General features: G+C 74.1%; 42 protein-coding genes, 1 tRNA gene and 2 pseudogenes (2 of these 45 cut by a window edge). 32 read left to right on the top strand and 13 right to left on the bottom strand.

The window, feature by feature from the left end; genetic code table 11:
• The 4 genes from manA to ACYVKZ_RS17325 form a co-directional block, all read right to left on the bottom strand.
• Positions 1–806 carry the 5' portion of a mannose-6-phosphate isomerase, class I gene (manA, locus tag ACYVKZ_RS17340; RefSeq protein ID WP_460993489.1) on the bottom strand. Its footprint begins 460 nt before the window's first position, so only the first 806 of its 1,266 coding nucleotides appear in the window; the start codon lies at positions 804–806; its stop codon lies beyond the left edge, outside the window.
• Positions 807–892: 86 nt separating this feature from the next.
• Positions 893–2,503, bottom strand: a complete 1,611-nt coding sequence (locus ACYVKZ_RS17335; protein ID WP_460993488.1) for an LCP family protein — start codon at positions 2,501–2,503, stop codon at positions 893–895.
• A gap of 22 nt (positions 2,504–2,525) precedes the next feature.
• Positions 2,526–3,104, bottom strand: a complete 579-nt coding sequence (gene purE / locus ACYVKZ_RS17330; protein ID WP_460993487.1) for a 5-(carboxyamino)imidazole ribonucleotide mutase — start codon at positions 3,102–3,104, stop codon at positions 2,526–2,528.
• Positions 3,101–4,303, bottom strand: coding sequence for a 5-(carboxyamino)imidazole ribonucleotide synthase (locus tag ACYVKZ_RS17325; RefSeq protein WP_460993486.1), 1,203 nt, complete (start codon positions 4,301–4,303; stop codon positions 3,101–3,103). Before ACYVKZ_RS17325 ends, purE begins: the two co-directional genes overlap by 4 nt.
• A gap of 207 nt (positions 4,304–4,510) precedes the next feature.
• Between ACYVKZ_RS17325 and ACYVKZ_RS17320 the strand changes: the two genes are divergently transcribed.
• Positions 4,511–5,113 (top strand): GtrA family protein, encoded by a 603-nt coding sequence (locus ACYVKZ_RS17320; RefSeq protein ID WP_460993485.1) that lies wholly within the window; start codon positions 4,511–4,513, stop codon positions 5,111–5,113.
• A gap of 12 nt (positions 5,114–5,125) precedes the next feature.
• Here the strand turns inward: ACYVKZ_RS17320 and ACYVKZ_RS17315 are convergent, their stop codons facing one another.
• Complete coding sequence (locus ACYVKZ_RS17315; protein ID WP_460993484.1) at positions 5,126–5,854, bottom strand: TIGR03089 family protein; 729 nt, start codon at positions 5,852–5,854, stop codon at positions 5,126–5,128.
• A gap of 284 nt (positions 5,855–6,138) precedes the next feature.
• Between ACYVKZ_RS17315 and ACYVKZ_RS17310 the strand changes: the two genes are divergently transcribed.
• The 3 genes from ACYVKZ_RS17310 to ACYVKZ_RS17300 are packed head-to-tail and all read left to right on the top strand — an operon-like array spanning position 6,139 to position 11,889.
• Positions 6,139–6,690, top strand: coding sequence for a WhiB family transcriptional regulator (locus tag ACYVKZ_RS17310; protein WP_460993483.1), 552 nt, complete (start codon positions 6,139–6,141; stop codon positions 6,688–6,690).
• A complete protein-coding gene (locus tag ACYVKZ_RS17305; RefSeq protein ID WP_460993482.1) occupies positions 6,594–10,307 on the top strand; it encodes a glycosyltransferase family 2 protein in 3,714 nt (1,237 codons plus the stop codon). The genes ACYVKZ_RS17310 and ACYVKZ_RS17305 overlap by 97 nt, the downstream gene beginning before the upstream one ends.
• A complete protein-coding gene (locus tag ACYVKZ_RS17300) occupies positions 10,288–11,889 on the top strand; it encodes a DUF5719 family protein (RefSeq protein ID WP_460993481.1) in 1,602 nt (533 codons plus the stop codon). Before ACYVKZ_RS17305 ends, ACYVKZ_RS17300 begins: the two co-directional genes overlap by 20 nt.
• A gap of 19 nt (positions 11,890–11,908) precedes the next feature.
• On the opposite strand, the gene ACYVKZ_RS17295 is transcribed toward ACYVKZ_RS17300, so the two are convergent.
• Positions 11,909–12,433, bottom strand: a complete 525-nt coding sequence (locus ACYVKZ_RS17295) for a metallopeptidase family protein (RefSeq protein ID WP_460993480.1) — start codon at positions 12,431–12,433, stop codon at positions 11,909–11,911.
• 121 nt (positions 12,434–12,554) lie between these two features.
• Here ACYVKZ_RS17295 and ACYVKZ_RS17290 point away from each other — a divergent pair, with 121 nt between their 5' ends.
• The 5 genes from ACYVKZ_RS17290 to ACYVKZ_RS17270 all read left to right on the top strand — a co-directional run bounded on the left by ACYVKZ_RS17290 (position 12,555) and on the right by ACYVKZ_RS17270 (position 17,465).
• Positions 12,555–12,998 (top strand): DUF3499 domain-containing protein, encoded by a 444-nt coding sequence (locus ACYVKZ_RS17290; protein WP_460993479.1) that lies wholly within the window; start codon positions 12,555–12,557, stop codon positions 12,996–12,998.
• A gap of 70 nt (positions 12,999–13,068) precedes the next feature.
• Positions 13,069–13,260, top strand: a complete 192-nt coding sequence (locus tag ACYVKZ_RS17285) for a Trm112 family protein (RefSeq protein WP_460993478.1) — start codon at positions 13,069–13,071, stop codon at positions 13,258–13,260.
• A complete protein-coding gene (gene ahcY, locus ACYVKZ_RS17280; RefSeq protein ID WP_460993477.1) occupies positions 13,257–14,759 on the top strand; it encodes an adenosylhomocysteinase in 1,503 nt (500 codons plus the stop codon). The genes ACYVKZ_RS17285 and ahcY overlap by 4 nt, the downstream gene beginning before the upstream one ends.
• Positions 14,760–14,905: 146 nt before the next feature.
• Positions 14,906–16,135 carry a L,D-transpeptidase gene (locus ACYVKZ_RS17275; protein ID WP_460993476.1) on the top strand — a complete coding sequence of 410 codons (1,230 nt, stop codon included), beginning with the start codon at positions 14,906–14,908 and terminating at the stop codon, positions 16,133–16,135.
• Between the two features lie 130 nt (positions 16,136–16,265).
• A complete protein-coding gene (locus ACYVKZ_RS17270) occupies positions 16,266–17,465 on the top strand; it encodes a TIGR01906 family membrane protein (protein WP_460993536.1) in 1,200 nt (399 codons plus the stop codon).
• Here the strand turns inward: ACYVKZ_RS17270 and ACYVKZ_RS17265 are convergent.
• Together ACYVKZ_RS17265 and ACYVKZ_RS17260 are read right to left on the bottom strand one after the other, a co-directional pair.
• Entirely contained in the window at positions 17,453–19,339 is a 1,887-nt protein-coding gene (locus ACYVKZ_RS17265) for an AMP-dependent synthetase/ligase (protein WP_460993475.1), read from the bottom strand. The two genes, ACYVKZ_RS17270 and ACYVKZ_RS17265, sit on opposite strands and share 13 nt — an antisense overlap.
• A 115-nt stretch (positions 19,340–19,454) precedes the next feature.
• Complete coding sequence (locus tag ACYVKZ_RS17260) at positions 19,455–21,113, bottom strand: dolichyl-phosphate-mannose--protein mannosyltransferase (RefSeq protein WP_460993474.1); 1,659 nt, start codon at positions 21,111–21,113, stop codon at positions 19,455–19,457.
• Between the two features lie 156 nt (positions 21,114–21,269).
• Here ACYVKZ_RS17260 and rsmI point away from each other — a divergent pair, with 156 nt between their 5' ends.
• On the top strand, positions 21,270–22,124 hold the full coding sequence (rsmI, locus tag ACYVKZ_RS17255; protein ID WP_460993535.1) for a 16S rRNA (cytidine(1402)-2'-O)-methyltransferase: 855 nt from the start codon (positions 21,270–21,272) through the stop codon (positions 22,122–22,124).
• Between the two features lie 154 nt (positions 22,125–22,278).
• Entirely contained in the window at positions 22,279–23,772 is a 1,494-nt protein-coding gene (locus tag ACYVKZ_RS17250; RefSeq protein WP_460993473.1) for an NAD-dependent succinate-semialdehyde dehydrogenase, read from the top strand.
• Positions 23,773–23,916: 144 nt separating this feature from the next.
• Here the strand turns inward: ACYVKZ_RS17250 and ACYVKZ_RS17245 are convergent, their stop codons facing one another.
• The 4 genes and pseudogenes from ACYVKZ_RS17245 to ACYVKZ_RS17230 all read right to left on the bottom strand — a co-directional run bounded on the left by ACYVKZ_RS17245 (position 23,917) and on the right by ACYVKZ_RS17230 (position 28,684).
• Positions 23,917–24,774 (bottom strand): DUF4129 domain-containing protein, encoded by an 858-nt coding sequence (locus tag ACYVKZ_RS17245; RefSeq protein ID WP_460993534.1) that lies wholly within the window; start codon positions 24,772–24,774, stop codon positions 23,917–23,919.
• Positions 24,775–24,796: 22 nt separating this feature from the next.
• Positions 24,797–26,164: pseudogene (locus ACYVKZ_RS17240) on the bottom strand (transglutaminase family protein); the annotation flags it as partial.
• 95 nt (positions 26,165–26,259) lie between these two features.
• The gene (locus ACYVKZ_RS17235) at positions 26,260–27,615 is read right to left on the bottom strand and encodes a DUF58 domain-containing protein (RefSeq protein WP_460993472.1); all 1,356 of its coding nucleotides are present in this window, start codon (positions 27,613–27,615) and stop codon (positions 26,260–26,262) included.
• Between the two features lie 10 nt (positions 27,616–27,625).
• On the bottom strand, positions 27,626–28,684 hold the full coding sequence (locus ACYVKZ_RS17230) for an AAA family ATPase (RefSeq protein ID WP_460993471.1): 1,059 nt from the start codon (positions 28,682–28,684) through the stop codon (positions 27,626–27,628).
• 145 nt (positions 28,685–28,829) lie between these two features.
• On the opposite strand from ACYVKZ_RS17230, the gene ACYVKZ_RS17225 reads away from it, so the two are divergent.
• The 7 genes from ACYVKZ_RS17225 to ACYVKZ_RS17195 all read left to right on the top strand — a co-directional run bounded on the left by ACYVKZ_RS17225 (position 28,830) and on the right by ACYVKZ_RS17195 (position 36,014).
• Positions 28,830–29,774, top strand: coding sequence for a TatD family hydrolase (locus ACYVKZ_RS17225; RefSeq protein ID WP_460993470.1), 945 nt, complete (start codon positions 28,830–28,832; stop codon positions 29,772–29,774).
• Positions 29,775–30,003: 229 nt separating this feature from the next.
• On the top strand, positions 30,004–31,179 hold the full coding sequence (locus ACYVKZ_RS17220) for a transglycosylase family protein (protein WP_460993469.1): 1,176 nt from the start codon (positions 30,004–30,006) through the stop codon (positions 31,177–31,179).
• Between the two features lie 93 nt (positions 31,180–31,272).
• The gene (gene rsmA / locus ACYVKZ_RS17215) at positions 31,273–32,181 is read left to right on the top strand and encodes a 16S rRNA (adenine(1518)-N(6)/adenine(1519)-N(6))-dimethyltransferase RsmA (protein WP_460993468.1); all 909 of its coding nucleotides are present in this window, start codon (positions 31,273–31,275) and stop codon (positions 32,179–32,181) included.
• A gap of 10 nt (positions 32,182–32,191) precedes the next feature.
• Entirely contained in the window at positions 32,192–33,160 is a 969-nt protein-coding gene (locus tag ACYVKZ_RS17210; RefSeq protein WP_460993467.1) for a 4-(cytidine 5'-diphospho)-2-C-methyl-D-erythritol kinase, read from the top strand.
• A 29-nt stretch (positions 33,161–33,189) separates the two neighbouring features.
• Positions 33,190–34,995: an ABC-F family ATP-binding cassette domain-containing protein gene (locus tag ACYVKZ_RS17205; RefSeq protein WP_460993466.1), complete on the top strand. Its 1,806-nt coding sequence runs from the start codon at positions 33,190–33,192 to the stop codon at positions 34,993–34,995.
• Positions 34,996–35,088: 93 nt separating this feature from the next.
• Entirely contained in the window at positions 35,089–35,292 is a 204-nt protein-coding gene (locus ACYVKZ_RS17200) for an SH3 domain-containing protein (protein ID WP_460993465.1), read from the top strand.
• A 62-nt stretch (positions 35,293–35,354) separates the two neighbouring features.
• Positions 35,355–36,014: a DedA family protein gene (locus ACYVKZ_RS17195; RefSeq protein WP_460993464.1), complete on the top strand. Its 660-nt coding sequence runs from the start codon at positions 35,355–35,357 to the stop codon at positions 36,012–36,014.
• On the opposite strand, the pseudogene ACYVKZ_RS17190 reads toward ACYVKZ_RS17195, so the two are convergent.
• Positions 35,974–36,300: pseudogene (locus ACYVKZ_RS17190) on the bottom strand (TetR/AcrR family transcriptional regulator); the annotation flags it as partial. The gene ACYVKZ_RS17195 and the pseudogene ACYVKZ_RS17190 sit on opposite strands and share 41 nt — an antisense overlap.
• 195 nt (positions 36,301–36,495) lie before the next feature.
• Between ACYVKZ_RS17190 and ACYVKZ_RS17185 the strand changes: the two are divergent.
• The 14 genes from ACYVKZ_RS17185 to ACYVKZ_RS17120 all read left to right on the top strand — a co-directional run.
• A tRNA-Gln gene (locus ACYVKZ_RS17185) sits at positions 36,496–36,567 on the top strand.
• Positions 36,568–36,689: 122 nt separating this feature from the next.
• Positions 36,690–38,240, top strand: a complete 1,551-nt coding sequence (gene glmU / locus ACYVKZ_RS17180; protein WP_460993533.1) for a bifunctional UDP-N-acetylglucosamine diphosphorylase/glucosamine-1-phosphate N-acetyltransferase GlmU — start codon at positions 36,690–36,692, stop codon at positions 38,238–38,240.
• Positions 38,241–39,221: a ribose-phosphate diphosphokinase gene (locus ACYVKZ_RS17175; RefSeq protein WP_066496966.1), complete on the top strand. Its 981-nt coding sequence runs from the start codon at positions 38,241–38,243 to the stop codon at positions 39,219–39,221. It begins immediately after the preceding gene.
• A 224-nt stretch (positions 39,222–39,445) separates the two neighbouring features.
• Entirely contained in the window at positions 39,446–40,057 is a 612-nt protein-coding gene (locus tag ACYVKZ_RS17170) for a 50S ribosomal protein L25/general stress protein Ctc (RefSeq protein ID WP_460993463.1), read from the top strand.
• 120 nt (positions 40,058–40,177) lie between these two features.
• Positions 40,178–40,765: an aminoacyl-tRNA hydrolase gene (gene pth, locus ACYVKZ_RS17165; RefSeq protein ID WP_307005487.1), complete on the top strand. Its 588-nt coding sequence runs from the start codon at positions 40,178–40,180 to the stop codon at positions 40,763–40,765.
• Between the two features lie 109 nt (positions 40,766–40,874).
• Entirely contained in the window at positions 40,875–43,592 is a 2,718-nt protein-coding gene (locus ACYVKZ_RS17160; protein WP_460993462.1) for a helix-turn-helix transcriptional regulator, read from the top strand.
• 22 nt (positions 43,593–43,614) lie between these two features.
• Complete coding sequence (locus tag ACYVKZ_RS17155; RefSeq protein ID WP_460993461.1) at positions 43,615–46,341, top strand: LuxR C-terminal-related transcriptional regulator; 2,727 nt, start codon at positions 43,615–43,617, stop codon at positions 46,339–46,341.
• Between the two features lie 312 nt (positions 46,342–46,653).
• Positions 46,654–48,000: an aminotransferase class V-fold PLP-dependent enzyme gene (locus tag ACYVKZ_RS17150; RefSeq protein WP_460993460.1), complete on the top strand. Its 1,347-nt coding sequence runs from the start codon at positions 46,654–46,656 to the stop codon at positions 47,998–48,000.
• Entirely contained in the window at positions 47,997–48,449 is a 453-nt protein-coding gene (gene sufU, locus ACYVKZ_RS17145) for a Fe-S cluster assembly sulfur transfer protein SufU (protein ID WP_460993459.1), read from the top strand. The genes ACYVKZ_RS17150 and sufU overlap by 4 nt, the downstream gene beginning before the upstream one ends.
• A gap of 151 nt (positions 48,450–48,600) precedes the next feature.
• Positions 48,601–51,318, top strand: coding sequence for a LuxR C-terminal-related transcriptional regulator (locus ACYVKZ_RS17140; protein WP_460993458.1), 2,718 nt, complete (start codon positions 48,601–48,603; stop codon positions 51,316–51,318).
• Positions 51,319–51,358: 40 nt separating this feature from the next.
• Complete coding sequence (locus ACYVKZ_RS17135) at positions 51,359–54,088, top strand: helix-turn-helix transcriptional regulator (protein ID WP_460993457.1); 2,730 nt, start codon at positions 51,359–51,361, stop codon at positions 54,086–54,088.
• A 343-nt stretch (positions 54,089–54,431) separates the two neighbouring features.
• Positions 54,432–55,970 (top strand): sugar transferase, encoded by a 1,539-nt coding sequence (locus ACYVKZ_RS17130; RefSeq protein WP_460993456.1) that lies wholly within the window; start codon positions 54,432–54,434, stop codon positions 55,968–55,970.
• Between the two features lie 86 nt (positions 55,971–56,056).
• Positions 56,057–57,259, top strand: coding sequence for a Gfo/Idh/MocA family protein (locus tag ACYVKZ_RS17125; protein WP_460993455.1), 1,203 nt, complete (start codon positions 56,057–56,059; stop codon positions 57,257–57,259).
• Positions 57,256–57,671, top strand: partial view of an NAD-dependent epimerase/dehydratase family protein gene (locus tag ACYVKZ_RS17120; RefSeq protein ID WP_460993454.1) — the beginning only. It continues 580 nt past the right edge of the window; the window shows 416 of its 996 coding nt (coding positions 1–416); its start codon is at positions 57,256–57,258; the stop codon falls past the right edge of the window. Before ACYVKZ_RS17125 ends, ACYVKZ_RS17120 begins: the two co-directional genes overlap by 4 nt.

Below are 57,671 nucleotides of genomic sequence, written 5' to 3'. Positions count from 1 at the left end.
GCGTGCACGTTGCCCGCCGGGAGGTAGAGGGCCTCGCCCGGGGCCAGGCTCACGCGGTTGAGCATGAGCGACAGCAGCACGCCGGGATCCGAGGGGTAGGCCGCGGCGAGGTCCGCGACCGTGGCCAGGGCTGCATCGTCCCGGGCCCCATGCCCGGCGGCGGCGATCGCCGCGGCGGCCGCGTCCACGCAGGCGCGTACGTCCGGGCCGCCGTTGATGAGCCGGGCGAACGCCGCGCTGAGGGCCTCGGCCTCGTCCGGAGTGCGCAGCAGCTCGGCGACCTGCTCCGTGACCTCGGCGGCCTCCGACCCGGCCAGCAGCGCCGTCAGCCGCTCGAACAGTGCGGCGGACTCGGCCGGCGCGCGGAAGCCCGTGAGCGCGTCGAAGGGGGTCAGGGCGAACACCATCTCGGGCTTGTGGTTGTCGTCCTTGTAGTTCCGGTGCGGGGCCGTGCGGGCGACGCCGGCCGCCTCCTCGGCAGCGAAGCCGGCCCTCGCCTGGTCGAGCCGCGGGTGGACCTGCAGCGACAGCGGGGAGTCCGCGGCGAGGACCTTGAGCAGGAACGGCAGGCGGGCGCCGAAGGCCTCGATGCTCGCGGTCCCGAGCGTGCCGACAGGGTCGGTCTCGATGAGCTCGGCCAGGCTCGATCCGTCCGGGTCGTCCAGCGGGCGCGAGGAGGCGTCGGGGTGGGCCCCGATCCAGAGCTCGGCCTCCGGCCGCCCGCTCGGCTCGCGGCCCAGCAGCCGGGCGATGGCCGTCGTCGAGCCCCAGGCGTAGTCGCGGATCGTGTTGCTCAGCAGGTGCATGGGGTCCTTACTCGGCGGGTGGGCGGAAGGCGGCTGATGGACAACGGGTCAGGACGCGCAGGTGCGGGATAGGCGGAGTGCGGTGCTCACAGCGGCGTGCACTCCCCGTTGCCGGACATGATGGCGTCGAGGAGGTCGTTCCTGCCCGCGTTGAACAGGTCGTTGAGGTGCTGCGGGGTGACCTTGACCCCGTCCGGGCCCACGTCGTTGTACTGGTTGGCCGGGGCACCCGCGGGCGCGTGCTGGGCGGCCGGGATCGACCCGGGGACGGCGAGGCCCGCGCCCCCGCCGAGGACCGACGTCGTGCCTCCGAGCGACTTCGGCGACGGCGACGCGGAGCCGCTCGCCTGCTTGAGGATGCCCTGCACCTTCGCATGGATCGCGGAGAAGTCCGGGTAGGTGGGGAAGGAGGCGTCGAAGTCCGGCGGCCCGATGACGAGCCTGCTCGTGGGCTGGCTCTTGCCCTTGAGGGCGAGGTCGACGAAGCTGCCGAGCTGCTCCGAGGAGATGTTCGACTCGACGACCTTGGTCCCGGCCCCGGCGATGTCCTGGAACTTGCTCAGGAGGGTCGCGGGATTGAGCTGGTTGATCATCGCCTGCTCGATGCACTGCTGGCGGGCGACCCGGTCGTAGTCGCTCGCGAACTCGCGGCTGCGGCCGTACCAGAGGGCGTGGAAGCCGTCGAGCTTCTGCTCGCCCGGGGCGATCCAGCCGACGGGCAGCGCGTGCGTACCGCTGTTGTCCAGCGAGGCTCCGCTCATCGGCACCCAGCCGCCGGCCTTGATGCGGATCCCGCCCATCGCGTCGATGAGCTGCTGGAAGCCCGCCATGTCCACCACCACGTAGGCCTGGACCTTGATGCCGAGGGTCCCGGAGGCTGCCTCAAGCGTGGCCTGGGCGCCCGGGTCGTCCACGCCGGGGTAGAGGTCCTTGTACTTCTGGTTGACCTCGGTGTTGATGGCGTTGATGAGGCAGTCGTTGCCGCAGTTGTAGCCGTCCGGGTAGATCTTGTGCATCGGCGAATCGGCGGGGAACTGGGCGTTCTGCAGGTTGCGGGGGATCGAGATCAGGGCAGTGCGGCCGGTGTTGGCGTCCACGCTGATGATCGAGAGGCTGTCCGGCCGGCGGCCCACCCGGTCGGCGCCGGCATCGCCGCCCATCACCATGAAGTTGTAGCGGCCGTCCACGGGGCTGATGGCCGGGCCGCCGAAGATCGTCCCGATCGCCCCCCTGCCCACGCCGATGAGGTACGCGCCGTACGCGAGGCTGCCGCTCGAGACGACCATCGCGACCACGAGCGCCAGGACCACGACGGGGCGCATGCGCTGGGCGAGGAGCGGGACGCGGATGAGCCGCAGCGTGTTCAGGAACAACCCTGCCCAGCAGACGGCCAGCACGAGCAGGACCACGATGAGGACGAGCGAGAGCACCGGGTGGGTGACCAGGGTGAGGATGGCCCCGCGGTTGATAAGGCCGACGACGAGGAGCACCAGGGCCACCGCCCACACGGCCGCCGTGACGGCCAGGGCGCGGCGGGCGAGGCGCCGGCTCCCGGCGATCAGCTGGGCGGTGCCCGGGACCAGGAGGGTCAGGACCAGGAGGGTGAAGGCCCGCCGCGTGCGCACCCCGGGCGAGGCGCCCTCGGGGTGGCGGATCGGATCGGTCTGGTGGCTTCGCGCGGGCGTGTGCAGGGCCATGGTCCTCCTGTCGGTGCGCGGGTCAGGCGCCGGGCCGGTCGGCGTCGTCCGCGAAGACCCGTGCGGCCTTCTCGCGCAGCGCCTCGCCCTTGCGGGCAGCGGCGGCATTGAGGCCGACGGCGAACTCCGCGAGCCGTTCGGCCAGCCGCGCTCCGAGTTCGTCCGGGGCCGAGGCGAGCATCCGCACGGCGAGCAGGCCGGCGTTGCGTGCGCCGCCGATCGAGACGGTGGCGACGGGCACGCCCGCCGGCATCTGCACGATCGAGAGGAGGGAGTCCATCCCGTCGAGGGTCTTCAGCGGCACGGGCACACCGATCACCGGCAGCGTCGTCACCGAAGCGAGCATCCCGGGAAGGTGGGCGGCGCCCCCGGCGCCCGCGATGATGGCCCGCAGGCCGCGCTCGCGTGCCGACTTCCCGTAGGCGATCATCTCCTCCGGCATCCGGTGGGCCGAGACGACGTCAGCCTCGAAGGGGACGCCGAATTCGGCGAGGGCGTCGGCCGCGGCCTCCATGACGGGCCAGTCGGAGTCGGAGCCCATGACGAGCCCGACGAGGGGCTGCTGGCGCGATGCCGGGGTGCTCATGGCCGGGGTGCTCATGCGGTCTCCTGGGAGTCGGAGGGCGTCTGGTCCGGTGACGTGCCCGGGGCGCCGTCGCGGACGATCGCGGCGACGCGGGTGGCCCGCTCGCGCAGCACGGCCGGATCGGAGCCGGGACCGCCGACGAGGTTGACGTGGCCGATCTTCCGGCCCGGCCGGACCGACTTGCCGTAGGCGTGGACCTTGGCGGCCGGGTCCGCGGCGAGCGCGGCCGGGAAGGCGCTGTAGAGGTCCTGGTTGGCCCCGCCCAGGTAGTTCTTCATGACGGCCCAGTCGCCGAGCACGGCGGTGTCCCCGAGTGGGAGGTCGAGGACGGCGCGCAGGTGCTGTTCGAACTGGCTCGTCACGGAGCCGTCCTGCGTCCAGTGGCCGGTGTTGTGCGGCCGCATCGCGAGCTCGTTGACGAGGAAGCCGGGGCCGCGCCCCGGCGTCTCGAACAGCTCCGCCGCCATGACGCCGGTCACCCCGAGGCTCTCGGCGACGGTCAGCGCCGCCTGCTGGGCCGCGCGGGCGACGGCGGGATCCAGCTCGGGCGCGGGGGCGATCACTTCGTCGCAGACCCCGTTGACCTGGATGGTGTGGACCACCGGCCACGCCCGGGACTCTCCGCTGGGGGTGCGGGCGACGAGCGCGGACAGCTCGCGGGAGAAGCCGACCATCTCCTCAGCCAGCAGCGGCGACATGGTGCCGAACCAGTCGTCCGACTCCTCGGCCTCCGCGGCGGAGCGGAGCACCCGCACGCCCTTGCCGTCGTACCCGCCGCGCGGCGTCTTCAGCACCACGGGCCAGCCGATCTCGTCGCCGAACGCGACGAGCTCGCTCACGTGGTGCACGGCGCGCCAGCGCGGGTTCGGCAGTCCGAGCGCGTCGATGGCCTCCCGCATGCGCAGCTTGTCCTGCGCATGGACGAGCGCGTCGGGTCCCGGCTGGACGTTGACACCTTCCGCCATGAGGGCCAGCAGGTGCTCGGTGGGCACGTGCTCGTGGTCGAACGTGAGGACGTCGACCTCGGCGGCGAACGCTCGCAGGTCCTCGAGGCTGCGGTAGTCGCCGACTGGCGCGAAGGGGACGGCGGGGACGGCGGAGACGTCCTCGGCCTCGGCGAGGACGCGCAGTTCGAGGCCGAGGGCGGTTGCCGCAGGGGCCATCATGCGCGCCAGCTGGCCGCCTCCGACTACTCCGATCACAGGAAAACTCACTCGCCCAGAGTACAGAATGCGCGCCCGGCACCGGCGGACGCGGGCCCGGCGCCCCGTGCTCACAGCCGCAGCCCAGCGTCCGCCGCGGAGGGCGGCGGTAGAATGTCCTGTGCGCTCTTCCCGTCCGGGCCCCTCGGGCCGAGCCGGGACGCCGGACCCTGTGCGTCCTGAGGCGATGCGCCGCCCCAATGCCGTCCGTGGAGGATCATGATCTCGACAATCTCCGACCGCCTGCGTGGTCTCGTCTCGCTCTTCTGGCGCGAGGTCGCGAAGTTCGGCACGGTCGGCGGTGTGGCCTTCGTCATCGACAACGGCCTGACCTACCTGTTCATGCACACCATCATGTCCGACTCGGAGGCCAAGGCACGCTTCGTCGGCGCCACCGTGGCCACGATCTTCTCGTGGGTGGCCAACCGCTACTGGACCTTCCGGCACCGCAAGCAGGCCAACATCGCCCGCGAGTTCGTCATGTTCGCCGTTATCAACGGCCTCGGGATCGGGATCTCGACCGGGTTCACCGCGATCGCCAAGTACTGGATGGACATCCAGGACAAGAACCTGCTGTTCCTCGCGGGCGTCGTCGGGATCGTCGTCGCCACGGTGGTCCGCTTCTTCGCCTACCGCTTCTGGGTCTTCAACCAGGAGCTGGACACCGAGCCCGGGTACGAGGGCGACCACGAGATCTTCGAGCACGAGCACGAGCACGAGCACGGACACGGGCACCCGCAGCAGGCCTCCGCGGCCGGTGCCGGCGAGCCCGGCCGGACCGCTGCCGGCCCGAGCGACCTCGGCGCTGCGGGGGACCGCTGACCGAGCGCCCCGTCAGGGCGCGGTGACCCTCTCGGCCTGGCGGATGCGCTCGAGCGTGCGCCCGCCCTCCGCCTCCTCCGCCTGCGCGTGGACGAGCACGGCGGACCCATCCGCCGCCCATGCCCCGAGGAGCCGCGACAGCGCGGCCCGCAGGCCCTCCCGGGCCGGGACGAGGACGCGCGCGCCCGGCGCCGCCGGGGACGCGAAGCCCGCGGACAGCTCCGCCTGCGAGAAGGACTCGCCCCCGAACTCGTACGCTGCGTCGTCCGCGGACGGCGGGGCGAACGGCTCGTAGGAGTCGGCGAACTGGCGGACGACGGCCGCGTAGTCGTAGGCGCCAGCCGGCAGCTGGCCCGGGTAGCCCATCTCGAGCGCCCCGAGCGCGACGGCGACGACCACGCCGCCGGAGGGTGCGGCGTCGTCCGCCGCAGGTTCGGGCCCCACGAAGGTGATGTCGGCCGGGGCGCCCCGGTCCTCGACCACCACGGCCCCGACCTGCCACGCCGCGAGGGCGATCACGGCCGACTTCCAGTGGGCCGGCAGCGCGATCCGCACCCGGGTGCCGGCCTCGGCGTCGAGCTCCTCCGAGAGGAAGTTGGAGGTCTTCGCGACCCAGTTCTCCAGCACGCGCCCCGAGAGCTCGATGCGCTCCCCGTCGGGGCCGTACCAGGTCAGGCGCGGGGAGGAGGCGTGCTGGCCGGCGCGCAGCCGCTGCAGCAGGTGGGCGATCGTGGTTGGCATGCGCCCATTGGACCACAGCGCCCCCTGCCGCGACCCCGGGGCCGCGGCGGGCGCCGCTCCGCGCGCGTGTCGCACGGGCTGGCCGCCGAATCGTCTGGCTACAATCTGCCGCCACCGCTTGACTCAGACCGTCTTACACGCATGTAATTAGCACTGGACAGTAACTGCGCCGGCGGCACCGATGAACCGATCATCGCATGGCCGAGGGGGACCGGCACCGGGATTCTTCCTGGCGCTGGTCTGAAGCGGCTCGCCGCGCAGAACTCGACCCGAGGAGGAGCACCGTGGGACAGGCGGAGCGTATCCAGTACGAGTCGGCCGTAGCTGCACAGGCGTCGGCCAGGTACCGGTCGCGGGGGATTCCCGCCGACTGGTACGTCGACCCAGCAGACCCGGACGCACAGGAACGGTATGAGGCCCGCTCCGTGGAGACCCTCGAGGACGCCGCGACGGCGTTCCTCGCGGCCCACGAAGTGGACGACCTCGACGACGACGTCGAGGACGAGCCGGCGGACGAGGCGATCGAGCGGGCACTCGCCCTCCTCGCCAACCCCCGGGAGCACACGCCCAAGGCCGTGCTCATCGACCTCGTGCAGCCGGGGGAGCCCGAGGAGGGCGAGCTCGCCTGGCAGGCCGAGGCGCTGTGCGCCCAGACCGACCCCGAGGCGTTCTTCCCCGAGAAGGGGGGCTCGACCAGGGACGCCAAGAAGGTCTGCGGCTCCTGCACGGTGCGGGCCCAGTGCCTCGAGTACGCCCTCGCCAACGACGAGCGCTTCGGCATCTGGGGCGGCCTCTCGGAGCGCGAGCGCCGCCGGCTCCGGAAGCGGGCGGTCTGACCCTGGAGGCTCTACGCGTCACCGCTGTCGTCGTTGCGCACGACGGCGGTCCCTACCTTCCTGCGACCCTCGCCGGCCTCGCGGCCCAGACCCGGCCCGTCGACGCCGCGATCGGCGTGGACACCGGGTCCCGCGACCACTCGGCCGAACTGCTGTGCGAGGCGCTCGGCGCCGAGAACGTCACCGCGGTGCGCATCCCCGGGGGCTTCGGCGGCGCCGTGGCCCGCGGACTCGCGGCAGGATCGCAGCCCGCCCCGGAAGGCGCCGCGGAGTGGCTCTGGCTTCTGCACGATGACTCAGCGCCCGCGCCCGACGCCCTCGCGGCGCTGCTCGCCGCGGTGGAGGCCGCCCCGAGCGTCACCGTGGCCGGCTGCAAGCAGCTCGACGCGGACGCGCCCGGCTCCCTCGTCGACGTCGGCCTGTCCGTCAGCCGCTGGGGCGAGCGGCTCACCCTCATCGACGTCGACGAGCAGGACCAGGGCCAGTACGACGCGCGCAGCGACGTCTTCGCCGTCAACTCCGCGGGGATGCTCGTGCGCCGGGACGTGTGGGAGTCCCTGCGCGGGTTCGATCCGGCCCTGCCCGCCACCGGCGACGACGTCGACTTCTGCTGGCGCGCCCGCCTGGCGGGACACCGCGTGGTCGTGGTCCCCGGGGCCCGCATGATGCACTCTGCCCGCCCGGGCGCCGCCGGCACCCCGTTCGCCGCCCGACGGGCCGAGGTCTACTCCCGGCTCAAGCACGCGCCCCTGTGGCAGCTTCCCCTCCACGCTGCGGGCGCGCTCCTCGGCGGCCTCTGGCAGTTCCTGCTCGCGATCGTGCTCAAGGAGCCCGCGCTCGGCGCCGCCAGGCTCGGCGCCACCCTCGCGGCCCTGGGCATGCCGGGCCGGCTGGCCCGCGGCCGCCGGACCGCACGCCGGAGCCGCGCCGTCTCGCGCTCCGTGCTCCGGCCGCTCATCACCCCGCGCCGGGACATCTGGGCCCACCGCCGCGCGCTCCTCGAATCCGCGGCCGCCGAGCCCGAGAGCGTGGTCGGGGACGGCTCGGGGACCGCCGAGGGCTCCAGCGAGCCGACCGGCGACTCCCAGGACGACTTCGCCGCCCTCGCGGTCGCCTCGCGCGGCTGGGTCGGGACCGGCGCCCTCGTGGTCGCCGGAGCGGCCCTGATCGCCGCGCTCGCGGCGTTCGCTCCGCTGCTGGGGGCCGAGGCCGCCGTCGGCGGCGCTCTCGTGCCCGTCTCCACGACACTCGCCGCCGTCTTCGCGCACGCCACGAGCTGGTGGGCCGGGGTGGGCCCTGGCCAGGCAGGGCACGGCGATCCGTTCGACCTCGTGCTCTGGCTCCTCGGCCTCCTCGCCGGCGGGGACCCGAACCGCGGCGTCACCGCCGCCCTCCTCGCTGCCGCGCCCGTGGCCGGACTCGGTGCCTGGGCCCTGGCCGCCAACCTCACAGCCCACCGGGCCCCCCGCTGGCTCGCGGCCCTCGTATGGGCCGCCGCGCCCTCGCTCCTGACCGCGCTCGCCCAGGGCCGGCTCGGCGCCGCGGTGGCGCACGCCGCGCTGCCCTGGGCTGCCCTCGGCATGGTCCGGGCGGTGGGCGCCGCCCGCATCCGCGGAACGGTGGGCCCCCGCCACGAGCCGCGCAACGGCACCGGCGGCGTCCCCTCGTGGACCGCTGCAGCCGCGGGCGGCCTCGCGCTCGCCCTGGCGACGGCCTGCGCGCCCTCGCTCGTCCCGCTGGCCGCCGCGGTCGTCCTGCTCGCCTCCCTCGCCCTGCTCGGGCGTGCGAGGAGCCTGTGGATCGTGCTCGTGCCCACCGTGGCGCTCTTCGCGCCGCTGTGGGTCTCCGTCCCGTCGGACCCGCGCGCCTGGATCGCAGACCCCGGCGTCCCGCTGGCCGGGGTCCCGGCGGCTCCGTGGCAGCTGGTCCTCGGCCAGCCCGTCGCCTTCGACGCCGGCGCCGCGCTCACCGGCGTCCCGGGGCTCCCCGCCGGGGTGCCCTGGTCCCTCCTCGGAGCGCTGCTCCTCGGCGCACCGGTCCTGGCCGCCGCGGTGGCCGGAGCCGTCCTCCTCACCGGCCGTCGGGGGATCGCGGCCCGCCTGCTCTTCGCCACCGGGATCCTCGGCCTGGCCTACGGATGGGCCGTGTCCCGGACGCCCACCGCCGTCGCAGGGGACTCCCTCGCGGCGCCCTTCGCGGGACCGAGCCTCGGAGCCGCAGGGATCGCCTTCATCACGGTCGGCGTCCTCGGCCTGGACCGCCTCCTCGAGCACCGCAGGAACCTCGCCCACCGGCCCCGGCCCGAGGGCTCCGCGGCGCCGCGGACGCCCCGCCGGGTCTCCGCCGCCGCGATCGCCCTCGCCTACGTGCTCGTCGCCGTCGGCCCCGCCGGGGCCCTGGCCCAGTGGGCCGCCACCGGCCTCGGCCACGCCCCGTCCTCGGGGGGCCTCGGCGCCGAGGCGCTCGTCGGCCCCGGCCCGGCCAGGGTCCTGCCCGCGACCGCGGCCGACCTCGGGCAGGGCCCGCAGCAGACGCGCACGCTCGTCCTCCACAGCACCGACGCCGGCGGCTTCACCGCGAGCCTCATGCGCGGCGCCGGCACCACGCTGGACTCGCTCTCTGCGGTCGCCGCCTCGAGCCGGGTCACCGGCGGGTGGGGGTCCGAGCGGATCACCGACGACGACGCCGCACTCACCGCGCTCCGCCACGCTGTCGCCACCGTGGGCGGCGGCGCCGCCGTGGACCCGCGCAAGGACCTCGAACAGCTCGGGATCGGCTTCGTGGTCCTCTCCGACGACGGCGCCACGGACGAGGTCACGGCCGGGCGCATCGACGCCGTGCCCTCCCTCGTGGCGGTGGGCCGCACCGACGCCGGCTGGCTGTGGCGCGTGACCCCGCGCACCGCGGGCAAGGACGGCGACTTCTCCATCGACCAGCGTGCACGCATCGTCGCAGCCTCCGGCGCCACGCTCGCGTCCGTGCCCTCGGGCCCCGAATCGGTCTCCGCCGACATTCCCGCAGGGCCCCAGGGGCGCCGGCTCGTGCTGGCCGAGCGCAGCGACCCGCACTGGGCGGCCTCGCTCGACGGCAGGCCGCTCGCGGCATCGCCCCAGGGCTGGTCCCAGGCCTTCTACCTCCCGGCCCAGGGCGGCCACCTCGAGATCGCCTACCACAACCCGGCGGCGTGGCCGCTCGGTGCCGCGGCGGTGGCAGCCTTCGCGCTGACCCTCCTGCTGGCGATCCCGGCCCGGATCCGCCGCACCGGGCGCCGCGGTGCAGGCTCCGCCCTGCTCGTCCCCGAGTCGCTCGGCCGCCACCCCCACCGCAGCGCGCCGCGCGCCCCCCGGCGCAGGGGCAGCGAGGACGATGCCGCCGCGCCGGCACCCGCGCGCCGCACCGTGGGCACGCCGCTCGACGACGGGCCGGACGACTGGCCGATCGACGAACCCGACGTGCGGGCCGCAGAGGCAGGCCGCCCCGAGGAGGAACCGTCAGAAGGCCACCGTTCCGGGGGGCCGCGGGCGCCGCGCCGGCGCGCCGACGAGAGGGCCGCCACGGCCCAGGACCGCGATCCCGCGAGCAGTGAGGAAGCAGTGCATGACGACGCCCGCCTCTGACCGGACCCCGAAGACCCGGCCCGGCCGGAGGATGCGCGCCGTGGGCGCAGCCCTGGCCGGAACCGTCCTGGCCGGACTGGCCGGCGGCCTCACCGTCGCGGCGTCCGCCGTGCCCGACCCCGCCTCGCTCGGCGCCGGGAGCGCACCCTCCGTCGACGTGCCCACGGCCGACGCCGTGCGCGCCTGCCCCGGACCGGCGCGCCTGCTGTCCGGCACCCCCGTGCAGGGTGACCCCCAGTTCAGCCCCGCGAGCCGGACCGCCCGCACCCAGGTGAGCGGGATCGTCCTGTCCGACACCCAGGGCACTCTCCCCGACATCGCGCTGGGCCCGCAGGGGAAGACGCCGCTGAAGTCCCTCGCCGGCCAGAAGGTGCCAGCGGGCACCGTGGCGCAGCCGCGCGCTGCGGCGATCGCGGGCCAGGGCGTGGACGCGCTGACCCTGCTCACGGCCAAGCCGCTCGCCGGGGCCCCCGCCTCGACCGGCGCCCTCACCCGCTTCGAGGCCGGGGACGGCGACCTGCGCGGCCTGGCCACCGCGACCTGCACCGCCCCGACGAACGACCAGTGGCTCCTCGGGGCGGAGACGACCGTGGGGCGCACCTCCGTCCTCACGCTCACCAACCCGAGCTCGAGCCCGGCCACCGTGGACCTCGAGTTCTTCGGCGACAAGCCGCTGACCCAGGCACCGCCGTCGAGCCGTGGACTCCAGGTCAAGCCGGGCAGCTCCGCCTCCTACGTGCTCAGCGGCTACATGCCGGGCCAGGCCAACGTCTCCGTGCACGTGCGCAGCACCGGAGCGCCCGTGGCCGCGGTCATCCAGCAGTCCACGCTGCGTGGGCTCACCCCCGGCGGCGTCGAGCTCATCACCCCCGCGGCCGCTCCGGCACCGAGGCAGACGGTGACGGGCATCGAGCTGCAGGACCCCGGACGGTCCAAGGACCTGACGGCGAAGAGCGGGTACGAGGACGCCGGAGCAGCCGTGCAGATCACCGTCCCCGGGGCGGCCGACGCCGTGGTGCAGCTTCGCGTGTACGGCTCCAACGGCGCCGTGCAGCTGCCCGCCGGCGGCGTCGTGACGGCCAAGGCGGGCACCGTCACCGAGGTTCCCCTCACTGGGCTCCCCGCGGGTACCTACAGCGTCTCCGCGACGGCCGACGTGTCCTTCACGGCGTCGGCCCGCGTGCCGCGCGGGCTCTCGGCGGACGAGCCCCTCGACACCGCCGTGGCCGCCGCGGCGCAGCGGATCGGCGACAGCCATGTTGTCACCGTCGGGCAGGGCGGCTCACGCCAGATCGTGTTCGGCGTCCCGGAGGGGCGGGCCCAGATCCGCGCGGTCCCCGTCACCGAGGACGGGGCGCTCCACAGCCCGGTCTCCCTCGACGTGGCCGGCGGGACTACGGCGGTCCTCGACGCCCCCGAGAAGGTGGACGGCTCGTCGCTCACTGGGTACGTCCTCTCGGCCTCCGGCGATCCGGCCTACGGCTCGCTCCTCTTCAAGGGCGACGGGAACGCGATCTCGGCGGCCACCATCGTCACCGCGGCGGAAGGGACCCGCTCGCTGCCCGTGACAGTCGGCTACTAGGTCCTCCTGCGCCGGGGACCTAGTAGCCGCGGTAGTACGGGTCCAGGCTCTCGGGCGCAACGCCGAGCATGAGGGCGGTGTACTCCACCACGATGTCGTGGACGAGGTCCTGCAGCTCCGTCGAGGAGGAGGCACCGGTCTCGACCACGCGCCGGTAGATGGTGATCCGGGGAGCCCGGCCGGGCGCCCCGGGGGCGTACTGGCCCTGCGGGGGGCGCCCCCCGTCCCGGAGCATCTGCTCGAGCCCGGGCGGGATCTCCTCGACGGCGTACTCCACCCCGTCCAGTTTCGGGGAGTTGAGCTCCTGGAGGCGGTCGGCGGCATCGAAGACCCAGTCCTCGAAGCGCTCCGCCCGGGTCCGGCTCGCCGGGAGCACCGACGGCAGGATCTCCCCGCGCAGGCCACGCCCGTGGCGGTTCCTCCGTCGCCGGCGGAACCCGCGCCGTCCTCCCGCCGCGGGCTCTCCCTCCGGGGGCACCGGCCGGATGCTGAGGGTGGGTCCGCCCGGGTCCGACGGGCCCCCGGAGAAGGGACGATCCTGCATACATCGACTGTAGTCGCCCCGTTCGGGCCGTGGCGAGTCGCCGCCGGGCCGCGCGGCGCGGGCCCCTGCAGTCGAGGTCAATGCCCGGGTTGCGGCGGTCCCGGGAGTAGGGTTCTGTGCCGTGGGTCCACTACGCCATTGTTCTCGATCTGCCTGCCGCCAGGCGGCGGTGGCAACGCTCACGTACGTGTACGCCGATTCCACGGCGGTGCTCGGCCCGCTCGCGACCTTCGCCGAGCCGCACAGCTACGACCTCTGCGCGACCCACGCCGAGCGGCTCACCGTGCCACGGGGCTGGGACGTGCTCCGGCTGGCGCTGCCGACCGCGCCGGCCCGCAACCCCGACGACATCCTCGCCCTCGCCGACGCCGTCCGCGAAGGGAAGGCCCTGGACGAGGACGGGGACGAAGCCGCCTCCTCGGGTCCGGCGGGGGCGCACCGCGCCGACCCCGAGCAGGCCTCGGACCGCGCGCCCGGCGACCGGGCCGCCCGTCCGCCCCTCGACGTCCCACCGGGCGCGGACATCCCCCGACGCCACCTGCGGCTCCTGCGCGAGCCTTACTGACGCGGCCCCACCGACTGGGCCGGACGCGGGCGCGCCCCTCGGCCCTGCCGGACTCGGTAGTCTAGAGGGCATGCCGAATCTCAGCCCCTCGCTGCTGGACATCCTCCGGTGCCCCGTGACGGGATCCGCACTCGTCCAGGACGGCGACAGCCTCGTGGCAACCGCGCCGGGCCCGAACGGGACGACGCCCCGCTACGCGATCGAGGACGGCATCCCCGTCCTCCTCGCGCCCACCACCTCCGCGACCCAGGAGCACGCATGACCCCCGACTTCAAGGTGAAGGACCTGTCCCTCCATGAGGCAGGGCGGCACCAGATCCGCCTCGCCGAGCACGAGATGCCCGGCCTCATGGCGCTGCGGGAGGAGTACGGCCAGTCGCAGCCGCTCAAGGGGGCGCGCATCGCGGGGTCGCTGCACATGACGGTCCAGACCGCCGTGCTCATCGAGACCCTCGTGGCGCTCGGGGCCGAGGTCCGCTGGGCCTCCTGCAACATCTTCTCGACGCAGGACGAGGCCGCGGCCGCCGTCGTCGTCGGCCCCGGCACGCCGGAGGACCCGCAGGGGGTCTCGGTGTTCGCCTGGAAGGGCGAGTCGCTCGAGGAGTACTGGTGGACCGCCGAGCAGATCCTCACGTGGCCGGGCGCCGACACGAACCCCGAGCTCGGTCCCAACCTGATCCTCGACGACGGCGGCGACGCGACCCTCCTCGTCCACAGGGGCGTCGAGTTCGAGGCCGCCGGGGCGGTGCCCGAGGCCACGGAGGAGGACCCCGAGGAGTACCGCATCATCCTCGACGTGCTGCGCGCCGGCCAGGCCCGCGACCCCCAGAAGTGGACCCGGATCGCGGGCGGCATCAAGGGCGTGAGCGAGGAGACCACCACCGGCGTCCACCGCCTCTACCAGCTCGCCGAGCAGGGCGCCCTGCTGTTCCCCGCGATCAACGTCAACGACGCGGTCACGAAGAGCAAGTTCGACAACCGCTACGGCATCCGGCACTCCCTCCCGGACGGCCTCAACCGCGCCACCGACGTGCTCATCGGCGGGAAGGTCGCGGTCGTCTGCGGCTACGGCGACGTCGGCAAGGGCGCAGCGGAGGCCCTCCGCGGCCAGGGTGCCCGCGTGATCGTGACCGAGATCGACCCGATCTGCGCGCTGCAGGCGGCGATGGACGGCTACCAGGTGGCCCGGCTCGAGTCGGTCGTCGACCAGGGCGACATCTTCATCACGACCACCGGCGGCAAGGACATCATCCTCGCCGAGCACATGGAGGCCATGAAGGACAAGGCCATCGTGGGCAACGTGGGCCACTTCGACAACGAGATCGACATGGCCGGCCTCGCCAGGATCCCCGGGATCCGCAAGGTCGAGATCAAGCCGCAGGTGCACGAGTGGGTGTTCCCGGCCTCGAGCGGCCTGAACGGAGCCACCGCCGAGCACTCGGTGATCGTGCTCTCCGAGGGGCGGCTGCTCAACCTCGGCAATGCGACCGGGCATCCGTCCTTCGTGATGAGCAACTCCTTCGCCAACCAGACGATCGCCCAGATCGAACTCTGGACGAAGCGGCCCCAGGCCGAGGACCAGGACGGCCAGCGCGAGTACGAGAACCAGGTCTACGTCCTGCCCAAGGTCCTCGACGAGAAGGTCGCGCGGCTCCATCTCGCGGCCCTGGGCGTCGAGCTGACCGAGCTGACCAAGGAGCAGGCCGAGTACCTCGGCCTCGACGTCGCCGGGCCCTACAAGGCGGACCACTACCGCTACTGACGCACCCGCGCGCCCTGCCCCTGCCCGGGGTCCCGCCGCCACCCCGATCGTGTCCCGACCGTAGCCGGGGCGTGACCGGGGCGGCCGTCTGCTGCCGGTAGGCTTGGCCGAGGGGATGTACGGCAGAAAGTGGGGGACCCCAAACCATGTCTGAGCGGAAGCGGCTTGCCAGGGGCCCGAAGATCGCCATTCTGGCGGCCATTCTCGTGGTGGCGGGGATCGGCGGCGTATTCGCGGCCGTGGGCCCGCTCCAGGCCGCCCCGATCACCTCGGAGCAGGCCTCGCCGGTGCGGAGCCAGCCGGGCTCCGCCTTCCCCGTGGTGAAGCAGGCGACCGCCGCGTCGGTGCCCGCGCAGGGCGCCAAGGAAGTCAATCCGGCGGCGCCCGTGACGGTCACCGTCACGAACGGCACCCTGGACAACGTCAGCCTCCGCTCCGACTCCGGCCAGGACGTCGACGGCGCCCTGAGCTCCTCGCGCGCGGGCTGGACCTCGAGCGGCCAGCTCGCCTTCGACACCACCTACACGCTCAGCTACACGACCATCGACGCCGCCGGGCGGACCGAGTCTGCGACCACGACGTTCGCCACCGTGGCCACCAAGAACGAGGCCGACGCCGCGATGTACCCCCTCGACGGCATGGACGTCGGAGTGGCCCAGCCGATCCAGCTGACCTTCAGCGAACCCGTGAAGAACAAGAAGGCCGTCGAGAAGGCCATCACGATCACTTCGACCTCCGGCCAGCCCGGCGCCTTCCACTGGTACAGCGACACGATGGTCCGCTACCGGCCGGAGACCTTCTGGGCCGCCCACAGCACCATTACGGTCAAGATGGACCTCTTCGGCGTGGACCTCGGCAACGGCCAGATCGGCAACTTCTCCAAGACGAACACCGTGCACATCGGCGACAAGCGGACCGCGGTCGCCGACGCGACGGCCCACACGTTCACTGCCTACATCAACGACAAGCCCGTGCACACCTGGCCCGCCACCCTCGGGGACACGCGGTTCCCCTCGGCCCGCGGCTACCTCGTGCTCATGGAGAAGCAGCGCAAGGCACACTTCGTGGCCGCCTCGATCGGGCTCAAGCCCGGCGACCCCGCCAACTACGGCGAACTCGACGTCGAGTACGCAACCCGCCTGACCCCCAGCGGCGAGTTCATCCACCAGGCCACGGACACCGCCCTGCCGTACCTCGGCCAGACCAACGTCTCCCACGGGTGCATCGGCCTGGGCCCCGACGGCGCCTCCTGGGTCTTCAACAACATGACCACCGGCGATGTCGTCCAGATCATCAACACCCAGGGCGACTACGCCAACTTCGACGACGGCTTCGGGGACTGGAACATCCCGTGGGCGCAGTACGCGAACGCCTGAGGCACCCGCGGCGGCGATAACGCTTCGGCCACACGTGGGTGCCGCTACGGGGGAGCGGGCGCCCGCACCGGTACGGTGGGGTGAGAACCATGCAGACTCCAGGCCCGCGGGCCTCTACTGGACGGTGACAGTGTTGACCGACAAGAGTTCCGGATCCGAGCCGGGGGCTGACTTCGACGAGTCCGGGGACAGCGACGAGCCCGCCTTCGGCTGGATGAAGCCCGCCGGCAGCAGCCGCCGCACCTCCGATCCCACGGGCGGGCAGCACGCGGCCACCGCGGACGCTGCCGCCCCAGGCGCCGCCGCCGCGGAGGCCGGCGCCGCGGGAGCGCCGGAACCCGGCGCAGCCCACGCTGTGCCGGAGACAGCTCCGGCGGACACCGTCGCGGTCCCGGCCCAGAGCCGCGCCGAGGCGAGGCGGTCCCGCGACCGGGACGCGGGCGCCCAGGACGGCACCGGCGAGCGCGAGGGCCGCGCCGAGGGCACCGCCGCAGGGGCGGCCGCCGTGCACCGCGAGCCGTCCCCGACCAGCGCGATCAACGTGCGGCCCCCCGAGGACGAGGTCGAGCGGCGCCGCAAGGAGCGCGACGCCGCCGCGCGGCCCCGCCCCGTGGGCCGGCGCATCGTCCAGGTCCTCATGGCGATCTTCCTGCCCTTCCTCCTGCTCATCGCCGCGGTGCGCGTGGTCGCCACGCCCCTGTTCCTGTGGATCGAGTACTACCGGCCCGGGTTCCCGGGCGACGGCTACGGCTTCACCACCGACGACCGCCTCACCTACGGCTCGTACGCGGTCGACTACCTCGCGAACCTCGCGGGCCCCCGCTACCTCGGCGACCTCGTCCTGCCCTCCGGCGACCACCTCTTCACCGCCGGGGAGGTCAGCCACATGGCGGACGTCAAGACGGTGGTCCTCTCCTCGTACGGGGCCGGGATCGCCCTGCTGCTCTTCTTCATCTTCGCTGCCATCGGGCTGCGGAAGACCAAGGGGGCGTTCGGGCGCGGGCTCTTCGCGGGCTCGTTCGTGACGATCGCGATCATCGTCGCCCTCGCCGTCCTCGCGGCGCTGGGCTGGGAGCAGTTCTTCACCGACTTCCACCGGATCTTCTTCGCCAACGGCACGTGGACCTTCAGGCTCGAGGACTCGCTCATCAGGCTCTTCCCGGGCCAGTTCTGGGTGGACTCCGCGCTCGTGGTCGGCGTGCTGGTGCTGCTGGCGGCGAGCCTCATGGTGATCTTCTGCTGGCCGACCCCCAGGCGCCGCGCAGCCCGCGAGGCCGCGGGGGAGCCGGACGCCGCAGAGGCTCCCCGCGCCGAGGCTCAGGCGGAGTAGAGGTCCTCGAGTTCCTGCGGGAACGATTCGACGAGGCGCTGTCGGCGCAGCTTGAGCGACGGGGTCAGATCGCCGTCCTCGAGCGTGAGCTCCCTCGGCAGGACCACGAACCGGCGGATCGACTCCGCGCGGGAAACGGCCGCGTTCGCGGCGTCGACCGCCTGCTGGAGCTCCGCCAGCACCTCGGGGTCGGCCGCCGCCTCGGAGATGCCCAGCGTCCGCCCGCGGCGACGCGCCCACGCGCCCAGCTGGTCGCCGTCGAGCGCCAGGAGGGCACCCACGAACGGCCTGCCCTCGCCCACGACCACGGCGTGGGCGACGAGCTCGGACTCGCGCAGCGCCTCCTCGAGGGGCCCGGGGGCCACGTTCTTGCCGCCCGCCGTCACGAGCACGTCCTTGAGCCGGCCCGTGATGGTGAGGAAGCCGTCGGAATCGAGCGAGCCGAGGTCCCCGGTGGCGAAGAACCCGTCCTCCCGGAAGGCCGACGCCGCTCCCTCGCCGCCGGGGGGCGCCGTACTGGCGCCACGGTAGGCGCGGATCACGCCGATGCCCTTCACGAGCACCTCGCCGCTCGGGTCGATGCGCACGGTGGTGCCGGGGACGGGACGTCCCACGGTGCCGATGCGCGTCGCCTGCGGCGTGTTGACCGTGCACGGGGCCGTGGTCTCGGTGAGGCCGTAGCCCTCGAGGACCGTCAGGCCCGCGCCGCGGAAGAAGTGCGCGAGGGCAGGGCTCAGGGCGCTGCCGCCGGAGACGATCGTCGAGACCCGTCCGCCGAACGCCGCGCGGAGCCGGCCGTAGACGAGGCGGTCGAACACGGCGTGCCGCAGCCGAAGACGCCGCCCCGGGCCCTCGCCGCGCCCGGCGGCCTCGTCGTCGAGCGCGCGGGAGAACTCGCGCGCCGTCGCCGCGGCGCGCTCGAAGACGGAGCCCCGCACACCCTCGGCAGCGCGCTCCTCCGCGGCGGCGTAGACCTTCTCGAACACGCGCGGCACGGCGAGCAGGAACGTGGGCCGGAAGGTCGCGAGGTCGTCGAGCAGGGTCGACTGGCGCGAATGGCCGACCACGACGCCGGCGGCCACGCAGGTGATCTGGACGGCCCGGGCGAGGACATGGGCCAGCGGCAGGAACATGAGGGTCCGCGCCCCGGGGCCGACCACCTCGGGAAGGTGGGCCTGGAGGTTGACCGCGAGGAGGGCGAGGTTGCGGTGGGTGATCTCGCAGCCCTTGGGGCGCCCGGTCGTGCCGGAGGTGTACACGAGGGTCGCGAGGGCGTCGAGGTCGGCCGCCGTGCGGTGGCGCTCGAGCTCCTGCGCCGGGACCCCGAGCCCCGGGCCGGCAAGGCTCCTGAGGTTCGAGCCGCCCCCGTCCTCGGTCATGAGGGTGATCGGCAGCCACACGCTGCTGAGCTCGGGGGAGGCGCTGATGGCCTCCTGGACGGTCAGGGCGAGGTGGCTGTTCTCGACGAACACGCGGCGTGCTCCCGAGTCGGCGAGGATGTAGGCGATCTGGGAGGGCGAGGACGTCTCGTAGACCGGCACGGGCACACCGCCGGCGTACCAGACGGCGAAGTCGACGAGCGCCCACCCGTAGCTCGACGCCGAGACGATGGCCACGCGGTCGCCAACGTCCAGGCCGCTGGCGATGAGGCCGCGGGCGAGGGCGACCGCGTCGGCGTGGAATTGCGCGGCGCTGACGGGCTCCCAGCCGGCCTCCGTGCGCCGCGAGAACAGCTCGGCGTCGGGGGTGGCCGCCACCCGGTCCTCGAGCAGCGAGGTGACGTTCGCCTCGGGCGGCAGGCTCGCCAGCAGGGGCGCCGACGCCTCCGCCCGCTGTTCCTGCGCTCCTGCTCCGGCTTCCGCTCCGCCTGCCACGTGCCCGTCCTCTCCGTGCTCCCGCTCGTCTCCAGTGGCCCCCCGTGCAGCGCTCAGCGCCTAGGCCCCATCCTGCCATCCCGGGGCGGTCCCGCGCCGGGGCGACGCGGGCCGGCTACGTCCAGCTCGGCATCCAGAGCCGCAGCCGCCACTCGATGTAGGGGATGGGCTCGGCGTTCCAGAGGGGCATGAGGTAGGCCGAGACGGCGAGGGCCGCGAGGACGAAGACCCCGACGGCGAGCAGCCCGGCCTGCCGCCGCCCGGGCGGGTCCGTGGGCCGCCCGAGCACGAGGCCGAGCGCCATGGCCAGGGCCAGGACCAGGAACGGCTCGAAGGAGACGGCGTAGAACGCGAACATGGTCCGGGTGGGGTACATGAACCACGGCAGGTACCCGGCGGCGACGCCCGAGAGGATCGCTCCGGCGCGCCAGTCGCGCCGCCCGGCCCAGAGCAGCACGAGCACGCCGAGCGCCACGGTGCCGCCCCACCAGATCAGCGGGTTGCCCACCGACAGGACGGCCGAGGAGCAGTGCGCGGCCCCGCACATGCCCGCCGGCTCGGTGTAGTAGAAGGAGACCGGCCGGCCCTGCAGGAGCCAGCTCCACGGGCTCGACGCGTACGGGTGCGGGGTGGAGAGGCCCGTGTGGAACGCGTAGGCCTCCTGGTGGTAGTGCCACAGCGACCGCAGCGGGGCCGGCACCCAGGCCCAGGCCGGATCCGGGTTGGCCTCGGCCCAGTGCCGGTAGAACCCGTTGTCCGAGAGGAACCAGCCGGTCCACGAGGCGAGGTACACCGCCGCTCCGGTGAGGAGGATGCTGGCCGCGGCGAGCGGGGCGTCCCGCAGGGCTGCGCCGGGGAGCCAGGCCCGCACCCCGGCCTCGCGGCGCGCCCCGGCGTCCCACAGGACGGTCATGAGCCCGAACACCGCCACGAACGCCAGTCCCGACCACTTCACGCCGACGGCGAGGCCCAGGCACACCCCTGCGGCGATCCGCCACCACCTCACGCCGAGCCGCGGACCCGTCACGAGCGCCGTCGGCCGTATCCTTCCGTCCGGTCCGGCGAGGGCCCCGAGGCGCGCGGCGAGGCGTCGCCTGCCGTCGTCCCGGTCGAGCAGCAGGAGGCAGAACGCGGCAAGGAGCCAGAACGAGAGGAAGATGTCCAGGATCCCGGTGCGGGAGAGGACCAGATGGTGGCCGTCGATCGCCAGGAGCAGGCCCGCGGCGGCGGCGAGGAGATGCGAGCGGAAGAGGCGGCGGCCAGCCCACGCGGTCATCATGACCGACAGCGTGCCCACGAGCGCCGCCGAGAAGCGCCAGCCGAACGAGCTGCCCGGGCCGAAGAGCGCCATCCCGGCCGCGATCATCCACTTGCCCACGGGCGGGTGCACCACGTACTCGGGGGAGGCGAGCAGCCCGGACATGTCGCCGTTGACGAAGAGGTCGTTGGCGTTCTCGGACCAGCTCCGCTCCACGCCCGAGACGAGGTACGAGTAGGCGTCCTTGACGTAGTAGGTCTCGTCGAAGATCAGCGAGTGCGGCCGGTCGAGCTGCCAGAAGCGCAGGAGCCCGGCGACGAGCCCGACGGCCACCGGCACGAGCCAGGCGAGCCGGCGGTCCCACGTCCCCGGCTCGGCCCTCAGCCGGGGTCCCACGAGCCGTTCGCGCAGGGCGGCCGCCGGACCGAGCGCGGCGTCCTGCGCGGGATCGACGATCCGGCTGCGCCGAGTGTTCCAGCTGCGCACGGGCGGGCGGGTGGGGGTCTGGGTGGCCATCCCGGCCCATGCTACCGGGGCGGAGGGGCCCGGGGCGGGCACGCTGCGCTGGCGTAGGCTGGGCCCGTGCAGCCACCCGAGAGACCCCAGGGACCCAGCCGACTCCCGGACGCGGACCACGAGGAAGGCCCTGCGCACGACGGCGGCACCCACCCCGTGCGGCCGGCCGGCGGGGCCGTGGTCCTCGCCGCCACCCCGATCGGGAACCTGGGCGATGCGAGCCGGCGGCTCGTGGAGCTGCTCGCCGAGGCCGACGTCATCGCGGCCGAGGACACGCGGCGCCTCCAGCGGCTGGTCCGCGGACTCGGCGTCCAGCCGAGCGGGCGGGTGGTGAGCTACCACGAGCACAACGAGGCCGCCAAGACGCCGGAGCTGCTGGACGCCGTGGCCGCCGGCGGCACGGTGCTCCTGGTCACGGACGCCGGCATGCCCGCCGTGTCCGATCCGGGCTACCGGCTCGTCGAGGCCGCCGTCGCCCAGGGCCTGACCGTGACGGCCGTCCCCGGCCCCTCCGCCGTCCTCACTGCCCTGGCCCTGTCAGGGCTGCCCACGGACCGCTTCTGCTTCGAGGGCTTCCTGCCGCGCAAGGCGGGGGAGCGCGCGTCCCGCCTGGCCGAGCTGCGCACCGAGCCGCGCACCATGGTGTTCTTCGAGGCGCCGCACCGGCTCGCCCCGATGCTCCGCTCGCTCGCCGACGCGTTCGGCTCCGAGCGCCGCATCGCGGTGTGCCGCGAGCTGACCAAGACCTACGAGGAGGTCCTGCGGGGCGCGGCGGGCGAGCTCGCCGCGTGGGCCGAGGAGGGGGAGGTCCGCGGGGAGATCGCGGTGGTCGCCGAGGGCGCCCCCGCCGCCGCGCCGGTGCGGCCCGAGGACCTCGTGGGCGCGGTGCAGGCGCTCGTCGCGGGCGGGGCCCGGCTCAAGGACGCCGTCGCGGTGGTGGCGGGGGAGGCCGGTGCGAGCAAGCGGGAGCTGTACGCTGCCGCCTTGGCCGCGAAGGGGACCCCGAAGTAAAAACCGCGGAATTCCGCGGAAGTCGATTGTGCACCTGCACAGGTGAAGTCCGTCACGCTCGTCCTCGGATGCATGGACACCCGCGGGCACTGAGGCCTAGCGTGGAAGAAGTCCACCCACGCCCGATGTCGAGCGTGCCCATGAAGGAGTCGACGTGCCCGAGAACACCGCTGTCACCCCCGAGCGCGAGCAGGAACTGCTCGCGAAAGTCCCCACCGGCCTGCTGGTCAATGGCGAGTGGCGCGAGGCCACCGGCGGGAAGAAGTTCGCGGTCGAGGACCCTGCGACGGGCAGGACCCTGCTGGAGATCGCGGACGGCACGAGCGAGGACGCGGTCGCGGCCCTCGACGCCGCCGACGCCGTCCAGGCCTCCTGGGCCCGCACGGCGCCGCGCGAGCGCGCCGAGATCCTGCGCCGCGCGTTCGACCTCGTGACCGAGCGCGCCGAGGAGTTCGCCCTCCTGATGACCCTCGAGATGGGCAAGCCGCTGGCCGAGTCCCGCGGCGAGGTCACCTACGGCGCCGAGTTCCTGCGCTGGTTCTCCGAGGAGGCCGTGCGCGACTACGGCCGCTTCCTCACCACCCCCGAGGGCAAGAACAAGATCCTGGTCCACCGCAAGCCGGTGGGTCCCTGCCTGCTCATCACGCCGTGGAACTTCCCCCTGGCGATGGCGACCCGCAAGATCGCCCCCGCGGTGGCCGCTGGCTGCACGATGGTGGTCAAGCCCGCGAAGTTCACCCCGCTCACGACCCAGCTGTTCGCCGCGGTCATGCAGGAGGCCGGCCTGCCGGCCGGCGTGCTCAACGTGGTCTCGTCCTCGTCCGCCTCGAGCATCTCCGGCCCGCTCATGAAGGACTCGCGCCTGCGGAAGGTCTCGTTCACGGGCTCGACGCCGGTGGGCCGCCGCCTGCTCGCGGACGCCTCCCAGAACGTGCTGCGCACCTCCATGGAACTCGGCGGCAACGCGCCGTTCATCGTCTTCGAGGACGCCGACCTGGACAAGGCCGTGGCCGGCGCCATGGCAGCGAAGATGCGCAACATGGGCGAGGCCTGCACGGCCGCGAACCGCTTCCTCGTGCAGGAGTCCGTCGCCGAGGAGTTCACCGCCAAGTTCGCCGCCGCGATGGCGGACCTCACGCCGGGCCGCGGCACCGAGCCGTCCACCACCGTGGGCCCCCTCATCGACGGCGGCGCCCGCAAGGACGTGCACGCCCTCGTGACCGAGGCCGTCCAGTCCGGCGCCCGCGTTGCCACCGGCGGGGCGCCGCTCGAGGGCGACGGCTACTTCTACGCCCCGACCGTGCTCGCCGACGTCCCGAACGACGCCGAGATCCTCCGCAACGAGATCTTCGGCCCGGTCGCCCCGGTGACCACGTTCAAGACCGAGGAGGACGCGATCCGCCTCGCGAACTCCACCGAGTACGGCCTGGCCTCCTACCTGTTCACCCGGGACTACGCACGCATGTTCCGCGTGGCCGAGCAGATCGAGTACGGCATGGTCGGCTTCAACGCCGGCGTCATCTCGAACGCGGCCGCCCCGTTCGGCGGGGTCAAGCAGTCCGGCCTGGGCCGCGAGGGCGGCGCCGAGGGCATCGCGGAGTACACGACGACGCAGTACATCGGCATCGCGGACCCGTACGCGGGCTGATCGTCCCCACGCCCCTTGAGGGGTCATCTCCCTGCGTTGAGGGGTCATGTCCCTGCGTTGACTGGTCAATGGGCCGGCATCGGATCTGGGACATGACCCCTCAACCGTGGGACATGACCCCTCAACGCCGGTGGGGCGCGCGGCTCAGTCCTTCGGCCGGCGCCGCACGCGGCGCAGCGCCCGCTTCAGCCCGGTGCGAACCCTGGCCCCCGCTGCCCCGGCTGCGGGGGCCAGCCGCGTCAGGGCGCGCGTGAGCCAGGTGAAGGATGACGGCGGCAGGGCCGCGATGCGCGCCCGCCGGACCGGGTGCTGCGTGCGGCGGCCGGCCTCGTGCACCACGGAGACTGCGCGGCGCGCGGCATCCTCGTCGGCCTCGTAGCCGGGGCGCCCGAACTCGTGCCGCTCGTAGGCGGTGGTGAGGGTGTCGAGCGCGCGGTGGAGCCCGCCGTCGTCCGCCTCCCACGCGCCGAGGCGCCTCGCGTACGAGCGTGGCGTGTCCGCCGGGCCCGGGGGGAGCCCGTGGTCCACGCCGACCGCCTCGAGCTCCTCCCAGATGCCGCGGAGCCCGCGGCGGAGGCGCCGGCGCCGCTGGGCGGCGCGCAGGGCGGCGGGGAAGGCCACGACGATCGCGAGGGCGAGGAGCCCGAGGGCCACGAGGACGGCGGGCATCCACGGGGCGGCCTCCTGGGCGGCGGCCGGCGCCTGTGCCGGGTTGCTGGGTGTGGGGGCCGCCGTGCCGTTGTTGGGGGTCGCCCGCAGGCCGTCGTTGAGGTTGTCGAGGTTGCTGCTCGCGCCCGGGCCCGCGCTGTCGGTGAAGGCGTAGGAGGGCAGCACCCCGCGCGTGGGCGTCGGCTCGAACGGCACCCAGCCGAGCCCCTGGAAGTACAGCTCGGGCCACGCGTGGGCGTCCCTCCCATCGACCTGGAATTCGGGCAGCGGCTGTGAGGCAGGGACCGCGACGGTCTGGCCGGTGGGGTGCCCGGGGGCGAAGCCCACGGCGATCCGGCTGGGTGCCGACCACCCGGGCCATGACCGCCATCGCGGCGGCGAAGTGGATGCAGTAGCCGGCCTTCTTCGTCAGGAAGGTGCTCAGGACGTCCATGCCCGTGCCGTCGTAGCCGTCCTCGACCGGGGTCTTCTCCGAGTACTGGAAGGTCCGCAGCCAGGCCTGGATCTTCAGGGCGCGGGCATAGGGGGTCGCGGCGCCCTGGGTGACCTGCTCGGCCGCGCTGCGCACGTTGGCCGGGACGCCGCGGGGGACCTGCGCGGCGACGAGGTCGATCCCCCGCGGCGCGGTGACCGCGGCGGAGAGGGCCTGGGGGGTGAGCTGCGGCATCGTCGAGTGCACCACGTACAGCTGGTTCTGGCTCGAGGCGGGAGCGCCCTTGATGCTCAGGTCGCTCGGGTCCCAGCCGAAGTCACCCCGGACGCCCTCGAGGGACTGGGGGGCGTAGGGCGCCGGGAGGTAGGGGCTCGTGAAGCCCCCGGTGGTCACGACCGTGGTGGTCGCGGTGGTGGGACCGATGGCCGCCGCGGGGCCGGCGATCTGGGTGATCGGGCGCTGGAGCTGGTCGTCGTGGTTCTCCGGCCCCCATGACGCCCCGTTGAAGTCCTCGACCGTCACCGTGCGGAGGTAGACGGGCGACGTCGAGTCTGTCGCGTAGGTGAGGACGCCGACGGCGTTCGAGCTCCTCAGGTCGTTGCCGAGGCTGATGAGCGGGTTGAGGCCCACGTTCTGGCCCAGGCTCTGCAGCCGGGCGCCTTCGGGGAAGGTCCCGGCGTCAAACCCGGGGATGACCTGGGGAATGGCGAGGGCGCCGGCGACCACGGCCGCCACGAGCACGGCGAAGCGCCCGGGGGACAGCGCCGCGGCAAGGCGCTCGGCCGCGCTGCCGGAGGCGTAGGCCGAGCCGGCGGTGGCGAGGAGCCCGAGATAGCCGGCCGCCGCGGTGGCGAAGCCCGTCGCGCCCACGCTCTCCGGCTTGAGCACCGCGGGGACGACGAGGACCGCGAGGACGGCGACGCCCGAGACGGCCGGCATGCGGCACGAGAGGGCGATGGTCTCGGTGACCAGCGCGATGAGGCCGATCGCGCCCGCAGTCAGCGCCACGATGCCGATGTTCGGCGCCGCGGGGACCGCGTCGTAGGCGACCGTGTGCCACGCCTGGTCCAGCGCCTCCCGCGCGGCTCCGAGCGTGTCCGCCGTCGGGATGAGGCCGAGCAGGCTCGTGCCGCGGAAGAACATCGAGTCCATCGCGCCCGTCCAGCCGGCGGCCCCGGCGACGGCGACCAGGACCGGGTGCCAGCGGAACGCCCTGGCCAGCGAGGTGCCGGCCACCGCGGCCAGGAGCACCACCAGGACCGGGTACAGCCAGGTCCAGCCCCGCAGCACCCCGCTGTACGCGAGGGACCCCCCTCCGACCGCGAGGGCCAGGAACAGCTCGGCCGGCACATGGCGCCACTCGGGCCGCCGGAGCGAGGGGGCCCTCACGCGGAGCTCCTCGCCCCGCCACCCGGTCCCGCGCGCCGCTCGCCGTGGTCCAGGGACGCGTCCTCAACGGTCAGCGCCGCCCATACCCGCTGCACCGAGGAGCGGGGTGTGGCCTCCACGGCCCTCCAGCCGGCGTCCCGCAGGACGTCGACTGCGGCGCGCGAGGAGCCGGCCCGCGGGCCGACGACCACCGCGAGGGCGCGCTCGGCGAAGCCGGAGGCCGAGGCCAGCCCGCGCGCCTGCTCCGCCGTGGTCCTGCCGAGCACCGCGACGATGGGGCCGCGGTGCCGGTGTCCCTCGAGCCTGTCGAGGAGACGGTCGCTGACCCCCGTGGTGCCCGGGGCAGGCTCCGGGGCGATCGCGGCAAGGCCCTCGGCGATCAGCGCGACACCGTCGCGGCCCGCGTACTCGATGGTGTCGGGCTCCGGTGCCGAGGGGGAACGGGCGAGGGCGGCGCCGCCGCCGGGCTCGAGCAGCCGCAGCGAGTAGCCCAGCTCGCTCAGGTGGGCTGCGACGGACATGACCGCGGTGACCGCCCATTCGAACGAGGGCGATCCGCTGCCCTCGGCGTCCTCCTGCCCCGCGTCCGGGAACGCATCGCTGCGCAGGTCCACCACGATCGTGGCCTCGGGCGAGACGGCGGACTCCTCCTGCCGGACCATGAGCTCGCCGTGCCGCGCGGTCGCCGCCCAGTGGACGCGGCGCATCGGGTCCCCGTGGCGGTACTCGCGGGTCATGACGTCGTCCTCGCTCGGCACAGACTGGATGCGGGCCGCGATGATGCCCTCGGCCCCCCGCACCCCGGCCAGCGCGGCTGCGGGGAGCGCGGCCGCGGCGGGGGTCACGGTGAGCCTGGTGCCCGTGCCGATCCGGCTGCGCCGCTCGGCCAGGCCGAAGGGGTCCGAGTGCCGGGCCTCGACCGGGCCGATCCAGTACAGGCCGCGCCGCGGGCAGCCGAGCTCGTACCGGTAGTTGCTCGCCCCGTCCCGGCCGGTCGACCTGCCGGGGTAGACGAAGGTGGGGCCCGTGCCGAGCGACGCGGGCAGCTGCTCGGTCATCGACATCCGACCCGAGAGCAGGCCGCTGTGGCGCAGGCTCAGTGCGACCTCAGTGCTCTGCCCGGCCTCGACGACCTCCGGGTGGGGCCGGCGCAGCACGGTCATCGACGGGCGGACGAGCAGGCTGGCCACGAGGGCTCCCGCCGGGACGAGCGCGAGGAACACGGCCAGATGCAGGAGGTCCCGGCGGCCCATGACCTGGGCGGCCATGAGCGCCACCGCGGCGGCGACCACGAAGCCCCACCCCCGCGGCGTGAGGCTGCCCCGCCAGTCGGTCCGGGGCGGGCGCTCCACGCCGGACCGCCTATCCGTGCCGCCGGGCGCCGGACTGCCCGGTGACAGGAACAGGTACCGAGTCCACGACCGCACGGAGCACGGCGGCCGGCGTGAGCCCGCTGCCCGAGGCCCGGCGTTCGAGGACAAGGCGGTGGGTGAGCACCTCGGGCGCCATCGCGGCGACGTCGTCGGGGAGGACGAAGTCGCGCCCGGCGACGGCGGCCCGGGCCTTCGCCGCGCGCAGGAGCTGCAGGACGGCGCGCGGACTCGCGCCGAGGCGGATGCGCTCACTCGCGCGCGTCGCCCGGCCGAGCTGCACCGTGTAGTCCCGCACCGGCGCGGAGACGAAGACGTCCTTGACGGTGGCGATCATGGCGCGGATCTCGGCGGCGTCCACCACGGGCTCGACCCGCAGCAGGGGGGAGTCCGACTGGTGGCTGTCGAGCATCTCCGCCTCGGCGGCGGCGTCGGGATAGCCCATCGAGATGCGCGCCATGAAGCGGTCCCGCTGCGCCTCGGGGAGGGGATAGGTGCCCTCCATCTCGATCGGATTCTGGGTCGCGACGACCATGAACGGCTCGCTGAGCACGTACGAGGTGCCGTCCACGGTCACCTGGTGCTCTTCCATGCACTCGAGCAGCGCCGACTGGGTCTTCGCCGAGGCCCGATTGATCTCGTCGCCGATCACGATGTTCGCGAACACCGCGCCGGGCCGGAACTCGAACTGCCGCGTGGCCTGGTTGTAGATGGAGACCCCCGTGACGTCGCTGGGGAGGAGATCTGGGGTGAACTGGATGCGGCTGACCGAGCAGTCGATGGACCGCGCCAGGGTCTTGGCCAGCATCGTCTTGCCGACGCCCGGGACGTCCTCGACGAGCAGGTGGCCCTGGGCCAGCAGGACGGTGAGGGCCAGGCGGGCGGCCTCCGCCTGGCCGTCGACCACCTGGCCGATGGAGGCCAGGATCCGCTCGCACGCGGCCTTGAAGCGCGCCGCGTCCATCGGTTCGGGCGCCTCGCCGTGGTGGAGCGTCCGCAGGGGGCTCACCGAGCCCCCCGCCTGGTCGACCCCGCCCTGATGACCGTCCATGTGCGCCCTCCCGGCCGGCCGCCAGCGCGCGGCCCTGCTGCTGTGGCATGCGCCACACCTAGCCTCCACGTTACCCGCAGCGGCCGCATCGCGCTCGGCCCCGCGGCGGTCCCTGCCCTGCCGTCCGCGAACTACAGTGGAGGCCATGTGCTCAGCCCACACGCCCGCCGCCTACCGTCACACCGGCACCCCCGACGCAGCGGAGGAGGCGGGCTCGGGCGGGCGCCGCGCCGCCACGGACGAGTCCGGCCGGTCGCGCCGCCTCGAGTACCCGCCGGCGCCCGAGCCGCTGCCCGTGCCGGTGGTGGACAACCACACGCATCTGAACTTCCGGGACGGGCTCGTGGAAGTCGGGGTCAAGGACGCGCTCGACGCCGCGGCCGCGGTGGGCGTGGACCGCGCCGTCCAGGTGGGCTGCGACCTGCCCTCCTCCCGCTTCACGGTGCAGGCGCTCGACGCCGACGCCCGGCTGCTCGGCGCCGTCGCCCTCCACCCCAACGACGCGCCCCGCTACGCCGCGCGCGGCGAGCTCGAGGCGGCCTACGCCGAGATCGAGCGGCTCGCGGCCCACCCGCGCGTGCGTGCCGTCGGGGAGACGGGACTGGACTACTTCCGCTCCAAGGGCGATGCCCTGGCGATCCAGCACGGTTCCTTCCGCTGGCACATCGACCTCGCCAAGCGCCTCGGCAAGACCCTGCAGATCCACGACCGCGACGCCCACGAGGACGTGGTGCGGCTCCTGGGCGAGGAGGGCGCCCCGGAGACGGTCGTGTTCCACTGCTTCTCGGGGGACGAGGACCTCGCCAGGACCTGCAACGAGAACGGCTGGTTCATGTCCTTCGCCGGGACGATGACGTTCAAGAACGCCGAGAACCTGCGCCGGGCCCTCGCCATCGCGGACCCCGGGAGGATCCTCGTCGAGACCGACTCGCCGTACCTCACGCCCCACCCGTACCGCGGCCGGCCCAACGCGAGCTACATGGTGCCCTACACCGTGCGCTCGATGGCCGAGGTCCTCGGAGCCGACCTCGCCGAGCTCTGCTCGCGGCTCTCCGCCAACACCGAGCAGGCCTACGGGGGCTGGGGCTGAGCGCTGCCCGCTCGCGGGCGCGCTCGTAGTCGTTCCGTGACCTGACTGGCCCCTGTGTAACGTTTCGGTTACTGTGAACCCCAACAGCCGGGGTCGCCGCAGACGCCGGGCACTTGCCCCCTCGGGGTGAGGCAGGAGCAATGCCGCGGGCGCGCGCCGTCCATCTCCCGGCCCTGTCCTGCCCGTGCCCGGGGCCGCCGTGCCCGGATGGACCGACGATTGGACCCCTGTGAGCAAACACGGCCGCCGCGCAGCACGACCGGTCCGTCCCCGCCGTTCCCCCGTCCGCGCCGCGGGCCAGGCCGCCGTCGTGGCCGCGCTCGCCCTCGGGACCACGGCGTTCGTGGTGAACGGCAAGACCGTGACCCTGTCCGTCGACGGACAGGCCAGCACCGTCACGACGTTCGCCTCCACCGTGGACGAGGTGGTCCGCAGCGCGTCCGTGCAGCTCGGCTCGGCCGACCGCGTCTCGCCCGCCCTCGGCGCGACTGTCACCGACGGCTCCGTGGTCACCGTCAGCCGCGCCCGGCACGTCACCGTCGACCTGGACGGGGCCCGGCGCACCGTGGACACCACCGCCCCCGACGTCGCCGGGCTCGTGAGCCAGCTCGGGGTCGCCCCGACCTCGCTCGTCTCGCTGGACCGCTCGACCCGCCTGGATGCGGAGAGCGCACCGATCAGGATCAGCACGCCCAAGGACGTCACCGTCGTCGTCGACGGCACCCCCGTGACGCGCACGACGACGGCCGCCACCGTCGCGGAGCTCCTCACCGAGCTGCGGATCACCCCCGGGCCGGCCGACCGCGTCTCCGCCCCCCGCAACGCCCCCATCGTGGCGAACATGGCGCTCAAGGTCACGCGCGTGGACACCTCCGCCGCCAGCACCGTGACGGAGACGGTCCCGTACAGCACCGAGAAGACCGAGAGCGCCGACCTCCCCGAGGGCGAGACGAAGGTGGTCCAGCAGGGCGTGGACGGCACCGTCGAGAAGCACTACCGCAGCGTCACCGTCGACGGCCGCGAGGCCCAGCGCTCGCTCGTGTCCCAGAGCGTGACCCGCGCCGCCGTCGCGGAGAAGGTCCTCGTGGGCACCAAGCCGAAGACGGACCCGAGCACCGACCAGAACGCCGGCAAGAACACCGGCGCTGCCGCGCCCGCCGTCATGAACGCCGCCATGTGGGACAAGATCGCCCAGTGCGAGTCCAGCGGCAACTGGGCCGCGAACACCGGCAACGGCTACTACGGAGGCCTCCAGTTCGACATCTCGTCCTGGATCGCCAACGGCGGCGGCCAGTACGCCCCCAACGCCGCCCTCGCCACCCGCGAGCAGCAGATCGCCGTCGCCAACACGTACTACGCCAAGGCCGGCCTCGGCCCGTGGGGCTGCGCCGGCGCGGCGGGCTGAGAGGCCGGGACAAGGCCGGCCTCGGCCCGTGGGGCTGCGCCGGCGCGGCGGACTGAGAGGCCGGGACAAGTCAGCCCCCGGTAGGATGCTCGGGTGACTGACGCCCCCGGCTCCCGCCCGCTCCTCGGCGCCGCCGACATCCGTGCCCTCGCGGGCGAGCTGGGGATCCGGCCCACCAAGACGCTCGGGCAGAACTTCGTGATCGACGGCAACACCATCCGCCGCATCGTCGCGGCGGCCCGCCTCGAACCGTCCGAGACGGTCCTCGAGGTGGGCCCGGGCCTCGGCTCGCTCACCCTCGGCCTGCTCGACGCGGCCGCGAACCTCGTGGCGATCGAGATCGACCCGGTCCTCGCCGGCCGGCTCCCCGCGACGGTCGAGCGGTGGCGGCCCGACGCCGTCGGGCGCTTCGCCCTCGTGCTCTCCGACGCCCTGAAGACCACCGAGCTCCCGCCGGGGCCGTTCGCGCAGCCCAGCGCCGTCGTGGCGAACCTGCCCTACAACGTGGCCGTCCCCGTGGTCCTGCACCTCCTCGAGCACTTCCCGTCGCTGCGCCACGGCCTCGTCATGGTCCAGGACGAGGTGGCCGACCGCCTCGCCGCCGAGCCCGGCTCCAAGGTCTACGGCGTCCCCAGCGTCAAGGCAGCGTGGTACGGCACCATGCGCAAGGCCGGCGTGATCGGCATGAACGTCTTCTGGCCCGCGCCCAAGATCCACTCCGGCCTCGTGGGCTTCACCCGCACCGCACCGCCGGCCACTACCGCGACCCGCCGCGAGGTCTTCGCGGTCATCGACGCTGCCTTCGCCCAGCGCCGCAAGACCCTGCGGGCCGCGCTCTCCGGTTGGGCAGGCTCGGGCGCCGAGGCCGAGCGGGCCCTGCGGGCCGCGGGCGTGGACCCGCAGGCGCGTGGCGAGGTCCTCGGCATCGCCGACTTCGCCCGCATCGCCGAGCAGCACCGCCCGGCCGACGCGGGTGCGCCCGCCACCGACGCGGTCCGATAGCGTGGGGGGCATGCGCACCAGCCCCTCCGGACCCGACGCCCGCCCGAGGTCCGTGAAGGTCCGCGCCCCGGGCAAGGTCAACGTCTCCCTGCGGGTCGGCCCCCGCCGCCCGGACGGCTACCACTCGGTGGCCAGCATCTACCTCGCCGTCTCGCTGTTCGAGGAAGTCACCGCGACCACCTCCGCCGAGCCGGGCGTGACGGTGAGCCTGAGCCCCGAGAGCACCCTCGACCTCGACGAGCTCGACATCCCGCTCGACGAGCGCAACCTCGCCGTGCGGGCCGCCCGCCTCATGGCCGAGATGACCGAGCACCCGACCGGGGTGCACCTGACCATCACCAAGCGGGTCCCCGTGGCCGGCGGCATGGGCGGGGGCTCGGCCGACGCCGCCGCGGCCCTCCTCGCCTGCGACGCGCTCTGGGGCTCGGGCCTGTCCAAGGAGGAGCTCGCCCACGTCGCCGCCGAGCTCGGCGCCGACGTGCCCTTCGCCCTGCTCGGCGGAGCCGCCGTGGGCCTGGGCGTGGGGGACCAGCTCTCGCCGGCGCTCGCCACGACCCGGTTCGACTGGGTCCTCGTCCCGGCGCCGTTCGGCCTGAGCACGCCGGCCGTGTTCTCCGAGCTGGACCGGCTCCGCGACGCGGAGGGCCTCAGCGTGCCCGAGCCCACGCAGGTCGAGCCGGCCGTCCTGGCCGCCCTCCGGGCCGGGGACGCCGGCGGCCTCTCCCACCTGCTGGTCAACGACCTGCAGCGCGCCGCGGTCGGCCTCGCCCCGCAGCTGCGCGACACCCTCGGGTGGGCCGACTCGCACGGGGCACTCGCCTCGATGGTCTCGGGCTCCGGGCCCACCGTCGCCCTCCTCGCGGCCGACGCGGGCGCTGCCGCCGACCTCGCGGAGGAGCTCGCCCACCACGGGATCGAGGCGCTCGCGGTCCACGGGCCCGTGCCCGGGGCGCGGATCGTCAGCGATACCCTTCTGTAGTCCCCTTCACCCGACTGGCAAGGATTCCTGTGGCACACCTCCTCGGCGGCGAGAGCATGGCCATCTCCTTCGGCACGCGCACCGTGCTCGACGGCGTCACGGTCGGCCTCAACGAGGGCGACCGGATCGGGATCGTGGGCCGCAACGGCGACGGCAAGTCGACCCTCATGCGGCTCCTCGCCCAGCGGCTGGCCCCCGACGGCGGCCGCGTCACCTGGCGCCGCGGGGTCGACGTCGGCTACCTCGACCAGGGCGACGTGCTCGACGGCGACCTCACCGTGGGCGCCGCGATCGTGGGGGACCGCGCCGACTACGAGTGGGCCTCCAACCCCACCATCCGCGACATCATGGGCGGCCTCGTGGCCGACGTCGACTGGCATGCCCAGGTGCGCTCCCTCTCCGGCGGACAGAAGCGCCGCGTGGCCCTCGCCAAGCTCCTCATCGAGCCGCACGACGTCATCATGCTCGACGAGCCCACCAACCACCTCGACGTCGAGGGCGTCGCGTGGCTCGCGCGGCACCTCAAGACGAGGTGGCGCCCCACCGAGGGCGCCTTCCTCGTGGTCACCCACGACCGCTGGTTCCTCGACGAGGTCTGCAACGACACGTGGGAGGTCCACGACGGGATCGTCGACCCCTTCGAGGGCGGCTACGCCGCCTACGTGCTGGCCCGCGCCGAACGCGACCGGATGGCCGCCGTCGTCGAGGGCAAGCGCGCGAACCTCGTGAAGAAGGAGCTCGCGTGGCTCCGCCGTGGCGCGCCCGCCCGCACCGCCAAGCCCAAGTTCCGCATCGAGGCCGCGAACGCGCTCATCTCCGACGTCCCCGAGCCGCGCGACACCGTGGCCCTGTCGAAGATGGCCACCGCCCGCCTGGGCAAGGACGTGATCGACCTCGAGGGCGTGACCCTCGCCTACGACGGGGGCGAGGGGCACGCGAGGCCCCTCCTGGACAACATCACCCTCCGGCTCGCCCCGGGCGAGCGGGTGGGGCTCGTGGGCGTCAACGGGGCCGGCAAGTCCACGCTCCTGCGGCTGCTCTCGGGGGACATCGCCCCGACCTCCGGCCGGGTCAAGCGCGGCAAGACGGTGGTCCCGGCCGTGCTCAGCCAGGACGTCCGCGAGCTCGACGACGTCGCAGACCTGCGCGTCATCGAGGTCATCCAACGTGAGAAGCAGACGTTCAGCGTGGGCTCGAAGGAGCTCACGGCCGGCCAGCTCGTCGAGCAGCTGGGCTTCACCAACGAGAAGCAGTGGACCCGCGTGTCCGAGCTCTCCGGCGGCGAACGGCGCCGGCTCCAGCTCTTGCGCCTCCTCGTGGGCGAGCCCAACGTGCTCATGCTCGACGAGCCCACCAACGACCTCGACACCGACACCCTCGCAGCGGTCGAGGACGTCCTCGACGGGTGGCCCGGCACCCTCGTCGTGGTGAGCCACGACCGGTACCTGCTCGAGCGCGTCACCGACCACCAGCTCGCCCTCCTCGGCGACGGGAAGGTGCGCGACCTGCCCGGCGGCGTCGATCAGTACCTGGCCCTGCGCGAGGCCGCGCTCGCGGCCGCGGAGGCGCTCCCCGGACAGGCCCCCCAGGACGCCCAGCCCGCCGCGGCGGGCCGGTCCGAGGCAGAGAAGCGCGATGCCCGCAAGGAGCTCGGCCGGATCGAGCGCCAGCTCGGCAAGCTCGCCGCCCAGGAGGAGAAGCTGCACGCCCAGATGGCCGCCTCCGCAGAGGACTTCGTCCGGCTCGGAGACCTCACTGCGCAGCTGAACGAGCTGCACGGGCAGAAGGAGGAGCTCGAGCTCGCGTGGCTCGAGGCCTCCGAGGTCCTCGAGTAGCGCCAGGCGTTCACGCTCCCGCCACCGCGCGGCCACCGGGACTGCCTACGCTGGGCGCAGCAGGCCATGGGGGCCCGCGGGAGGGGGACAGGCATGGGCGCTCGGAGCGACGACTTCATTTCGCTGGTGCCGGGGGACCTCGTCACCGTGGTCGAACCCGGCCGGCTGTCTGTCTCGGGCATCGTCGACGCGGTGGCGCCGGACGGGTCGGTGCTGTGGGTCATCGAGCACGGCGGGCAGGGCCGCCACATGGTGCACAGCACCGACGGCGCCGACGTCCAGCGCCTCGGCGCCTGACCGGCGCCGCCCGCGGGACCGGACTCTGGCCGCTCCCAGCCTCGCGGCCTAGCATCGGCTAGATGGGTTCCCTCGTTCAAGCGATCCTGGCCGTGCCGCCGCTCGTGGCGTACCTGGCGGTCTTCGCGCTCGTCTTCGCCGAGGACGCCATCTTCGTCGGGTTCGTGATCCCGGGCGAGACCGCCGCCGTGCTCGGCGGGGTGCTCGCCAACCAGGGGAAGGCGGACCTGTGGATCATGGCGCCCCTGATCGTGGTCGCCGCGATCCTCGGTGACACGGTCGGATACGAGATCGGCCGGCACCTGGGCCCCCGCCTGCTCGGCTTCCGGGTCTTCGACCGGCACCGGCGGCGCCTCGACGACGCCCAGGAGTTCCTTCGCCGCCGCGGCGGCTCCGCCGTGTTCCTGGGCCGGTTCGTGGCGTTCTTCCGCGCCATGATGCCCGCCCTCGCCGGCGCCTCCCGCATGCCGTACCCGCGCTTCCTCGCCTTCAACGCCCTCGGGGGAGCGGTGTGGGGGACCGGGTTCGCCGTCCTCGGCTACGCCGCCGGCGCCTCCTACGAGGTGGTCGCCAAGGCGGCGGGCCGGGACATCGCCGCGGTCGTGGGCGTGGTCGCCGTCATCGGCATCGTGGTCTGGCGCGTCCGCAAGGCGCGCGCCGACCGCCGCGAGGAGCGGTCGTTCAGGAGTCGACCAGCCCCGGATCCCTCTGAAGGCCAGTGAGGCCGTTCCACGCGAGGTTCACCGGGTGCGCGGCCACCGCGTGCCTGTCCGGGGAGCGGGCGTCCAGCCACCACTGGCCCGTCATCGCCACCATGCCCACGAGCATCTGGGCGGACATCGCGCCGTCGCCCGTACCGAAGCCGCGGGCCGCGAACTCGTCCGCGAGGATGTGCTCCACCCTCGCGGTCACCCGCGAGAGGATGCTGGAGAACGCCCCCTCGTGATGCCCGGGCGGCGCGTCCCGGACCACGATCCGGAACCCGTCCGTGGGCTCCTCGATGTATGCGGCGAACACCGAACGTCCCACCCCGACCAGCTGGCGGCGGCGCTGCGGTCGCCGTCGCGCGGGCGGCGGCGCGCTCGGGCTCGGACGGCAACACGATGGCCATCCCAGTGCGGGGCAGCCCGCCCGGCCGCCCGGGGCGCCCATCCATGGCAGAATTGACCACTGTGCCGCGCCCGTCCCGGCGGCAGCGTGCACTCCGCCCTGGTGTAACGGCAGCACGCCGGCCTTTGGAGCCGTGCAGACTAGGTTCGAATCCTAGGGGCGGAACGCAATGGCCAGCTCACGGCACTGGCTAGAATTGCCGACAGCCCCACTCGCCAGCCGATCGACCAGGAGAGCCAGCGACAGTGAATGCGGAGACCCCCGGACAGAGCGCAACAGCAGAGGACCTGGGGCGGACGCATCCCGCCGGCGCCCCGCGCGCGGCCCACGGACAGCACGGCCCCGCCGCGGTGATCGTCCTGGCCGCAGGGGCGGGGACGCGCATGAAGTCGCGCACCCCCAAGATCCTCCACCCGCTCGGCGGCCGCTCGATGGTGGCCCACGCGCTCGACGCCGCGCGGGGCCTCGAGCCCGGCCGGCTGGCCGCCGTCGTGCGGCACGAGCGCGACCTCGTCGCCGCGCACATCGCCGAGCACGACCCGGCCGCCGTGATCGTCGACCAGGACGAGGTCCCCGGCACCGGCCGCGCGGTCGAGGTGGCCCTCGCGGCGCTCGACGCCGAGGCCGTGGGCGGCCAGCTCTCGGGCACCGTCGTGGTGACCTACGGCGACGTGCCGCTGCTCACCACCGCGCTGCTGGCCGAGCTGGTCGCCGAGCACGAGGCCGCGGGCAACGCCGTCACCGTCCTGACCGCAGTGCTCGAGGACGCGACCGGCTACGGCCGCATCCTGCGCGAGGACGACGGCACGGTCGCCGGAATCCGCGAGCACAAGGACGCCTCGGCCACCGAGCGCGCCATCCGCGAGGTCAATTCCGGCATCTACGCCTTCGAGGCCGCCGTGCTGCGCGAGGCGCTCCGACAGGTCACCACCGAGAACGCGCAGGGCGAGAAGTACCTCACCGACGTCCTCGCGATTGCCCGCGCGGGCGGTGGGCGCGTCTCCGCGCTCGCCACGACGGACCGCTGGCAGGTCGAGGGCGCCAACGACCGCGTCCAGCTGCAGGCGCTGGCCGCCGAGCACAACCGCCGCATCCTCGACGCCTGGATGCGCGCGGGCGTCACGGTGGTGGACCCCGCCACCACCTGGGTCGATGCCACCGTGCAGCTCGCCGAGGACGTCACCCTCAAGCCCAACACCCAGCTGCACGGCACCACGGTCGTGGAGCGCGAGGCCGTGATCGGCCCCGACACAACCCTCACCGACTGCGTGGTCCGCGAGGCCGCGACCGTGAAGCGGACCGACGGAACCGGATCCGAGATCGGCGCCGGCGCCACCGTGGGCCCCTTCACCTACCTGCGGGCCGGCACCCGGCTCGGGCCCGAGGGCAAGATCGGCGCGTTCTACGAGACGAAGAACGCCCAGATCGGCCGCGGCGCCAAGCTCTCGCACCTCGGCTACGTGGGGGACGCCGAGGTCGGCGAGGGCGCGAATATCGGCTGCGGCAACATCACCGCCAACTACGACGGCGTCCACAAGCACCGCACCGTGATCGGGGCCCAGGTGCGCACGGGCTCCAACACGGTCTTCGTGGCCCCCGTCACCGTCGGCGACGGCGCCTACACGGCCGCCGGTGCGATCGTGCGCAAGGACGTGCCCGCCGGGGCCCTCGCCCTCTCCGTCGCCCCGCAGCGCAACGCCGAGGGCTGGACCGAGACGCACCGAGCCGGCTCCCCGTCGGCGGCCGCGGCCGCCGACGCCAGGGCCGCGGCCGCCGACGAGGCCCCCGAACGACCCTCCTCCGCCGCATCCCCCTCGAAGAAAGAAGAAGGCAAGTAGATGACCGAGATCACGGCCAATGGCGAGAAGCGCCTGGTGCTCGCCTCCGGGCGCGCCCACCCGGAGCTCGCGCAGGAGATCGCCAAGGAGCTCGGCACCGAGCTGCTGCCGACCTCGGCGTACGACTTCGCCAACGGAGAGACCTACGTCCGCTTCGAGGAGAGCGTCCGCGGTGCCGACGCGTTCGTGATCCAGGCGCACCCCGCGCCGATCAACAACTGGATCATGGAGCAGCTGATCATGATCGACTCGCTCAAGCGCGCGAGCGCCAAGCGGATCACGGTCGTCTCCCCGTTCTACCCCTACGCCCGGCAGGACAAGAAGCACCGCGGCCGCGAGCCCATCTCGGCCCGCCTCATGGCGGACCTCTACAAGACCGCCGGCGCGGACCGGCTCATGAGCGTCGACCTGCACACCGCGCAGATCCAGGGCTTCTTCGACGGCCCCGTGGACCACCTCATGGCCATCCCGCTCCTCGCCGACTACGTCCGCACCCGGGTGGACCTGAACAAGGTCACGGTCGTCTCCCCGGACACCGGCCGCGTGCGCGTCGCCGAGCAGTGGGCCGAGCGCCTCGGCGGCGCCCCACTCGCGTTCGTGCACAAGTCCCGCGACGTGAACGTGCCCAACTCCGCGGTCTCCAAGACGGTGGTCGGCCAGATCGAGGGCCGCGACTGCGTGCTCATCGACGACATGATCGACACCGGCGGCACGATCTCCGGCGCCGTGACGGTGCTGAAGAACGCCGGCGCCCGCTCCGTCATCATCGCCGCGACCCACGCCGTGTTCTCCGACCCGGCCGCGCAGCGACTGGCCGAGTCCGGTGCGCGCGAGGTCGTCGTGACCAACACGCTGCCGATCCCCGCCGAGAAGCGCTTCGAGCAGCTCACCGTCCTCTCGATCGCCCCGCTCATCGCCCGGGCGATCCACGAGGTCTTCGACGACGGCTCGGTCACGTCCCTCTTCGACGGCCGCAGCTAGCAGCAGCACCCCGCGCACGACGGCGGCGTCCCCACCCGAGGCGGGGACGGCGCCGTCGTGCGCCGTTTTGGCGGCGTCCCTCCGCCCCTGTAGGATGGTCGGCGAACCTTGGCGAGGGAGCGCCCGCTCCGTGATCGACTGGGTCTGGCAACTCCTTCGCGGCGCCCCGGCGCCGGGCGGAGGTCGGCAGACCTCGCGCCAACGAACCACCGAAGGAGACCCGCATGAGCGAGAAGCTCGCAGCCGAGAAGCGCACCGAGTTCGGCAAGGGCTACGCCCGCCGCACCCGCGCCGCCCACAAGATCCCCGCCGTCATTTACGGCCACGGCGCCGAGCCGATCCACGTCGCCCTCCCGGGCCACGAGACCATGATCGCCGTCCGCGTCCCGAACGCCCTCCTCACGCTCGACATCGAGGGCGAGGAGCACCTCGCGATCGTCAAGGACATCCAGCGCAACGCCGTCCGCCAGACGATCGAGCACATGGACCTCCTCACGGTCCGCCGCGGCGAGAAGGTCGCCGTCGACGTCCCCGTGCACGTCACCGGCGAGGTCGCCGCCGGGTTCGTCGCCAACCAGGAGGCCGTGACCGTCTCGGTTGAGGCCGAGGCGACCCACCTGCCGACCGCCCTCGAGGTCAGCGTCGAGGGCCGCGAGGCCGGCCAGCACGTCCACGCCGCCGACATCACGCTGCCCAGCGGCGTGGCGCTGCTGACCGACCCCGAGACCCTCGTGGTCAACGTCTCCGAGGCCGTCGAGGTCTCCGCTGAGGAGGAGGCCGGCGAGGCCGAGGCCCCCGCCGAGGCGCCGGAGGCCGAGGAAGCCCCTGCCGAGTAGTCCCACGACTGCTGCACTGCGTCAGGCGGCCCGTCCCACCCGGGGCGGGCCGCTTCGACGTGGCGGCCTGCCGGCCGCCGCTGCCCGCCGGCCCCCGGCCCAGACCCAAGGAGCGCATCCATGACCGACACCTGGCTCGTCGTGGGCCTCGGCAACCCCGGGCCCGAATACAGCGGGAACCGGCACAACGTGGGGCAGATGGTCCTCGACGCCCTGGCCGCGCGCATGGGCGGGAAGTTCGCCGCGCACAAGGGCGCGCGCGCCGCCGTCCTCGAGGGACGGCTGTGGGTGGGCGGCCCCCGCGCGGTCCTCGCCAAGCCGCTGACCTACATGAACGTCTCCGGCGGCCCGACCTCCTCCCTCGCCAAGTACTACGGGATCGAGCCCGGCCACGTCGTCGCCGTGCACGACGAGCTGGACATCCCCTTCAACACCGTCCGCCTCAAGCTCGGGGGCGGCGAGGGCGGCCACAACGGCCTGCGCGACATCTCCAAGGCCCTCGGCACCAAGGACTACCTCCGGGTGCGGGTGGGTGTGGGCCGGCCGCCGGGCCGCATGGACGCCGCCGACTTCGTGCTGCGCGACTTCGGCTCCGCCGAGAAGAAGGAGCTGCCGTTCCTCCTGGACGAGGCCGCCGACGCCGTCGAGATGCTCGCGCGGGACGGGCTCGCCGCCGCCCAGCAGAAGTTCCACCCGGCCAAGGCGTAGCCCCGCCGGGCCGTGACATTCGGCCCTGCTGGGGCCGCCGGCCGAGCGGTAAGGTTTCCCCAGCCACGTCCTGGCGGGGGACGTGCCGACGCATGGGGGCGCAGGTCAGATGCGGACGCAGACCGAGGCGGAGGAGACCGGCCGGCTCCTCCGCGACGCGAAGGCCCGCGCGGGCGACAGGCTGGCCTGGGCACGCGCCGTCAGGGCCACGGAGATCGCGGAGGCGACCGCCGCCCTCGCCGAGCCGGGCTCCTACGGGGTGGTGCTCACCGGGGACATGAGCTTCGGCAAGTCGGCGGTGGCCTCGGCCCTGCTCACGGGCCTCGAGGACACCGCCCACACCATCCGCCTCCGCTCCACCATCGTGGGGACGCGGACCCCGTACGGGGCGCTCGCTGTGCTGCTCGCGCGGCTGCCCGAGGACGCCCAGGCCGATCCGGGCTCGATCATGCGGGGCATCCTCCAGCTGCTCGCCTCCGACGCCGGGGGCCGCATGGCCGTGATGTCGCTCGAGACGTCCAAGAACCTCGACGAGCTCAGCACCGCCACCCTCGTGAACATCATGGTCACGGGCACGGCGAAGGCGGTCCTCGTCGCCGACCGCGCGAGCGAGCTGCCCGCCGACTTCCACTGGATGCTCTCCGAGGGGCGGCTGCGCGAGATCCCCCTGTCCGCGCTCTCGCGCGACGAGACGCTGCAGGGCCTGCGGTCCCTGCTCGGCGGCATCGTCCCGCAGACCGTCGGGTTCCAGCTGCACGCCATGTCCCGCGGCAACCCCCAGGTCGCGCTGCTGGCGGCCGCCGAACTCCTCCAGCGCGGGGCGCTCGACGCCACAGACGGAGTGTGGACCCTCGCTCCCGACGCCGAGCTGAGCGGCATCCGCCAGATCGACGACCTCGTGCGGGCCCGGATCGAGCGGCAGCCGGCGCGCATCCAGACCATCGTCGAGGCGCTCGCGTGCGCACGCCGCATCCCGCTCCAGCGGCTCCTCCCCGCGTTCCGCCGCGACGACCTCGCACAGATGGAGGACGACGGCCTCATCACGGTCGACGACGGGGGGCAGCACTCCGTGGCCCTTGCAGACCCGCTCGTGGCCGAGGTGGTCCGCGGGTGGCTTTCCGTGCCCCGCCGGCGCGAACTGCGCACACTGCTGATGTCGGACGGCGAGCCCCCGGTCGAGGTCATCAGCACGGTCGAGCTCCTCGGCCTGGCGGCCTGGACCCGCGAGTGCCACACGCTCCTGCCCGCGCGGCATGCCCTCGCGGCCGCCGTCGCGTCGCTGCGGCTGTTCGACCCGCGGTTCGCGCTCGACTGCCTCGAAGGGATCGACCGGGAGGCTGCGAGCTGGCCCAGCGTCCAGCACCTGCGCGCCCGGGCGCTGCTCATGCTGCAGCTGCCCCAGCAGGCCCTCGCCTGCCTGGACCAGGTCACCGAGGACGAGCTGGCCCTGCTGGGACCCTCGGCCGTGGCCGAGCTCACCGCGACCCAGGCCGAGGCCATGCGCTGCATCCCGGACCGAGCCGGGCAGGTCGAGGCCCTGCTCTCCGACGCCCGCGCCCGGCTCCTGCTCGGCTCGGGGACAGGTCCGCGCGCGGACGCCGAGGTCCGCCGGGCTGCCGCGGTGCTGGACCTCGCAGACTTCGAGCACCGCGCCTTCGGCGGCGACTACGCCCGCATCGAGGACCGTCTCGAGGCCGTGGTGGCGGATCCGAACCCGGCCGACGGCGAGATCCGCCTCCGGGCCGCCTGCATCCTCATGGAGGCCCGGACCATGCTCGGCAGGGAGCAGGAGGGGCTCGCCCTGCTGCACGAGGTCGCGGCGCAGATGGGACAGAAGCAGGGCTCGGCGCCGCTGCGGCAGGCCTTCGCGACCCGCGCCTTCAGCGTCCTCCTGTTCAACGGGCACTGGCGGCAGGCGCTCGCGCTCCTCAGGAGCCCGGCCCAGTGGTCCCTCGAACGGCTCAGGACGACCGGGGCCTCCCTCGAGCTCGCTGCGGGACTCGCGTACGTCTACGCGGGCCGCGGCCACGACGCCCTGGGCCCCCTCCTCTCCGCGCTCGCCCTCCTCGAGCGCGGCCCGGCGGCCCTGCTCGGGCCCGCCTACGCCGCGACGGCCTTCGCCTACGCCCAGCAGGGCGACGCCCCCGCGTCCCGGAAATGGCTCGAGAAGCTGGACCGCTGGCGGCCGCAGGGCAGCTACCAGACCCGCTCGACGGTCGAGTTCTGCTCCGAGATGGCGCGCCGCTGGACCGGCGACCCCGAGGCAGCGGGCCGGCTCGTGGCCGCGGCGCGCGAGGACATGGCGATGGGCCGGTGGAACCAGGCCGGGATCAAGCTCGTCGGGGCCACCGTCGGGGCGCATGCCGACGACCTGCGCCTGCTCGAGGAGGTCTGCGCGCACCGGCAGGGGCAGCTCGCCGAGCTCGCCCTCCTGCTGGCCCGCGGGACCCGGACCGGGCGGCTCGAAGACCTCACCGCGGCGGCCGACCTCGCGGCGGGCCTCGAACTCGATGCGGTCGAATCGCGGTGCGCGGCCGTGGCCCTCGACCGGGCGCGCGAGATGGACGACGCCGGCGCGGTGCGGCGCCTGCGGCCCCGCCTCGACGCCCTCGCCGGTCGCCTCGCGGTGCTCCCCGTCGAGCCCCGGCACGCACCCGTCCTCACCGACCGTGAAGAGGAGGTCGCCGCCCTCGCGGCCTCCGGCACCTCCAACCGGCGCATCGCGGAGCTGCTCGGACTGTCCGTGCGGACCGTGGAAGGACACCTCTACCAGATCTTCGCCAAGCTCTCCGTCTCGACCAGGGGCGAGCTGGCGGACCTGCTGTGACCGTGCCCGGCGGGAGCCAGGCATGAGCAGCGGGTCCCCGCACAGTCCGCCCCCGCGCGGGCTGCCGGCGGAGACCGGGGCCGTCATCGAGCTCATCACCCGGCCGGCGACGGCCGCCGTGCTGGTCCTGGGCGAGATGGGGTTGGGCAAGTCCGCCCTGCTCGACGGAGCAGCGCAGGCGCTCGGCGGACGCCTCGAGGTGCTCCGCCTCCACGGCAGCCCGGCACTGGCGAAAGTCCCCTACGGTGTCCTCGCACCCTTCCTCGGGACCCTGCCCTCGGCCGAGGCCGGGTCACGGGTGGAGGTCCTGCGAGCCTTCTGGCGCGCCGTGGAGGCGCTCAGGCAGGGCAGCACGCCGGATCTTGTCCTCGTCATCGACGACGCCCACGAGCTGGACCCGGCCTCGAGCGAGGTCGTCGCCGAGCTCGTGTCGGCCCGGTGGACCAAGGCGGCCATGGCCGCGCCCAGCGGGGCGGCCCTGCCGCGGGCCCTCATGGAGCTGTGGCTCGACGACGGCGTCGAACGGGTCGACCTCGCGCCCCTCACCGTCGACCAGGTCCGCACCTACCTCGAGGCGGCGCTCGGCGGCCCGGTGCTGCCCACCGTCCCCCTGCTGCTCTGGCAGGAGTCCGAGGGCAACCCGCTCCTGCTCGGCCGCCTCGTCGAGGAAGCACGCCGGGCGGGGACGCTGCGCCGGCACGGCCGGACCTGGCTCGTCACCGGCGAGCTGCCGCACCGGGGGGAGGGACTGCTCGCCCTGGCCCGGGCACAGCTCGGCCGGCTAGGCCCCGCCGAGCGGGAGGCGCTGAGCCTCATCGTCGTCGCCGAGCCGGCCCCCTTCGAGCTCGTGGAGCAGGAATGCGGCGCAGAGGCCATCAGGCGCCTCGTCGCCATGAGGCTCGTGCGGCCGGCGGAGGGCCCGGACGGCGTGCTCCGGCTCCGGCACCCCGTGTACGGGGACGCGCTGCTGTCGCTGATCCCGCTGACCACGTCGCTGTCGCTGCGCGAGCGGGCAGCGGGCCACCTCGAGCGGCAGGCGACCACCGCGCCGGGTCTCCTCCGTGCCGTTGCCTGGTCGCTGGACTGCGGCTTCCCGATGGAGGACGATGCGCTCCTGGCCGGCGCCCGCCTCGCCCTGGCGCTGTTCGAGAATACGCTCGCCGCGCGGGCGGCCAGCGCCGTCCAGCAGCCGGGGTCCCGCGACGCAGCCCGGGAGGTGCTCGGGCATGTCGCCTACAGCCGCGGCCGGTACACCGAGGCCGCCTCCCTGCTCCGGCCTTCCGTCTCGCGGGGCGGCAGGATCCGGCCGGGCGTGGCCGGTGCCCTCGTGTGGGTCGCGGCACGCCGGGCTGCCGGCCACACGCCCGCGGCGATCCGCGCCGACGTCGAGCGCCTTCCCGCCCTCGGGGAGGGCGGGCCGGGCGACGTCCTCGCCCTCGTGGCGGCCTCCGCGGCCGGCGACCGGGACGCCCTCGTGGCCGGGCTCCACCGCTGGCGTTCCCGGCACAGCGGGGCCCTTCCTCCGCAGGGATGGGCGGCGGAGGCCGTGGTCCTGTCGATCGAGGCCGAGTACCTCATGGCCGCGGGCAGACCGGTCGGGGCCGCGCCGCCGCTGCGCGCCGCGCTCGAGCGCGCGGCGGCCGAGCGCGGCGCCGGCACGACGCCCTACCTGCAGGCCTTCGGCGCCACCCGCCTCGTCCTGGCGGACCTCGCAGCGGGGGAGTGGGACACTGCCGAGGAAGACCTGCAGCGCTTCCTCATCTCCTCCAGCGCGGCCCTGGTCACCGACGGCGCGGCGGCGCAGACGGCCCGCGGCCTGGCCCTGGTCCGGCAGGGACGCTTCCGCGCGGCGTGGGACGCTCTCGTTCCGGCGCTGGACGCCCTCCACGGCAGCGACCCCGAGCACATCCTTCCGCTCGCCGCCGCGGTGGCCGCGTACGCGGGAGCGCGCGCGGGGGAGCCCGGCGCAGCCCGCACTCTCCTGGCCCAGGCCGAGGATCCGGCCGATCCCGTCGTGGCGCTGCTGCGGCCCCTGGCGGCGCTCTTCGCGGCCGCTGCACGGTGCGCCCTCGACGGGGCCGCGGGCTCCGCTGCCTCCCGCCCCGGCGACGGAGGCGGCCCCGGCGATGGAGGCGGCCTCGGAACGGCGGTCGACGGGGCCCGGGGCCGGCCGGATCTGGCGCTGCAGGGGGAGCTCCTGTGCTTCGAGGCGGGCCGACGGGATCGGCTCGGGCGGCTGTTCGAGGTGGCGCGCGCCACGGAGGGCCGCTGGGCCGAGGCGGCGGCCCTCCTCGCGTCCGCCTTCGCCGCGCGCAGCCCGGCCGGGCTCGTGCAGGCGGGGGAGCGGCTGAGGGCCACCGGCTGGACCGCCTATGCGCGGGACTGCTTCGCCGAGGCATCACGCGGCTTCGACCGTGCGCTCCGGCGTGCAGAGGCCCGCGCCGCGTGGGCGAACAAGGCAGAGTGCGATGCGCTCCTCGGTGACGGGGCGCCCCGGCCCACCGCCGAAACGGCCCGGCTGACCGCGCGCGAGCGCGAGGTCGTCGCGTTCGCCGTGGCAGGGCTGAGCGACCGCGAGATCGCCGAAAGGCTCACCGTCTCGGTCCGCACGATCGAGGGGCACCTCTACCGGGCCTACGCCAAGCTGGAGGTCACGAGCCGGGAGCAGCTCGGCTCGGCGCTCGGCGCCGGCAGCGGGCCGTCCGCACCGTCGGCCGGGTCCGAGTACACCCCGCCGGGGAGCAAGTAGTCCCGGGCCCGGGACGGGGCAGAAGACAAGTAGTCACTACCCGTGCGCGGGCGCGGTGCCGGATGCGAAAGTGGGGTTGTGGCCGGAAGCCCCCGGGTTCGCGGCCACTGTCCCCAAAGGACTGGGCCGGCGGCGTCGGAACCTCCCCGAGACCAAGGTTCCTCCCCCCAGCCGCCGCCGGCCCCGCCTTGGGACTCCCCGTGGTGGACCCGCCGCCCGTCAGGCGTGGGACAATGGATTCCGGCATGTTCGCATGCCCTAATTCATGCTGCCGCACCGGCAGCCTCGTTCCACCCGAAGGAGTCCCGTCCCGTGGCCCTGGTCAAGACGCCGTCGACCCTCCTGCCTGCCCAGCCGGCGCTGGACGACGCCGAAGTCTCCCGCCTCCGTGCCGATTTCCCGGTGCTCGCGACAACGGTCCACGGCCATCCGCTCGTGTACCTCGACTCCGGGGCGACGAGCCAGCACCCCCGCAGCGTCCTCGAGGCCGAGCAGGAGTTCTACGAGCAGCGCAACGCCGCGGTGCACCGGGGCGCCCACGAGCTCGCAGTGCGGGCGACCGATGCCTTCGAGGACGCCCGCGTGGCCGTCGCGCGGTTCGTGGGCGCCTCGCCGGACGAGCTCGTGTGGACCTCCAACGCCACCGAGGCCATCAACCTCGTCGCGTATGCCCTCGGAACCGCGGCCGTGTGGGCGGAGCGCGGGCGAGGGGGAGAGGACCTGCGCGCGCTCGCCGTCGGGCCCGGCGACGAGATCGTGGTGACGGAGCTCGAGCACCACGCCAACCTCATCCCGTGGCAGGAACTCGCCTTCCGCACCGGCGCCACGCTGCGCTGGATCCCGGTCGACGACGCGGGGAAGCTGCGCATGGACGAGGCCGAGAGGATCATCGGCCCGCGCACCAGGATCGTCGCCTTCGCGCACGCCTCCAACGTGCTCGGCTCCGTGGCGCCGGTCGAGGAACTCGTGGCCCTCGCCCGCCGAGCGGGGGCCCTTACGGTGCTCGATGCCTGCCAGTCGGCGCCGCACATGCCTCTGGACCTCGCCGCTCTGGGCGTGGACTTCGCCGCGTTCTCCGGGCACAAGATGCTCGCGCCCACCGGCATCGGAGCGCTCTACGGGCGCCGCGAGCTGCTCGATGCCCTCCCGCCGTTCCTCGTGGGCGGGTCCATGATCACCACCGTGACGATGGAGCACGCCGAATACCTGCCCGCGCCGCAGCGCTTCGAGGCCGGGACCCAGCGGATCTCCCAGACGGTGGCCTTCGCCGCCGCGGTGGACTACCTGGGCCACGTGGGCATGGACCGGATCCATGCCCGCGAGGCGGAGCTGGGGCGCCGCCTCGCGGAGGGCGTGGCCGCGCTGGACGGGGTGCGCCTGCTCGGGCCGGCCCCCGGCCAGCAGTGGCACGGCTCTGAACGGATCGCGCTCGCCGCCTTCGACGTCGAGGGCGTCCACGCCCACGACGTCGGCCAGTACCTCGACAGCGCCGGCATCGCCGTCCGCGTGGGCCACCACTGCGCCCAGCCGCTGCATCGCCGCCTGGGGCTGACCGCCTCCACGCGGGCGAGCGCCTACCTCTACACCACGGGCGACGACGTCGAGGCCTTCCTCTCCGCCCTCGCCGAGGTCCGCGGCTACTTCGGGGTGGCCCGATGAGCCTCGATTCCCTGTACCAGCAGATCATCCTGGACCACGCCAAGGGCCGCCACGGTGCGGGCCTGGAGGGCGAGCCGGGGCCCCACGAGGGCCAGTCCCACCAGCTCAACCCGGTCTGCGGCGACGAGGTCACCGTCCGGGTTCAGGTGGCCCACGGCGTCCTCCGCTCGGTGCGGTGGGACGGGGCCGGGTGCTCGATCTCCATGGCCTCGGCCTCGGTGCTCCATGACGAGGCCGAGGGCCTCACCGTCGCCCAGTTCGGCGAGCTCGTGGACGCCTTCCGCGAGATGCTCCGCTCGCGGGGCACGGTGGCCGCGGACCCGGAGCTGCTCGGGGACGCCGCGGCCTTCGAGGGCGTCTCCCGCTACGCCGCCCGGGTCAAGTGCGCCATGATCGCCTGGGTCGCCGCGGAGGACGCCGCGCGGCAGGCCGCCGGTAAACCCGAGTAACGCCCGTGCACCCCAGCACCGGGGGTGTTCCCCAGTAACATACCGGCGCCCTGCCGCATCCGGGGCGTTGGTCCCTTTGCAATGTCCGAGGGCGGCCGTAGGCTGTGCCTGTTCGGGCGGCTGGGGGCCAACGTCCGAGGTGGAGGCACAGATGGGCAACAACATACCGAGCCTGGCAGACGCGCCCGGCACAGCCGGCACGCCGCCTGCGCCGCCGACTGAGCGGCAGGCGGACCGGAGGCACTGGGCCACGCTCGTGCGCCAGTCCGAGCTCGACGCCGCCGTTGCTGCGCTCACCCAGGACTCCAGCCTCGGTGTGGTCATCACGGGTTCCCCGGGCGTGGGGAAGTCCTTCCTCGCGGGCGCCGTGCTCTCCTCCCTCGGGCCCGGCGTGCACACCATGCGCCTGCGGGCCTCCTCCGGACCCTCCGGGCCGTCTGCCCCGTCCACGTGCCTCGGTCCGCTCCTCGCCAGGCTCCCCAAGTCCGCCCCGTCCTCGGGCACCGGCCTGCTCCTGGCCCTCGAGCGCATGCTGGCCGACGACGCGGGCGGACGGGACGTGGTGCTCACCCTCGACCTCGTGGGGCCGCTCGCCGAGGACTGCGTGGCCGTGCTGATGCACCTCGTCCTCAGCCGCGCCGCGCGGCTGATGGTCATCGCCCCCGCCGTCGCCGACCTCGCGCCGGACCTCGCCCGCCTCGTCCGCGGTGGACGGATCAGAGAGGTCGCGCTCGGCAGGATCGGGGTGCCTGAGACGCGCCGGCTCGTCGCGGCGATCGTGGGCGGCAGGGTCGCGTCGTCGACCATCGGCGAGGTGCACTACGCGTGCGGCGGCAACCCCGCCGAGGTGTACGGGATCGTGCACCGCGAGCGCGCCCGCGGAAACCTGCACCAGCGGGGCGGGGTGTGGACCCTGGACCGTTCCGTCCGGCCCGAGCCGGTCCGGGGCGCAGACGATCTCATCCGCGCGCGCTGGGCGCGGGAGTCCCAGGACGTCAGGGAAGTCATCGAGCAGCTCGCAGTGGCCCGCAGGGTTCCGATCACGGCCCTCGCGGGCCTTTTCGGTTCTGAGGTCCTCGTCGACATGGAGGACCGCGGCCTCATCGCCGTCGACGCGAGCCAGCACCGCTGTGCCTACCTGCGCGAGCCCCGGATGGCCGAGCTGGTCCGGGCCCGGCTCGGGCCGGACCGCCACCGCGAGCTCGCCTCGCTCATGTCCCTCGGCGGCGCGTCCGAGGACGGCGGGCTGGACCGCGACGAGCTCATCTCCTACGTCGAATGGACGCTCGAGGTCGGCACCGCGCCGGAACCCGGGCTCGTGCTGCAGTCCGCTGCTGCGGCGGTCGAGCTCTTCGAGCCGGACCGGGCGCTCGCCCTGCTGGACAGGCTGCCCGCGCTCGACGGGCCTCCCGCCTTCGAGGCCGCCTTCCGCCGCGCGGCGGCGCTCGCCATGCTCGAGCGCCGGGACGAGGCCCTCTCCGTCCTCGAGGCGGTGCCGCCGGCAGTCCTCGCCTCGCTCGAGGCCGTGGACTCCGCGCGGCACGCAGCGGCCACCTCGGAGCTGCTGTGCTGGCTCCCCGAGGCCGGGGACGCGCTCGAGCCGCTGCGCGCCGCGTGGGACCGGCTCGCGGTGCGCGCCGAGGAGTCCGGGCCGGTCCGGGCGGCCGCCGAGGTGCTCGACCTCGCGGAGTTCAGGGTGCGCGCGTTCACCGGGGACTTCATGCCCATCCTGGCCCGGCTCGAGAGCGCCTCGCGGGACACGGACGGGAGCGAGGGCTTCCGGCGCGGCTGCTCCCTCATCCTCGCGCACGCCTGGGCCGCGTGCGGCCGCGAGATGGACGCCGCCGGACTCGTGGCCTCAATCGAGTTCTCCGCCCCCCGGCGCACGGATGAGGGCGACTTCCTGGCGACGGCGTTCTCCGTCTGGACCGCGACGGGCGACTGGAAGCGGTGCGTCGACCTGTTCGAGGAGTACATGGACAAGGGCGGCCGCAGGCTCACCCTCCGCGGCGGGATCGCCGAGCTGTACCTCGCCCTCGCGCATCTGGCGGCCGGGCACGGCTCGGCAGCGCTCGGCCCGGTCCTCAGTGCGGCGGCCCAGCTCGAGGAATTCCCGGCGCTCAATGCTCTGCGCGCCGCCTACGCCGCCGCGGCCTTGGCCTACGCCCAGATCGGCGACTCGGGCGAGGCGGAGCGATTCCTCGCCCTCGCGGCGAAGGCCCGCGGGCCGATGTTCTGGCAGCTGGCGACGTGCGCGGACCACTGCGAGGGCGCCGCGCGCACGTGGCTCGGCCAGGGCGACGGGGCCGCGGCGATGCTCGCCCGTGCAGGCCGGGACGAGGCCGCCGGGCGCATGAGCGCGGCCGGGACCGCCGTCTTCGAGGCGAGCGTGGTCGGCGGCGAGCGGGAGTTCCTGTGGATCGAGCGCCTCGCCCACCACCGGCAGGGTCCCCTCGCCCACCTCTACGCCGCCGTCGCCTCCGCGACGCGGCGCAGGGACGTGGCCGCCCTCCTTGCGGCCGCCGAGGAGGCGTACGACCTCCGTCTCGACGCCGTCGAGGCCCGGTGCGCCGCACTCGCCCTCGACTTCGCCCGGGGCGAGGGGAATTCGGTGGCTGCCGGCCTCGCCCAGACCCGGCTCGACCGGCTCGCGCGCGTGCTGCCGGTCCTCCCGCTCGTGCCCCAGACGCCCGCCCCGATGCTCACCGAGCGTGAGCGCCAGATCGCGGTCCTCGCGGCATCAGGCTCCTCCAACCGGGACATCGCCGACGAGCTCGGCGTCTCGGTCCGCACGGTGGAGGGCCATCTGTACCAGGTGTTCATGAAGCTGGGGGTGAGCTCGCGTGCCGGACTGGCTGGCCTTGTCTGAGAGGGAAGCGCGCCCGGAACGGGGGACGATGGAGACGATCATGAATGCCTCACCGGGATCCCGGGGAGACCGCCGCGACTACACCCTGGCCCCCGACGGGCTGGCCCCGACGCAGCAGACGGTCATCGCCGCCACGGTCGAGGCCCTGCGCCGCGGGCTCCCGGGAGCGGTCATCGTCTCCGGCGAGCCCGGGACCGGCAAGACCCACCTCGTCGAGACGGTGACCGAGCAGCTCCGCGACGACGTGCGGTTCGTGGCCATCACGCCCGGAGAGAGCCTGCGCCACATCCCCTACGGGGCGCTCCTGCAGTGCCTGAGGCACCTCACCCCTGAGGAGGCCCAGGACCGCGTCGGCGTCCTGCGTGCCCTCTGGGCCGAGCTGCACGGCTCCGAGCCCGACGACGGCGCCCACGCCGAGCGGCCCATCGTGATCGTGCTCGACGACGCACACCACCTCGACGACGACTCGGCAGGGGTCCTCGCCGAGGCGGTCGCATCGTCCTGGGTCCGCGTGCTCGCGACGGCGTCCAGCTCGGCGGGGCTCCCCGGAGACCTCCTTGACCTGTGGCGGGACGGGCTCGCAGAGCGGTTCGACCTCGGCCCCCTGTCCCTCGAGGAGAGCCGGGACGCGGCCGGGAAGCGCCTCGGCGGACGGCTCTCGATCACGGCCGCCGCGGTGCTGCACGCTCTGAGCGCCGGCAACCCGCTGCACCTCGTGCGGCTCACCGAGGAGGCGATCGCGGCCGGGACCCTCGTCCAGCGGCGCGGGATCTGGCTCCTCACCGGCGAGTTCGCCAGCAGGGGCCAGGCGCTCGATGCCCCGGTGCGCAGCGCGATGGAGTCCCTCGCCCCGGCCGAGCGCGAGGCCCTCACCCTCATCGCCCTCACCGAGCCGCTGCCCCGCGCGGCCGCCCGCACCCTGATCGAGCGGGCGGTGTTCGACAGGCTCACGGACTCCGGCTGGCTGGCCGACGCGGGCCATGCGAGCGTCAGGCTCCGCTACCCGCTGGTCGCGGACGCGATCAGGGCCATGACGACCGCCACCCGCCGCCTGCACCTGCTGCGCCGGGCCGCGGCGATGGGCGGGGACGACCTCCGCCAGCCCGCGAACGAGCTCAGGCTGTTCGAGCTCGCCCTCGAGACCGGGGCCATCCCGCCGTTCCACGAACTGGCACGGGGCGCCGCCCACGCGGTCTCCCGCTTCCGCAACGATCTGGGCCTCAGGGCCGCGGCGCTCGTCGAGGGCGAGGCCGAGCGCTCCCTCATGCGGGCCATCCCGGCGCGCGCCCACCTCAACCTCGGCGATCCGGCCGCCGCCCTCTCGGACCTCTCCCGCGGCCCGGCGGACCCGAACGATGTCGACGACGTCCTGGCCGGGACGCTGGTCGGCTTTGCAGCGCGGGCCGCCCGCGGCGAGACCGCGGCGATGGACGACGACGCCGCGCGGCTCGAGCGGGCCGCGGACGCGGTGGAGCGGGCCACCTCGGCGGCCGACATCGTCTTCGGCCCGGGCCCCCGCGAGGCCGTCCTCCGCCGGGCCAGGCTCCTGCGGGCCCTGGCCGCCGACGAGCGGGGGGACGTGGCCGCCGTCGAGGCTGCGCTCGCAGAGGAGCAGCGCACCGTGCATGCGACCCCCTCCGCCCCGATCGAGCAGGCGCTGTGGACGCTGCTCGAGGGGTCGGTGCTGCTCGCGCAGGGCCAGTACGTCGCCTCCGCGCGCCTGGCCGGTTCCGTCCTGGCCCAGATCGAGATCGACGATGAGCACTTCCCGCTCGAGGAGTACGGGCTCGTCCGCTACCTCTCGGGCCTCGTCCTCGGCGGCGACTGGGGGTCCGTCGTGAAGGTGTCCGAGGGCTACACCGGCGTCCGTTCCCGTCCGATCGTCGCCTTCGGCCCGGGCCTCTACTGCGCCAGGGCCTTCGCGCTGCTCCACAGCGACCGGGCCGCCGAGGCCGTTCCGATGCTCGGCGACGTCGTCGAGAACCTCGAGCTCATGGACCCCCTGCGCCTCTTTGCCGTCGCGGCCTCCTTTGCCGCGTGGGCGGCCGCGGCCGCCGGGGACGAGGAGGCAGCGCGCGAGTACCTCGCCCGGGCCGAGGCCTGCGCCGAGGTGGGCAACGCGGCCATGCGCGAGCTGGCGGCCATGCACCGTGCCGGAGCGGCCGAGCTCCTCGATCCCGGCAGGGGGCTGGCGGCGCTCACGGAGATCGCCGAGCGGAACCGTGCCGCGGGCCGGCCCGGATGGGAGCTCATCGCGAGGGTGCTCTTCCTCGAGCTCGGGGGCAGGGACGAGGCGGGGCGGGCCGCGGAGGTCGCCGCCGCCGCGGAAGGATCGTGGGCCAACGGCTGGGGCGCCTGGGCGCGCGCCGAGGCGGACGAGCGCGGCGAGGGCTACCTCACGGCCGCGGACCACTTCCGGGCGCTCGGCCTGAACCGGCGGGCCCGCGCCGCCTACGCGCGCGCCGCGGCCTGCTTCGATGCCTCCGGGGACAGGGTTGCCGCGCGCCGCGCCGGCGCCGCCGCGCGGGCGTGCGAGGGGCTTCCCGGGGCCGGCGAGGCGGGGGAGGCCGAGGAGGCCGTCCTCGCGTCCCTGCGTCTGAGCCCGCGCGAACAGGACGTCGTGGACCTCGCCGTCGAGGGACTCAGCGACCGCCAGATCGCCGACAGGCTGCACCTGTCCGTGCGCACCGTGGAGGGCCACCTGCACCGCAGCTACGCCAAGCTGGGCATCCGCAGCAGGGAAGACCTGCGCGCCGCCGTCGAGGACTGACAGCCTCCGTACCCGCCCCTCATCACAGGCCTCCGGCCCGTCCCCTGGGACGGGCCGGAGGCCTGTGGCGGGACGAAAGCCTCTGCCGCCGCACGCCGTCGTGCGTTTCGTTGCCCGAGGCACGTAGCTGGGCCCGGGACCGCGTGGGCGGGGAGTGCGAACCCGCGTAGTGCCCCTCGAACCGGGTGCGTACCGGTCAAGGGGTGCACCCGGGAAAGGCCTGAGTAGCTCGCGTACTCACTACTCGTGACCCTCCTCCGCCCGGCGCGTGTACTGGTGTGCAGAAGCTTTCCGTTCGAGGCGGTGCCGGGATGCCGGGCCGCGGCAGGGCAAGGAGCGGGTCATGTCCGTTGGAGCTCACCAGGGATCAGCAGCATTCGAGCCCGCCCGCGCCCGCGGGCTGGGGGAGCGGATCGGGGCGTCCGCGCTGGGCCTGCGGCTGCGCCGGGACCTCAGCGCGGCGGAGGCCCGGATGGCACGGTCCGCGCGGGCCCAGGGCTGGGCCCACCGCTACGCGCGGTTCCTGCGCGTCACCGACGCCCTCGTGGCGGTCGCGGCCGGGCCCCTGGGCGTCCTGGTCATGAACCCTCCGCCCGGCCCCGCCGCGGCGCTCTGGGCGTTCATCCTCGTGTGGCCGTTCGCCCTCGGCCTCTCCGGCAGCCGGGACACCTCCGTGCTCGGCATCGGCGTGGACGAGTACCGGCGCGTGGTCAGCGGCACGATGCAGCTGTTCGCCCTCGTCGCGGTCGTCGTCGTCCTCACCGACGGAGTGCTGTCCGCGCGCCTCTGGGCCCTCGTCCTCGGCACCGGCACCCTCGGGCTGCTGGCGACCCGTTCGCTGAGCCGCCGCTGGCTCCACCGCCAGCGGCAGAGCGGCATGTACCTCACGCCCGCCGTGGTGGTGGGGGAGCCGGAGGACGTCCGCTACGTGGTGCGGCGCATCGCGGCCGGCGAGGGCGCGCCGTACAACGTGCTCGGCGCGATCCTGCCGGGGGGCCGCCGCGGGCAGTCCCTGACGGTCGACGGCGAGCGCCTGCCCGTGCTCAGCTCGACGGACGACGTGGTGCGCACCGTCGCGACGAAGAAGGCCGGGGCCGTGATCGTCGCCGGGCCCGTACCGGGCGGCAACCAGTACGTGCGGGAACTCGGCTGGAACCTCGAGGAGCACGACGCCGAGCTCGTCCTCGCCTCCTCCCTGACCAACGTCGCCGGGCCGCGCATCCACTTCCGTCCCGTGCCGGGCCTGCCCCTCATGGAGGTCGACCTCCCGCGGTACTCGGGGACCAAGCACGTGGTGAAGCGCTGCGCGGACCTCGTGCTCGGCGCGGCAGCGGTGATCGTCCTGGCGCCGGTGCTCGTGGTCCTGGCGCTGATCGTCCGGCTCGACTCTCCGGGCCCCGTGATGTTCCGGCAGGAGCGCGTGGGCAAGGACGGCCGGCCGTTCACGATGTTCAAGTTCCGCTCGATGGTCCCGGACGCGGAGGCCCGCCTGGCCGCCCTCGCCGGGGCGAACGAGGGAGCCGGGGTGCTGTTCAAGATGAAGGAGGACCCGCGGGTGACGCGGTGCGGGGCCTGGATGCGGCGCTACTCGCTCGACGAGCTCCCGCAGTTCTTCAACGTCCTGCGCGGCGAGATGAGCCTGGTGGGACCGCGTCCGCCGCTGGCCCGGGAGGTCGGCAGTTACGAGCGTTACACCCACCGCAGGATGCTCATCAAGCCCGGCATCACCGGCCTGTGGCAGATCAGCGGCCGCTCGGACCTCGAATGGGACGACGCCGTGCGGCTCGACCTCTACTACGTCGAGAACTGGTCCCTTACGGGCGACCTCATGATCCTCTGGCGCACGCTCCGCGCCGTGGTCGCACCGGCCGGCGCCTACTGAGGCAGCGCCGCGCCCCACCCTTTCCGCCGACTTCTGTCAGCTTCCGCCAACTTCCGTCAACGCACATGATCTAGCAAGGGGACACCATGGGAGATGTTCGACATCCGCTGGCCCAGCTGAGGGGGCTCGCCGAGGGCCGGCACGGCAGCACATTGCGCGTCGTCGTGGTCGGAGCCGGCTACTGGGGACCCAACCTCGCCCGCAACTTCGGCCGCTCGCCGGACTGGGAGCTGACCGCGGTCTGCGACCTCGACGTGGCGAAGGCCGCCGTGCTCGGTGCGCCCTACGGTGCCCCCGCCTTCCCCTCGCTGGACGAGGCGCTCGACACGGTCGAGGCCGACGCCGTGGCCATCGCCACCCCGGCGAGGACCCACCACGGCGTGGCGCTCACCGCGCTCGCCGCCGGCAAGCACGTGCTGATCGAGAAGCCGCTCGCGGACACCTGGGAGAAGGGCGCGGACCTCGTGCGGGAGGCCGATGCGCACGGGCTCGTGCTCATGGCCGACCACACCTACTGCTACACCCCGGCGGTGCAGAAGATCCGCGAGATCATCCTCGACGGTGACCTCGGCGACCTGCTCTACATCGACTCGGTCCGCATCAACCTCGGCCTGATCCAGCCGGACGTGAACGTCTTCTGGGACCTCGCCCCGCACGACCTCTCGATCCTGGACTACGTGCTCCCCGAGGGCCTGTCCCCGGAGGCAGTCTCGGCGCACGGCGCCGATCCGCTCGGCACCGGACGGGACTGCGTGGGCCACCTCACCTTCGACCTGCCTGACGGCGCGATGGCCCACATCCACGTGAACTGGCTCAGCCCGACCAAGATCCGCCAGATGGTGATCGGCGGGACCCGGCGCACCCTCGTGTGGGACGACCTGAATCCGCAGCAGCGGCTGAGCGTGTACGACCGCGGGGTCCAGCTCCCGCGCAAGGGCCCGCGGGGCGGCCTCGAGCGGCGCGACGCCGCGGTCTCCTACCGGCTCGGCGACACGTGGTCGCCGGCGCTGCCCGAGCGCGAGGCCCTCGGATCGATGGTCGCCGAATTCGCCGGCGCGATCCGCGCGGGGCGCTCGCCGGCCACGAGCGGAGAGTCCGCGCTGCGCGTGCTCGGCATCCTCGAGGCCTCGAGCCGCAGTGTGGCCCACGGCGGCGCGCAGGCGGCGGTGGCGGCGATCGATGGCGCATCTGGCGGGGGGGCGAAGGACGCCAGCATCGTCGACCTTGCCGGCCACGCGCACCGGAGTCCGCTCGTCGAGAGCGCCGCGGCCCAGGAGTCCGGGTCATGACCGTCCTCGCGGGGGCACGCGTGCTCGTCACGGGAGGTGCCGGCACGATCGGGTCGACGATCGTGGACCAGCTGCTGGACGCGGGCGTCGAGCACGTCGACGTCCTCGACAACCTGGTCCGCGGGCGCCTGGCGAATCTGGACCACGCGATCGCCACAGGCCGCGTGCGGCTCGTCGAGGGCGACCTGCGGGACCGAGACCTGGTCCATGACCTCACCGTCGAGAAGGACCTCGTCTTCCACCAGGCCGCCATCCGCATCACCCAGTGCGCGGAGGAGCCCCGCCTCGCACTCGAGGTCCTCGTGGACGGCACCTTCACGGTGCTCGAGGCCGCCGCCCAGCACAGCGTGGACAAGGTGGTGCTCGCCTCGAGCGCGTCCGTGTACGGCGCGGCCGAGCAGTACCCCACGGG

It is taken from the genome of Sinomonas soli (assembly GCF_054782415.1).
Note: the sequence above shows the minus strand (reverse complement) of the source record. Positions and strands in the feature narration are given on the sequence as shown.

What these genes read in the sequence shown, in the direction of transcription:
- ACYVKZ_RS17335 (WP_460993488.1), bottom strand. Translation starts at nt 2,503, where the DNA reads ATGGCCCTGCACACGCCCGCGCGAAGCCACCAGACCGATCCGATCCGC.
- purE (WP_460993487.1), bottom strand. Translation starts at nt 3,104, where the DNA reads ATGAGCACCCCGGCCATGAGCACCCCGGCATCGCGCCAGCAGCCCCTC.
- ACYVKZ_RS17320 (WP_460993485.1), top strand. Translation starts at nt 4,511, where the DNA reads ATGATCTCGACAATCTCCGACCGCCTGCGTGGTCTCGTCTCGCTCTTC.
- ACYVKZ_RS17315 (WP_460993484.1), bottom strand. Translation starts at nt 5,854, where the DNA reads ATGCCAACCACGATCGCCCACCTGCTGCAGCGGCTGCGCGCCGGCCAG.
- ACYVKZ_RS17300 (WP_460993481.1), top strand. Translation starts at nt 10,288, where the DNA reads ATGACGACGCCCGCCTCTGACCGGACCCCGAAGACCCGGCCCGGCCGG.
- ACYVKZ_RS17295 (WP_460993480.1), bottom strand. Translation starts at nt 12,433, where the DNA reads ATGCAGGATCGTCCCTTCTCCGGGGGCCCGTCGGACCCGGGCGGACCC.
- ACYVKZ_RS17285 (WP_460993478.1), top strand. Translation starts at nt 13,069, where the DNA reads ATGCCGAATCTCAGCCCCTCGCTGCTGGACATCCTCCGGTGCCCCGTG.
- ahcY (WP_460993477.1), top strand. Translation starts at nt 13,257, where the DNA reads ATGACCCCCGACTTCAAGGTGAAGGACCTGTCCCTCCATGAGGCAGGG.
- ACYVKZ_RS17275 (WP_460993476.1), top strand. Translation starts at nt 14,906, where the DNA reads ATGTCTGAGCGGAAGCGGCTTGCCAGGGGCCCGAAGATCGCCATTCTG.
- ACYVKZ_RS17260 (WP_460993474.1), bottom strand. Translation starts at nt 21,113, where the DNA reads ATGGCCACCCAGACCCCCACCCGCCCGCCCGTGCGCAGCTGGAACACT.
- ACYVKZ_RS17230 (WP_460993471.1), bottom strand. Translation starts at nt 28,684, where the DNA reads ATGGACGGTCATCAGGGCGGGGTCGACCAGGCGGGGGGCTCGGTGAGC.
- ACYVKZ_RS17225 (WP_460993470.1), top strand. Translation starts at nt 28,830, where the DNA reads ATGTGCTCAGCCCACACGCCCGCCGCCTACCGTCACACCGGCACCCCC.
- ACYVKZ_RS17210 (WP_460993467.1), top strand. Translation starts at nt 32,192, where the DNA reads ATGCGCACCAGCCCCTCCGGACCCGACGCCCGCCCGAGGTCCGTGAAG.
- ACYVKZ_RS17200 (WP_460993465.1), top strand. Translation starts at nt 35,089, where the DNA reads ATGGGCGCTCGGAGCGACGACTTCATTTCGCTGGTGCCGGGGGACCTC.
- ACYVKZ_RS17195 (WP_460993464.1), top strand. Translation starts at nt 35,355, where the DNA reads ATGGGTTCCCTCGTTCAAGCGATCCTGGCCGTGCCGCCGCTCGTGGCG.
- ACYVKZ_RS17175 (WP_066496966.1), top strand. Translation starts at nt 38,241, where the DNA reads ATGACCGAGATCACGGCCAATGGCGAGAAGCGCCTGGTGCTCGCCTCC.
- ACYVKZ_RS17170 (WP_460993463.1), top strand. Translation starts at nt 39,446, where the DNA reads ATGAGCGAGAAGCTCGCAGCCGAGAAGCGCACCGAGTTCGGCAAGGGC.
- pth (WP_307005487.1), top strand. Translation starts at nt 40,178, where the DNA reads ATGACCGACACCTGGCTCGTCGTGGGCCTCGGCAACCCCGGGCCCGAA.
- ACYVKZ_RS17160 (WP_460993462.1), top strand. Translation starts at nt 40,875, where the DNA reads ATGCGGACGCAGACCGAGGCGGAGGAGACCGGCCGGCTCCTCCGCGAC.
- ACYVKZ_RS17155 (WP_460993461.1), top strand. Translation starts at nt 43,615, where the DNA reads ATGAGCAGCGGGTCCCCGCACAGTCCGCCCCCGCGCGGGCTGCCGGCG.
- sufU (WP_460993459.1), top strand. Translation starts at nt 47,997, where the DNA reads ATGAGCCTCGATTCCCTGTACCAGCAGATCATCCTGGACCACGCCAAG.
- ACYVKZ_RS17140 (WP_460993458.1), top strand. Translation starts at nt 48,601, where the DNA reads ATGGGCAACAACATACCGAGCCTGGCAGACGCGCCCGGCACAGCCGGC.
- ACYVKZ_RS17135 (WP_460993457.1), top strand. Translation starts at nt 51,359, where the DNA reads ATGAATGCCTCACCGGGATCCCGGGGAGACCGCCGCGACTACACCCTG.
- ACYVKZ_RS17130 (WP_460993456.1), top strand. Translation starts at nt 54,432, where the DNA reads ATGTCCGTTGGAGCTCACCAGGGATCAGCAGCATTCGAGCCCGCCCGC.
- ACYVKZ_RS17125 (WP_460993455.1), top strand. Translation starts at nt 56,057, where the DNA reads ATGGGAGATGTTCGACATCCGCTGGCCCAGCTGAGGGGGCTCGCCGAG.